The organism is Brevundimonas sp. SH203, from assembly GCF_002157625.1.
Lineage (GTDB): Bacteria > Pseudomonadota > Alphaproteobacteria > Caulobacterales > Caulobacteraceae > Brevundimonas.
On the sequence record NZ_BDMM01000001.1, the window covers coordinates 503520 to 556936 of the forward strand.

62 protein-coding genes, 1 pseudogene and 1 riboswitch (2 of these 64 cut by a window edge) are annotated in these 53417 nt (G+C 67.3%); of the genes and pseudogenes, 15 read left to right on the forward strand and 48 right to left on the reverse strand.

Annotated features, from left to right (window positions below):
• On the forward strand, positions 1-968 hold the 3' portion of the coding sequence (locus SH203_RS02535) for a nitronate monooxygenase family protein (RefSeq protein WP_087119275.1). 70 nt of this gene lie to the left of the window's left edge; 968 of the gene's 1038 nt are visible here — the last part of the coding sequence; the start codon falls outside the window, past its left edge; the stop codon is at positions 966-968.
• 4 nt (positions 969-972) lie between these two features.
• Here the strand turns inward: SH203_RS02535 and SH203_RS02540 are convergent, their stop codons facing one another.
• From SH203_RS02540 to SH203_RS02550, 3 genes are read right to left on the reverse strand one after another with little or no spacing between them, the layout of a single operon-like run.
• On the reverse strand, positions 973-1560 hold the full coding sequence (locus SH203_RS02540) for a GNAT family N-acetyltransferase (RefSeq protein WP_087119276.1): 588 nt from the start codon (positions 1558-1560) through the stop codon (positions 973-975).
• The gene (gene aroB, locus SH203_RS02545; protein ID WP_087119277.1) at positions 1560-2666 is read right to left on the reverse strand and encodes a 3-dehydroquinate synthase; all 1107 of its coding nucleotides are present in this window, start codon (positions 2664-2666) and stop codon (positions 1560-1562) included. Before aroB ends, SH203_RS02540 begins: the two co-directional genes overlap by 1 nt.
• A complete protein-coding gene (locus SH203_RS02550; RefSeq protein WP_087119278.1) occupies positions 2663-3229 on the reverse strand; it encodes a shikimate kinase in 567 nt (188 codons plus the stop codon). The genes aroB and SH203_RS02550 overlap by 4 nt, the downstream gene beginning before the upstream one ends.
• 125 nt (positions 3230-3354) lie before the next feature.
• Between SH203_RS02550 and SH203_RS02555 the strand changes: the two genes are divergently transcribed.
• The 6 genes from SH203_RS02555 (at position 3355) to SH203_RS02580 (ending at position 7073) form a co-directional block, all read left to right on the forward strand.
• Positions 3355-4275 carry a site-specific tyrosine recombinase XerD gene (locus SH203_RS02555; RefSeq protein ID WP_087119279.1) on the forward strand — a complete coding sequence of 307 codons (921 nt, stop codon included), beginning with the start codon at positions 3355-3357 and terminating at the stop codon, positions 4273-4275.
• A 17-nt stretch (positions 4276-4292) separates the two neighbouring features.
• A complete protein-coding gene (locus SH203_RS02560; RefSeq protein WP_087119280.1) occupies positions 4293-4517 on the forward strand; it encodes a DUF1902 domain-containing protein in 225 nt (74 codons plus the stop codon).
• A gap of 165 nt (positions 4518-4682) precedes the next feature.
• Entirely contained in the window at positions 4683-4877 is a 195-nt protein-coding gene (locus SH203_RS02565; protein ID WP_087119281.1) for a type II toxin-antitoxin system HicA family toxin, read from the forward strand.
• 90 nt (positions 4878-4967) lie between these two features.
• Positions 4968-5915, forward strand: a complete 948-nt coding sequence (locus SH203_RS02570) for an acetyl-CoA carboxylase carboxyltransferase subunit alpha (protein WP_087119553.1) — start codon at positions 4968-4970, stop codon at positions 5913-5915.
• Positions 5916-6045: 130 nt separating this feature from the next.
• On the forward strand, positions 6046-6597 hold the full coding sequence (locus tag SH203_RS02575; RefSeq protein ID WP_234989351.1) for a response regulator: 552 nt from the start codon (positions 6046-6048) through the stop codon (positions 6595-6597).
• On the forward strand, positions 6594-7073 hold the full coding sequence (locus SH203_RS02580; RefSeq protein WP_087119282.1) for a chemotaxis protein CheE: 480 nt from the start codon (positions 6594-6596) through the stop codon (positions 7071-7073). Before SH203_RS02575 ends, SH203_RS02580 begins: the two co-directional genes overlap by 4 nt.
• Here SH203_RS02580 and SH203_RS02585 read toward each other — a convergent pair.
• The 7 genes from SH203_RS02585 to SH203_RS02615 form a co-directional block, all read right to left on the reverse strand.
• A complete protein-coding gene (locus SH203_RS02585; protein WP_234989352.1) occupies positions 7058-8881 on the reverse strand; it encodes an ABC transporter ATP-binding protein/permease in 1824 nt (607 codons plus the stop codon). The two genes, SH203_RS02580 and SH203_RS02585, sit on opposite strands and share 16 nt — an antisense overlap.
• A gap of 137 nt (positions 8882-9018) precedes the next feature.
• On the reverse strand, positions 9019-10035 hold the full coding sequence (locus SH203_RS02590; protein WP_087119283.1) for a low specificity L-threonine aldolase: 1017 nt from the start codon (positions 10033-10035) through the stop codon (positions 9019-9021).
• Positions 10035-10979, reverse strand: coding sequence for a mechanosensitive ion channel family protein (locus SH203_RS02595; RefSeq protein ID WP_087119284.1), 945 nt, complete (start codon positions 10977-10979; stop codon positions 10035-10037). Before SH203_RS02595 ends, SH203_RS02590 begins: the two co-directional genes overlap by 1 nt.
• 51 nt (positions 10980-11030) lie before the next feature.
• Positions 11031-12719 carry a cisplatin damage response ATP-dependent DNA ligase gene (locus SH203_RS02600; protein WP_087119285.1) on the reverse strand — a complete coding sequence of 563 codons (1689 nt, stop codon included), beginning with the start codon at positions 12717-12719 and terminating at the stop codon, positions 11031-11033.
• 97 nt (positions 12720-12816) lie between these two features.
• Complete coding sequence (locus tag SH203_RS02605; RefSeq protein WP_087119286.1) at positions 12817-13332, reverse strand: RcnB family protein; 516 nt, start codon at positions 13330-13332, stop codon at positions 12817-12819.
• A gap of 137 nt (positions 13333-13469) precedes the next feature.
• The gene (locus SH203_RS02610; RefSeq protein WP_234989353.1) at positions 13470-15185 is read right to left on the reverse strand and encodes an ATP-binding protein; all 1716 of its coding nucleotides are present in this window, start codon (positions 15183-15185) and stop codon (positions 13470-13472) included.
• Between the two features lie 179 nt (positions 15186-15364).
• The gene (locus SH203_RS02615) at positions 15365-15664 is read right to left on the reverse strand and encodes a BolA family transcriptional regulator (RefSeq protein ID WP_087119556.1); all 300 of its coding nucleotides are present in this window, start codon (positions 15662-15664) and stop codon (positions 15365-15367) included.
• A 45-nt stretch (positions 15665-15709) separates the two neighbouring features.
• Between SH203_RS02615 and SH203_RS02620 the strand changes: the two genes are divergently transcribed.
• On the forward strand, positions 15710-16378 hold the full coding sequence (locus SH203_RS02620; protein ID WP_087119288.1) for a J domain-containing protein: 669 nt from the start codon (positions 15710-15712) through the stop codon (positions 16376-16378).
• Here the strand turns inward: SH203_RS02620 and SH203_RS02625 are convergent.
• The 4 genes and pseudogenes from SH203_RS02625 to SH203_RS02640 form a co-directional block, all read right to left on the reverse strand.
• Positions 16375-16938: a hypothetical protein gene (locus SH203_RS02625; protein WP_143275664.1), complete on the reverse strand. Its 564-nt coding sequence runs from the start codon at positions 16936-16938 to the stop codon at positions 16375-16377. The two genes, SH203_RS02620 and SH203_RS02625, sit on opposite strands and share 4 nt — an antisense overlap.
• A 72-nt stretch (positions 16939-17010) precedes the next feature.
• Positions 17011-17688, reverse strand: a pseudogene (locus SH203_RS15710) (SDR family oxidoreductase).
• 38 nt (positions 17689-17726) lie between these two features.
• Positions 17727-18905 (reverse strand): N-acetylmuramoyl-L-alanine amidase, encoded by a 1179-nt coding sequence (locus SH203_RS02635; RefSeq protein ID WP_087119290.1) that lies wholly within the window; start codon positions 18903-18905, stop codon positions 17727-17729.
• Positions 18906-19130: 225 nt separating this feature from the next.
• The gene (locus tag SH203_RS02640) at positions 19131-20372 is read right to left on the reverse strand and encodes a class I SAM-dependent methyltransferase (protein WP_143275665.1); all 1242 of its coding nucleotides are present in this window, start codon (positions 20370-20372) and stop codon (positions 19131-19133) included.
• Positions 20373-20828: 456 nt separating this feature from the next.
• On the opposite strand from SH203_RS02640, the gene SH203_RS02645 reads away from it, so the two are divergent.
• Genes SH203_RS02645 through SH203_RS02660 form a run of 4 tightly spaced genes read left to right on the forward strand, consistent with a single transcriptional unit; the run spans position 20829 to position 26347 of the window.
• Complete coding sequence (locus tag SH203_RS02645; RefSeq protein ID WP_200808769.1) at positions 20829-23507, forward strand: ribonuclease E/G; 2679 nt, start codon at positions 20829-20831, stop codon at positions 23505-23507.
• Positions 23508-23566: 59 nt separating this feature from the next.
• Entirely contained in the window at positions 23567-24967 is a 1401-nt protein-coding gene (locus SH203_RS02650; protein ID WP_087119293.1) for a M48 family metalloprotease, read from the forward strand.
• A 22-nt stretch (positions 24968-24989) separates the two neighbouring features.
• On the forward strand, positions 24990-25781 hold the full coding sequence (locus SH203_RS02655) for a thioredoxin domain-containing protein (protein WP_087119294.1): 792 nt from the start codon (positions 24990-24992) through the stop codon (positions 25779-25781).
• 8 nt (positions 25782-25789) lie between these two features.
• Positions 25790-26347 (forward strand): CDP-alcohol phosphatidyltransferase family protein, encoded by a 558-nt coding sequence (locus SH203_RS02660; protein ID WP_087119295.1) that lies wholly within the window; start codon positions 25790-25792, stop codon positions 26345-26347.
• Positions 26348-26426: 79 nt separating this feature from the next.
• Here the strand turns inward: SH203_RS02660 and SH203_RS15905 are convergent, their stop codons facing one another.
• Entirely contained in the window at positions 26427-28148 is a 1722-nt protein-coding gene (locus SH203_RS15905) for a lipopolysaccharide assembly protein LapB (RefSeq protein ID WP_087119296.1), read from the reverse strand.
• Positions 28149-28215: 67 nt separating this feature from the next.
• The gene (locus SH203_RS02670) at positions 28216-29460 is read right to left on the reverse strand and encodes an ectonucleotide pyrophosphatase/phosphodiesterase (protein WP_087119297.1); all 1245 of its coding nucleotides are present in this window, start codon (positions 29458-29460) and stop codon (positions 28216-28218) included.
• A 99-nt stretch (positions 29461-29559) separates the two neighbouring features.
• On the opposite strand from SH203_RS02670, the gene SH203_RS02675 reads away from it, so the two are divergent.
• Complete coding sequence (locus SH203_RS02675) at positions 29560-30471, forward strand: ABC transporter ATP-binding protein (protein ID WP_087119298.1); 912 nt, start codon at positions 29560-29562, stop codon at positions 30469-30471.
• Positions 30461-31318, forward strand: coding sequence for a hypothetical protein (locus SH203_RS02680; protein ID WP_087119299.1), 858 nt, complete (start codon positions 30461-30463; stop codon positions 31316-31318). Before SH203_RS02675 ends, SH203_RS02680 begins: the two co-directional genes overlap by 11 nt.
• Here SH203_RS02680 and SH203_RS02685 read toward each other — a convergent pair.
• The 31 genes from SH203_RS02685 to metE all read right to left on the reverse strand — a co-directional run bounded on the left by SH203_RS02685 (position 31290) and on the right by metE (position 51159).
• Positions 31290-32204: a LysR substrate-binding domain-containing protein gene (locus SH203_RS02685; protein WP_087119300.1), complete on the reverse strand. Its 915-nt coding sequence runs from the start codon at positions 32202-32204 to the stop codon at positions 31290-31292. The two genes, SH203_RS02680 and SH203_RS02685, sit on opposite strands and share 29 nt — an antisense overlap.
• 516 nt (positions 32205-32720) lie before the next feature.
• The gene (gene rplQ, locus SH203_RS02690; RefSeq protein WP_087119301.1) at positions 32721-33137 is read right to left on the reverse strand and encodes a 50S ribosomal protein L17; all 417 of its coding nucleotides are present in this window, start codon (positions 33135-33137) and stop codon (positions 32721-32723) included.
• A gap of 109 nt (positions 33138-33246) precedes the next feature.
• Positions 33247-34266 carry a DNA-directed RNA polymerase subunit alpha gene (locus SH203_RS02695; protein WP_087119302.1) on the reverse strand — a complete coding sequence of 340 codons (1020 nt, stop codon included), beginning with the start codon at positions 34264-34266 and terminating at the stop codon, positions 33247-33249.
• A 94-nt stretch (positions 34267-34360) separates the two neighbouring features.
• Positions 34361-34750, reverse strand: coding sequence for a 30S ribosomal protein S11 (rpsK, locus tag SH203_RS02700; protein ID WP_054765476.1), 390 nt, complete (start codon positions 34748-34750; stop codon positions 34361-34363).
• 14 nt (positions 34751-34764) lie between these two features.
• The gene (gene rpsM, locus SH203_RS02705; protein ID WP_087119557.1) at positions 34765-35133 is read right to left on the reverse strand and encodes a 30S ribosomal protein S13; all 369 of its coding nucleotides are present in this window, start codon (positions 35131-35133) and stop codon (positions 34765-34767) included.
• Positions 35134-35260: 127 nt separating this feature from the next.
• Complete coding sequence (locus SH203_RS02710; protein ID WP_087119303.1) at positions 35261-35998, reverse strand: energy transducer TonB; 738 nt, start codon at positions 35996-35998, stop codon at positions 35261-35263.
• A gap of 30 nt (positions 35999-36028) precedes the next feature.
• A complete protein-coding gene (locus SH203_RS02715; protein ID WP_087119304.1) occupies positions 36029-36589 on the reverse strand; it encodes an adenylate kinase in 561 nt (186 codons plus the stop codon).
• A gap of 37 nt (positions 36590-36626) precedes the next feature.
• Positions 36627-38006, reverse strand: coding sequence for a preprotein translocase subunit SecY (gene secY / locus SH203_RS02720; protein ID WP_087119305.1), 1380 nt, complete (start codon positions 38004-38006; stop codon positions 36627-36629).
• Between the two features lie 129 nt (positions 38007-38135).
• Positions 38136-38729 (reverse strand): 50S ribosomal protein L15, encoded by a 594-nt coding sequence (gene rplO / locus SH203_RS02725; RefSeq protein ID WP_087119306.1) that lies wholly within the window; start codon positions 38727-38729, stop codon positions 38136-38138.
• 158 nt (positions 38730-38887) lie between these two features.
• Positions 38888-39076, reverse strand: a complete 189-nt coding sequence (rpmD, locus tag SH203_RS02730) for a 50S ribosomal protein L30 (RefSeq protein WP_087119307.1) — start codon at positions 39074-39076, stop codon at positions 38888-38890.
• A 3-nt stretch (positions 39077-39079) separates the two neighbouring features.
• Positions 39080-39688: a 30S ribosomal protein S5 gene (rpsE, locus tag SH203_RS02735; protein WP_087119308.1), complete on the reverse strand. Its 609-nt coding sequence runs from the start codon at positions 39686-39688 to the stop codon at positions 39080-39082.
• 12 nt (positions 39689-39700) lie between these two features.
• Entirely contained in the window at positions 39701-40057 is a 357-nt protein-coding gene (gene rplR, locus SH203_RS02740; protein ID WP_087119309.1) for a 50S ribosomal protein L18, read from the reverse strand.
• 3 nt (positions 40058-40060) lie between these two features.
• Positions 40061-40594, reverse strand: a complete 534-nt coding sequence (gene rplF / locus SH203_RS02745; protein ID WP_087119310.1) for a 50S ribosomal protein L6 — start codon at positions 40592-40594, stop codon at positions 40061-40063.
• Between the two features lies 1 nt (position 40595).
• Positions 40596-40994, reverse strand: a complete 399-nt coding sequence (gene rpsH, locus SH203_RS02750; RefSeq protein WP_008262310.1) for a 30S ribosomal protein S8 — start codon at positions 40992-40994, stop codon at positions 40596-40598.
• Between the two features lie 15 nt (positions 40995-41009).
• Entirely contained in the window at positions 41010-41315 is a 306-nt protein-coding gene (gene rpsN / locus SH203_RS02755; protein ID WP_017506048.1) for a 30S ribosomal protein S14, read from the reverse strand.
• A gap of 19 nt (positions 41316-41334) precedes the next feature.
• A complete protein-coding gene (rplE, locus tag SH203_RS02760) occupies positions 41335-41895 on the reverse strand; it encodes a 50S ribosomal protein L5 (RefSeq protein ID WP_087119311.1) in 561 nt (186 codons plus the stop codon).
• Positions 41895-42203: a 50S ribosomal protein L24 gene (gene rplX / locus SH203_RS02765; protein WP_087119312.1), complete on the reverse strand. Its 309-nt coding sequence runs from the start codon at positions 42201-42203 to the stop codon at positions 41895-41897. Before rplX ends, rplE begins: the two co-directional genes overlap by 1 nt.
• A 1-nt stretch (position 42204) precedes the next feature.
• A complete protein-coding gene (rplN, locus tag SH203_RS02770) occupies positions 42205-42573 on the reverse strand; it encodes a 50S ribosomal protein L14 (protein WP_003164378.1) in 369 nt (122 codons plus the stop codon).
• An 18-nt stretch (positions 42574-42591) separates the two neighbouring features.
• Complete coding sequence (gene rpsQ, locus SH203_RS02775) at positions 42592-42834, reverse strand: 30S ribosomal protein S17 (protein WP_087119313.1); 243 nt, start codon at positions 42832-42834, stop codon at positions 42592-42594.
• Positions 42835-42844: 10 nt separating this feature from the next.
• The gene (rpmC, locus tag SH203_RS02780; protein WP_054765463.1) at positions 42845-43042 is read right to left on the reverse strand and encodes a 50S ribosomal protein L29; all 198 of its coding nucleotides are present in this window, start codon (positions 43040-43042) and stop codon (positions 42845-42847) included.
• The gene (rplP, locus tag SH203_RS02785) at positions 43042-43482 is read right to left on the reverse strand and encodes a 50S ribosomal protein L16 (protein WP_087119314.1); all 441 of its coding nucleotides are present in this window, start codon (positions 43480-43482) and stop codon (positions 43042-43044) included. The genes rpmC and rplP overlap by 1 nt, the downstream gene beginning before the upstream one ends.
• Before the next feature lie 3 nt (positions 43483-43485).
• Complete coding sequence (gene rpsC, locus SH203_RS02790; RefSeq protein WP_087119315.1) at positions 43486-44241, reverse strand: 30S ribosomal protein S3; 756 nt, start codon at positions 44239-44241, stop codon at positions 43486-43488.
• Positions 44241-44621 (reverse strand): 50S ribosomal protein L22, encoded by a 381-nt coding sequence (gene rplV, locus SH203_RS02795; protein WP_087119316.1) that lies wholly within the window; start codon positions 44619-44621, stop codon positions 44241-44243. The genes rpsC and rplV overlap by 1 nt, the downstream gene beginning before the upstream one ends.
• A gap of 3 nt (positions 44622-44624) precedes the next feature.
• Positions 44625-44903 (reverse strand): 30S ribosomal protein S19, encoded by a 279-nt coding sequence (rpsS, locus tag SH203_RS02800; protein WP_017506055.1) that lies wholly within the window; start codon positions 44901-44903, stop codon positions 44625-44627.
• Between the two features lie 2 nt (positions 44904-44905).
• Complete coding sequence (gene rplB, locus SH203_RS02805; RefSeq protein ID WP_087119317.1) at positions 44906-45742, reverse strand: 50S ribosomal protein L2; 837 nt, start codon at positions 45740-45742, stop codon at positions 44906-44908.
• 4 nt (positions 45743-45746) lie between these two features.
• Positions 45747-46049, reverse strand: a complete 303-nt coding sequence (locus tag SH203_RS02810; protein ID WP_087119318.1) for a 50S ribosomal protein L23 — start codon at positions 46047-46049, stop codon at positions 45747-45749.
• Positions 46049-46687 (reverse strand): 50S ribosomal protein L4, encoded by a 639-nt coding sequence (gene rplD, locus SH203_RS02815; RefSeq protein ID WP_087119319.1) that lies wholly within the window; start codon positions 46685-46687, stop codon positions 46049-46051. The genes SH203_RS02810 and rplD overlap by 1 nt, the downstream gene beginning before the upstream one ends.
• Entirely contained in the window at positions 46687-47436 is a 750-nt protein-coding gene (gene rplC / locus SH203_RS02820) for a 50S ribosomal protein L3 (protein ID WP_087119320.1), read from the reverse strand. The genes rplD and rplC overlap by 1 nt, the downstream gene beginning before the upstream one ends.
• 21 nt (positions 47437-47457) lie before the next feature.
• Complete coding sequence (gene rpsJ, locus SH203_RS02825; RefSeq protein WP_003164367.1) at positions 47458-47763, reverse strand: 30S ribosomal protein S10; 306 nt, start codon at positions 47761-47763, stop codon at positions 47458-47460.
• A gap of 295 nt (positions 47764-48058) precedes the next feature.
• The gene (locus SH203_RS02830) at positions 48059-48823 is read right to left on the reverse strand and encodes an acyl-CoA thioesterase (RefSeq protein WP_234989354.1); all 765 of its coding nucleotides are present in this window, start codon (positions 48821-48823) and stop codon (positions 48059-48061) included.
• Positions 48820-51159, reverse strand: a complete 2340-nt coding sequence (metE, locus tag SH203_RS02835) for a 5-methyltetrahydropteroyltriglutamate--homocysteine S-methyltransferase (protein WP_087119321.1) — start codon at positions 51157-51159, stop codon at positions 48820-48822. Before metE ends, SH203_RS02830 begins: the two co-directional genes overlap by 4 nt.
• Positions 51160-51268: 109 nt before the next feature.
• Positions 51269-51473, reverse strand: a riboswitch (cobalamin riboswitch).
• 251 nt (positions 51474-51724) lie between these two features.
• On the opposite strand from metE, the gene SH203_RS02840 reads away from it, so the two are divergent.
• Complete coding sequence (locus SH203_RS02840; RefSeq protein WP_087119322.1) at positions 51725-52474, forward strand: outer membrane beta-barrel protein; 750 nt, start codon at positions 51725-51727, stop codon at positions 52472-52474.
• A 137-nt stretch (positions 52475-52611) separates the two neighbouring features.
• On the opposite strand, the gene SH203_RS02845 is transcribed toward SH203_RS02840, so the two are convergent.
• On the reverse strand, positions 52612-53417 hold the 3' portion of the coding sequence (locus tag SH203_RS02845) for a GIN domain-containing protein (protein WP_087119323.1). Its footprint extends 88 nt past the window's final position; the window shows 806 of its 894 coding nt (coding positions 89-894); its start codon lies off the right edge, out of view; it ends in the stop codon at positions 52612-52614.

A 53417-nucleotide genomic window follows, 5' to 3' on the forward strand; every position in this document is an offset into this window, starting at 1 on the left:
CCCGGATGGCGGCGGCCGTGTCCGACGCCGGCGCCCTGGGCTCCATCGCCGTCGGGAACGTCGATGCGGACGCGGCCGCCCGGATGATGGCCGAGACCCGCGCCCTCACCGACAGACCCTTCAACGTCAATCTGTTCGTCCACGCCGAACCCCGGCGCGATCCGGCGCGGGAAGCAACCTGGCTGGAGGCCCTGACGCCCCGGTTCGCGGCCGTGGGCGCCGCCCCGCCGAGCCGTCTGGGCGTGATCTACCGCAGCTTCGCCGACGACGACGCCATGCTGGCCTGCCTGCTGGCCGATGCCCCGGTCGTGGTCAGCTTCCATTTCGGCCTGCCCGACGCGGCCCGCATCCGCGCCCTGAAAGGGGCCGGCTGCCTGCTGCTGGCCGGCGCGACCTCGCTGGACGAAGCCCTGGCCTGCAAGGCGGCGGGCGTCGACGCCGTGATCGCGCAGGGGTGGGAGGCCGGCGGCCATCGCGGGATGTTCGACCCCGACGCTGAGGACGACCGGCTGGGCATGGCGTCCCTGACCCGCCTTCTGGTCGCCCGCGCGGGCCTGCCCGTCATCGCTTCGGGCGGGATCATGGACGGGCGCGGCGTCCGCGTGGCGCTGGATATGGGCGCCGTTGCGGTCCAGATGGGCACCGCTTTCGTCGCCTGTCCCGAGAGCGCGGCGGACGAGGCCTATCGCGCCACCCTGGCCGGGGACGCCGCCTTCCACACCGTCATGACCCGCGCCATCTCGGGCCGCCCCGCGCGCGGCCTGACCAATCGCTTCACAGAATGGGGCGCGACCACCGCCGCCGTTCCGCCCGACTATCCGGTCGCCTATGAAGCTGGAAAGGCCCTGAACGCCGCCGCCAGGACCGCTGGCGAAACCGGCTTCGGCGCCCACTGGGCCGGTCAGGGCGCGCCCCTGGCCCGCCCCCTCCCCGCCCCCTCCCCGCCGCCGACCTGGTCGCCGAGATGAACGCCTAGCCGAACGCCGCCAGCCGTCGATCCAGCCGGTCGCGGATCTCGGGCCAGTCGTCGTCGATGACGGCGAAGATGGCGGTGTCGCGCGCGCGGCCGGTCCAGGTGGTCTTGTGCTTCCTCAGCACCCCTTCGGCCCTGGCGCCCAGTTTCAGGATGGCGGCCTGGCTCTGGGCGTTGACGGCGTCGGTGATGATCTCGACCCGCACCGCCCCGGCCTCGAAGGCGTGGCCCAGCAGCAGCCGCTTGCAGGCCGGATTGATCGGCCCGCCCCGCGCCTCGGGCCGATAGAAGGTCGAGCCGATCTCGCAGCGTCGATGGGCGGGATTGATCTCGTACAGGCTGGTCGTGCCGACCACCGCCCCGTCCGACCGCCGCCGCACCGCATAGGCGATCCGCGTCCCCGCCCGCATCGCGGCCAGCGCCGCCGTCCACCAGCCGTCGAAATGCTCGCCCTGGGCCGAGCCGACCATGATCGCCCAGGCGTCGGGATCGCAGTCCAGCGCCGCCCGCACCTCGGCCTTCAGCCCGTCCTCGAACGGCTCCAGCCGCACGAACCGATCCTCCAGCGGCCCGACGCCGATCCGCATCACGCCGTCGCCCCCTCTGCGATCAGGAAGGCCCGCACCCCGGCCGCATCCACGCCCTTGGCCACGAAGGCCCGGCCGATCCCGTGCGCCAGGATCAGGGTCAGCGCCCCGCCCTCGGCCTTCTTGTCCCCGGCCATCAGGGACAGCAGCCGATCCGCCGCGAACGTCCCGGCCTGATCCAGCCGCGTCGGCAGGCCCGCCGCCGCGACCACCGCCTCGACCCGCGCGGCGTCCTCGCCCGAACATAGCCCCTCGGCCGCCGAATAGCGGAAGGCCATGCAGCAGCCCAGCGCCACCGCCTCGCCGTGGGCCAGGGCGTCCTCGTCGAAGCCGACCTCCGTCTCGACCGCATGGCCGAAGGTGTGACCCAGGTTCAGCAGGGCGCGCCGCCCCGCCTCCTTCTCGTCCTCGCCGACCACGGCGCTCTTGATCTCGACCGAGCGGATCACCGCCCGCTCCAGCGCCGCCGGATCGCCGCGCGCGCCCGCCGCCCCCTCGTCCGCCAGCCAGTCGAAGAAGGCCGGATCGCAGATCAGCCCATGCTTCAGCACCTCGGCCCAGCCCGAACGCACCTGACGCTCCGGCAGGGTCGCCAGCACGTCGATGTCGGCCAGCACCAGACGGGGCTGGTGGAAGGCGCCGACCAGGTTCTTGCCGCGCGGCGTGTCGATGGCCGTCTTGCCGCCGACGGACGAATCCACCTGGGCCAGCAGGGTCGTCGGAACCTGCACGAAGTCGATCCCGCGCATGTAGAGCGCCGCCGCCAGACCGGCCAGATCGCCCACGACCCCGCCGCCCAGCGCCACGACCACGTCCTTGCGGTCCAGCCCGATCTCAAGCAGTCGGTCCAGCACCCGCTCCAGCTGGGCGAAGGATTTGGACCCCTCGCCCGCCGGCACGGCGACGATCTCGGTCCTCACGCCCGCCGCCGCCAGCGATTCGACCAGGGCTGCGCCGTGAATGGCCGCCACCGTCTCGTCCGTGACGATCACCGTGCGTCCCTTCGCCAGCGGGGCGATCCGCGCGCCCGCCTGGGCCAGAAGGCCGCGTCCGACCACGACGTCATAGGCGGCGAAGGCGCCGCCGCTCACGGGAAGGGTGGTCATGTCCGGGTCTCCGCGCGTCTTCGGTTGCGCCAGTGCCGACGCAGGTTCTTGTGGATGGCGTCGACCGCCTGGCCGTGCGAGCCCTGGCCCACATCGACCGTCACGTCCGCCTCGCCATAGATGGGATAGCGGGCCTCGGCCAGGGTCGTCAGCACCTGCAGCGGGTCCTTGCCGCGCAGCAGGGGCCGGGTGTCGCGCCGCGCCACCCGATCGGCGATCACAGCCAGATCGGCCCTCAGCCATACCGTGTCGGCCCGTTCCTTCAGCAGGGCCCGCGTCTCGGGGTTCATCATCGCCCCGCCGCCGGTGGCCAGGACGATGGGCGGCCCCTCCAGCAGGCGGCGCATCACCCGCGCCTCTCCGGCCCGGAACTCTTCCTCGCCCAGGGCGGCGAAGATTTCCGACACCGTCATGCCGGCCGCCTCTTCGATCTCCACGTCCCCGTCCGCGAAGGGCAGCTTCAGCCGATTGGCCAGCCGGCGCCCCACCGACGATTTGCCCACCCCCATCAGGCCGACCAGGGCTATGGTGCGGCTCGGCGCCGGATTCGCGCGCCGCCTCATCCGGCGGCTCCGGCGGAACGGACGGTCGAAGGAACGGCGAAGGCGAAGGCGCAGGCAGGCATGATCCCTGAAACCTCTACACCAAGCCAGACCGTGCGCCATCCGTCCGAAGGCAGGTTCGGTCGATGACGCCCCAGATCGAGGCCTTTCTGGAGATGATGGCGGTCGAACGCGACGCCTCGCCCCATACCCTGTCGGCCTATGGCCGCGATCTGGCCGACGCCGAGACCGCCCTTTCGGACGCGGGCGGCCTGATGGGCGCGGACGCCGAGGCCGTGGAGGCCTGGTTCGCCGACCTGTCGCGGCGCGGCCTGTCCGCCGCCACCGCCGCGCGCCGCCGCTCCTCCGCCCGCCAGTTCTACCGTTTCGCCCTGGCCGAGGGGTGGCGCGCCGACGATCCCTCGCGCCGCCTCGACGCGCCCAGACAGGGCCGATCCCTGCCCAAGGTCCTGAGCCGAGCCGAGATCGACGCCCTGTTGGCCGCCTCGGCCGCGCGCGACGCGGCGGCGGGCCTGCGCCTGGTCGCCCTGGTCGAGATGGCCTACGCCTCGGGCCTGCGGGTGTCGGAGCTGCTGGGGCTGAAGGTCGAGGCCGTGCGGCGCGATCCGGCCTATCTGATCGTGCGCGGCAAGGGCGGCAAGGAACGGCTCGCCCCGCTCAACCCCGCCGCGCGAGAGGCGATCAGGGCCTGGCTGACCGCCCGCGACGCCAGACTCAAGGGCAAGGACGCGCGCAAGCCCGAGGCGCCCGACAGCCCCTGGCTGTTCCCCTCCTCCGGCCGCACCGGCCACCTGACCCCGCGCCGCTTCGCCCAGCTTCTGGACGAGGCTGCGATCACGGCCGGCGTCGACCCGGCCCGCGTCAGCCCCCACGTCCTGCGCCACGCCTTCGCCACCCACCTGCTGGAAGGCGGCGCCGACCTGCGCGTCGTCCAGACCCTGCTGGGCCACGCCGACATCGCCACCACCCAGATCTACACCCACGTCGCCACCGATCGCCTGGCCCAGGTCGTCCACCAAAACCACCCCTTGGCGCGCGAGGACTGACGGCGCATATTCGAGCGATGGCTCAAGAGTTCTACGTCAAGGCGATTTGGGACCCCGAAGCGGGGGTCTGGTGCAGCGAGTCGAATATCGTGGGGCTGGTGCTGGAAACGGCGACGCTCGGCGAGTTCGAGAACCTCGCGCGCCATTTCGCGCCCGAGCTTCTGGCGGAAAACCTCGGCATTCACGGCGCCGTCCCAGTGCGTTTCGAAGCTGCAGGTGGGTTTGACGTGATCGCAGCGTAGGTTCGTCCGCTCCCCCATTTGGCGAATTTAATTCAAATGATTCAATAGCAGATAAATCTCTGCAAAAGCTGGCCATTTGAAATTACTGATGATTTCTCGACGCTCGTCCGCCCCCTATCTTGGCGCAACAAAACTGCACGGATTGAAAGACGAAAGACCGAGCAGATGCCCAAGGACTTCTATCCCGAACTGACCGCCCTTCTCTTCGCCGCTGGCTGGCGTCGCGTCAGCAACGCCAAAGGCAGCCATGAGAAATGGCGGCATCCCGAGCAGCCGCATGGGGTCATCGTGCCGCGCTCGAAGAGTCGACACACCGCCAACTCGGTCCTCAAACAGGCCGGTTTGCCCAAGGCCTTCTGAACCCCCGCTTGCCCGGCGGCGTCGACCTCTCTAGTTTCCCCCGCCTTCCCCAAGGGCGCTTTCGCCCGTTTGCAGTTCCCGGACGCCTTGATGGCCACGCACTATCTCGACTTCGAAAAGCCGATCGCCGATCTGGAAGCCAAGATCGAGGAACTGTCGCTGCTGTCCGACACCTCGGGCGACTTCGACAACGAGATCGAGGCCCTTCGCAAGAAGGCCGATCAGATGCGCCGCAAGACCTACGCCGGTCTGGACCCCTGGATGAAGACCCAGGTCGCGCGCCACCCCCAGCGTCCGCACTTCGTCGACTATGTCGAGGGCCTGTTCACCGACTGGAACGAGTTGCACGGCGACCGCCAGTTCGGCGACGACCAGGCCATTCTGGGCGGGCTGGCGCGTTTTCGCGGCCGGCCGGTGGTCATCATGGGCCACGAAAAGGGTCATGACACCACGACCCGCATCACCCACAACTTCGGCATGGCGCGGCCCGAGGGCTATCGCAAGGCCGTGCGCCTGATGGACATGGCCGAGCAGTTCGGCCTGCCCGTCCTCAGCTTCATCGACACCGCCGGCGCCTATCCGGGTCTGGGCGCCGAGGAGCGCGGTCAGGCCGAGGCCATCGCCCGTTCGACCGAGCGCTGCCTGACGCTGGGCGTGCCCTCCATCGCCACCATCACGGGCGAAGGCGGATCGGGCGGCGCCATCGCCATCGCCGCCGCCAGCCGCGTGTTGATGCTGGAGCATTCGATCTATTCGGTCATCTCGCCCGAGGGCGCGGCCGGCATCCTGTGGCGCGACGGCGCGCGGGCCAAGGACGCGGCCATGGCGATGAAGATCACCGGCCCGGACCTGATGCAGCTGAAGATCGTGGATCGCCTGATCGAGGAGCCGACCGGCGGCGCCCACGCCGACCGCGAGGCCGCCATCGCCCGGGTCGGCGACGTGCTGGCCGAGGAGCTGCGCGGCTTCTCCGGCCTGTCGCCGCAACAGATCAGGAAGCAGCGCGCAGACCGCTTCTACGCCATCGGCGCATTGTAAGCCGCCCAAGCGTCAGCATTAACGCGGCGTCCATCATCGTCTGACAGGCTGGCGCCCTAGTCCAACAGCGGCGACGGGGCGTGCGACCGGCCATGATCAAGACGGCGGGTTCGATGCGGGACCAGACGACGTGAGCGGCGGCGATTCCCTGCGCGAAAGCGCCGTCTTCAACCTGGCGGGCGCGGTGACGATGGTCGTCGACGATTCGCCCTTCTCGCTGACGCTGACGTCCAACGCCCTGGCCGGTTTCGGCATCCGGCCCAGCTTCGCCATCGGCAGCGGCGCCGAGGCCAAGCAGATGCTGGCCGACAGGACCGTCGATCTGCTGGTGGTCGACACCGACATGCCCGACATCGACGGGTTCGAGCTGGTCCGCTGGCTACGTCAATCCGCCCCAAATCCCAACGCCTTCATCCCCGTCATCATGACCGCCAGTCACATCCGGCGCGGCCGCGTGGCCGAGGCCCGCGATTGCGGCGCCAACTTCGTCGTCACCAAGCCCTTCAGTCCGGCCCTGCTGCTGGAACGCATCCTGTGGGTCGCGCGCGACACCCGGCCCTTCCTTGAGGTCGGCGACTATCTGGGGCCGGATCGCCGGTTCCGTCACACCGATTACGACGGCGTCGAACGCCGTGCGGACATGTTGCGCCGCAAGACCGCGATGGAGAGCGTGTCTCTATGACCGTCATCACCCACAATCAGAAGCGCTCGCGCCTGTCCGAGATGATGGACCGCCCCGGCGGCATCAGCGTCGGCGCAGCCCTGGCCCAGGCCAGATCCAATCTGGACGCTCTGCAGGGCCAGGCGCGCGACATCATCACCCAGAACATCGCCGTCCTGCTGGCCCGGCCCGATCCCGACCTGATCGAGCCGCTGCGGCTGGACGCGGCCTATTCGGCCTCCAGCCAGATCATCGACGCGGCCAGCCCCTTTTCGATGGACGACCTGTGTACGGCGGCCAAGGGGCTGTGCGACCTGCTGGACGCCGCGCCGCGTCAGGGCGGCTTCGACTGGCGCATCGCCACGGTCCACGCCCAGGCCATGAAGGTGCTGCTGTCCCTGCCGCCCGAAGAGGCCCAGGCCCGCACCGCCATCCTGGCCAACCTGCACGAAGTCCTGCGCCGCAAGCTGCCGCCCGTGGATCAGTCGGCGGGCTGAGCCGCCCTTCCGGCGCGGGTCTGCTTCTTCCACAAGGCGGCGTATTCCCCGCCCTGACGCGCCACCAGCTCATGGTGAGCGCCGCGTTCGACGATCCGCCCGGCCTTCAGCACCAGAATCTGATCCGCGTCCGCCACGGTCGACAGCCGGTGCGCGACGACCAGGGTCGTGCGGCCGTGCCTGGCCTTCCTCAGCGTCTTCTGGATCGCCGCCTCGGTGCGGCTGTCCAGGGCGCTGGTCGCCTCGTCCAGGATCAGGATGCAGGGATCGGCCAGCAGGGCGCGGGCGATGCCGACGCGCTGGCGCTCGCCGCCCGACAGTTTCAGCCCGCGCTCGCCCACCTTGGTCTGCATCCCGTCGGGCAGACCCCGGATGAAGCCGGCCAGTTCCGCCGCCTCGGCCGCCGCCCAGACCTGGGCCTCGTCGGCGTCGGGGCGGGCGAAGGCGATGTTGGCCGCCAGGGTGTCGTTGAACAGGGCCACGTCCTGCGGCACCAAGGCCACCGCCGCCCGCAGCGAGGCCTGGGTCACGTCGCGCGCGTCATGGCCGTCGATCAGCACCCGCCCCTCCTGCGGGTCCAGAAGGCGCAGGGCCAGTTTGACGATGGTGGACTTGCCCGCCCCCGACGGCCCGACCAGGGCCGTGGTCGTGCCGGGCGCCGCGAAGAAGCCGACGTCCTCCAGCCCGTTGGCGCGGGCGTCGTGGCGGAAGCCGACGTGTTCGAACCGAACGGCCGCGCCGCGCGCATCGGCCGGGCGCGGCAGGGCGACGGCGTCGGGCGCATCCGCCACCTGCGGCGTCTGGCGCGTCACCTTCAGCATCTCCTCCATGTCGATGAAGGACTGACGGATTTCTCGGTAGGCGAAGCCCAGGATGTTCAGCGGCGCATAGAGCGAAATCATGATCAGGACGGCGGCGGTCACGTCGCCCGGCCCCATCCGGCCCGCCGCCGCCTCGAACCCGGCCATCACCGCCATGACGCCCAGCCCCAGGTTCATCACCAGGGCCTGCATCCCGTTCAGCATGGCCAGCGAACTGTTGGCCTTCAGCGACGCCTGGGCGTAATCGCCCAGCGCCCGTTCATAGGTCTGGGCCGCGCGGCGCTCGGCCCCGAAGGACTTGACCGTCTCATAGTTCAGAAGGGCGTCGACCGAGACGCCGGCGGCCTCGGAATCGGCGGCGTTCATGATGCGCCGATGCTCCAGCCGCCAGTTGGACATGGCGAAGGTGGCGGCGGTGTAGATGACGACCGCCACCACGGCGACGGCGGCGAAGCGCCAGTCGTATTTGCCGCCCAGAACGGCCGCCGCCAACACCAGCTCCACGCCGGTCGGAACCAGGTTGAAGGCCAGGATGCGCAGCAGGAAGTCCACCGCCCGCGATCCGCGATCCATCGTCCGCGACAGGGCGCCCGAGCGTTTGGTCTGGTGAAAGTCCAGCGACAGGCTCAGCGCATGGGCGAAGGCCTCGGCCGCCGTGGCGCGCTGGGCCGCTGCACGCACGGGGGCGAACACCACGTCCGACGCCAGTGGCGACACCGCCGACAGCAGCCGCACCAAGGCCCAGCCGACCGCGAAGGCGGCGAAACCCCAGCCGACGGCCGCCGCCGCCCCCTGCCCCGCCGCCAGCCGATTGACCGCCGCGCCCAGCACCAACGGCGCCAGCACGCCCAGCCCCTTGCCCGCCAGCGTCAGGGCGATGGCCGAAACCAGCCGCAACCGAAGCTGCGGCGCGCCGGATCGTCCCACCAACCGCGCCAAGTCCGCGAGCGCCGTCAGCGTCGCCGGTCCATCTGCCTTGTCATCCATGCTCCCGGCCTGCTGCGCCTTGACCATCGGGTCGCGCCGGCCGCCTGAGCGCTCACCACGCATCGCCATGATCCGCATATGGAAACCCAATGCGACCGGGGAAAGGCCACGCTGGCCGGCGGCGGAGGATTAGTCGCTCAGTCTAGGCCCGCGATCGCTTCGATCAACTCGTCCACCGCCGTCTGCTGCGTGGCCCAGGAACAGACGAACCGCACCGAGCCGTCGTCGAACGGATAGCAGGCCCAGCCCAGAGCGTTCAGACGGGCGTGCGCCTCGGGCGACATCCGCACGAAGACGGCGTTGGCCTCGACCGGATGCGCCAGGACGAAGGACGAGCGCGTGGCGATCCCTGCCGCCAGCCGTTGCGCCATCAGATTGGCGTGGGCGGCCCCCGCCTCCCAGTCGCCGCTTTCCAGCAGGCCCAGCATCGGCCCCGACAGCAGCCGGGCCTTGGACGCCGTCTGTCCCGCCTGCTTCAGCCGATTGTCCAGCCGCCGGGCCAGGGTCTTGTCGAACAGGACGATGGCCTCGGCGCAATTGGCCCCGGCCTTGGCCCCGCCGAACACCAGAACGTCCACGCCCAGGCGCGGAATGTCCTTCAGGTCGAACCCGGCCGCCGCCGCATTGGCCAGCCGCGCCCCGTCCATATGCACCCGATAGCCCAGCGCCTTCGCCGGCTCGATCAGGTGGCGCAGCTCCTCCTCGGTATAGACCGCGCCATATTCCGTCGCCTGGGTCAGGGACAGGGCTGCGGGCGGCTGGCGATGACCGACCTCGGCCTCGGCCAGCTGCGCCTGCAGGGCCACAGGGTCGATCTTGCCGGAAAAGCCCGGCAAGCCGATCAGGCCGACGCCGTGACCGAAGAAGCCCGGCGCCCCCGTCTCGTCGGTGCAGATATGGGCCGAATGGTGCGCCAGCACAGCCTCATAGGGCTGGGCCAGCATGGACAGGGCGATGGCGTTGGCGGCCGTGCCGCTGAAGACGAACCGCACCTCGGCGTCCGCATCCAGGCGCTGGCGAATCTGATCGGCGGCGCGCGCGGTGATGTCGTCGGCGCCATAGGCCCGGGCGAACCCCTTGTTGGCGCGCACCAGCCCCTCAATGGCGCTCAGCGCCATGCCGGCCGTATTGTCGGACCCGAAGTCGTAACGCATCAGCCCGCCTTGCGCGGATCGGCGGGCGTCGCCGCGCCGACGGGATCGTCCTTGGCGTCGCCATAGGGGACGGCGACCTGATGCGGGAACGGAATCTCGATCCCGGCGTCGTCCAGCGCCTCCTTGCCGCCCTGCATCAGGTCGGCCTGGGTCTGCCACCAGTCGCCGACCTTGACCCAGGCGTGCAGCGTGACCTGCACCGAACTGTCCAGCAGAGCCGTCACCCCCGACCAGGGCTCGGGATCGTGCAGCACCTTGTCGTGCGCCTTGGCCACGTCGGTCAGCACCTGACGCGCCCGGTTCAGGTCGTCGCCATAGCCGACGGTGAACTTGATCTCGATCCGGCGGGTCTGCTGGCCCGTCAGATTGGTCAGGGAATCGCTCAGGACCTTGGAGTTGGGAATGACGATCTTGTGGTTGTTGGCGTTCGACAGCTGGGTCGTGAACAGGTCCAGCCGCTGCACCGTGCCCGACATCCCTCCCACGTCCACCACGTCGCCGACGCGATAGGGCCGCAGCACCAGCAGCATGATCCCCGACGCCACGTTCGACAGGGTGCCCTGCAACGCCAGGCCGACCGCCAGCGAGGCCGCGCCCAGGACCGCGATGATCGAGGTCGTCTGCACGCCCAGCCGTTGCAGCACGGCGATCATGCCGACGATGATGACCACCACCCGCACCACCTGCACCGCGAAGCTGAGGACCGTCGGGTCGTGACGGAAGCCGCGCACCCGCGACAGGGTCCTGCGCGCCGCGCCCGACGCCCATTTCGCCGCGAACAGGGTCGCGATGAAGATCAGGATGGCGATGGTCAGATTGACCGCGAACTCGCCCGCCAGCTCGGTCAGCTTGGTCAGCATCACCGCATCCACGGCGATGGCCTTGCGGCCGGCGGTGACGGCCTGGTCGATGGAAGCGATGTCGAGGGGCATGGGCGAGGACATGGGCCGGGTCTAACGCCTGACGCGCCGATTGGAACCCCGGCCGGGCCGATTTTACGCCTTGGCGATGCGCCCGCCGCCGCTTTCGATGGCGTCCAGCAGGTCCATGACGGACTCCAGGGTGTCGGCCTCGCGCGCCGGCTTGTCCCAACGGATGCGGCTGACGCGCGGAAACCGCATCGCCACCCCGGACTTGTGCCGGGTCGAGCGGTTCAGCCCCTCGAAGGCGATCTCCAGCACCAGGCCGAAATCCCGCTCGGCCCGCACCGACCGCACGGGGCCGAAACGGTCCACCGTGTGGTCGCGCACGAACTTGTCCAGCTGCTTCAGCTCCTCGTCGGTGAAGCCGAAATAGGCCTTGCCCACCGGCGTCAGCGCCCCCTCCCCGGTCCAGACGCCGAAGGTGTAGTCCGAATAGAAGCTGGAGCGTTTGCCGTGCCCGCGCTGGGCATACATCAGCACCGCGTCGATGACGTGCGGATCGCGCTTCCACTTGAACCACGGCCCCTTGGGCCGTCCCGCCAGATAGGGGCTGTCCCAGCGTTTCAGCATCAGCCCCTCGGCCGCCGCCCCGACCGGCGGATCGGCCCTGAGGCGCGCCAACTGGTCCCAGTCGGCATAGTCGACCAGCGGCGACAGATGCAGCCGCTCCCCCGCATGGTCCGCCACCAGCGCCTCCAGCCGCGCGCGACGCCGGCGCAGCGGCAGACTTCTCAGGTCTTCGCCGTCCTGCGCCAGCAGGTCATAGGCCACCACCGCCGCCGGAAAGGCCTGCATCGCCTTGGCGTCCACCGTCTTGCGGTTCAGCCGCTGCTGCAGATCGCCGAACGGCGCCACCGCCCCATCGCGCCAGACGATCAGTTCTCCGTCGATGGCGCCCTCGAACGCCAGCGCGTCCATGACATCGGGAAAGGCGGCGGAAATCTCGTCGCCCGTGCGGGAATAGAGTTTACGCACCTCGCCCTCCAGAACGGCCTGGACGCGGATGCCGTCCCACTTCCATTCGGCGGCGTAATCGGCCGGGGACAGTTTCGGCAGATCGACCGCCTCGTCGATGGCGACCGCCAGCATGACGGGCCGGAACCGGCCCGGCGCGTCCGGGCTGGGCCGTTCGGCGCGCCCTTCCAGCCAGGCGAACAGATCGGCATAGGGCGGCTCCACCGCGTGCCAGACCTCCTCGATGGCCGAGGCGTCCAGCGTCTCCAGCGCCGTCTCGCCCTCTTCCCCTTCCGGCGACGGCGGGGCGGGCGCGACATCGGGGCGCATCATCGCCGCCGCCGTCTTGGCCAGCCGCGCCGACAGACCGACCCGCAGCGCCCCGGTCATCAGTTTCAGCAGCGCCCACCGCCCCTTGGGCTCCAGCGCGTCCAGCCAGTTTTCCAGCAGCCCTCGCACCGCGGCCCGGCTGGCGGTCCTCAGGGCGTCCACGACCTCGGCCAGTTCCGGCTCTCGGTTTGGGCGGCGGTCCGGCGTCACCGGCCAGATCAGGGCGACCGTCTCGGCTAAATCGCCCACATAGTCGTAGGACCAGCCGAACAGCACGCTGTCCACCCGCCCCTCCACCGCCTTGCGGATCATCGCCGGCTTGGCGGCGTCGAAAGTCAGGTCGCCGGTCAGGGCCGCCAGGGCCCATCCCCGATCCGGGTCCGGCGTCGCCCGCAGATAGTCGCGCACCAGCACCAGTTTGGCGTTGCGCGACGCGGTCAGGGACAGACGATCCAGAAGCTCGGCGAAGGCGCGCATGGGCATCCCTGTTCCGGCGCGCCAACCGTCGCCGTCCGTCCAGAACGAAGAACGCCCCGGAGGTTTCCCTCCGGGGCGCCAACGGCCTTGCGGTCGATCAGTTGAACAGGCCGGCGATCACGGCGGTGATCAGGCCGCCCGCCACGGCCGCCAGCACCACGTCGTTGCCGCTGCGGACATAGTTGTAGCCCTGGGGCGGCGGACGCAGGCCATAGCGGTCATAGTCCCGGATCACATAGTCGCTGGTGCGATAGTAGGACGGCATCCGCTGGCCATAGCTCCACGTCCGAACCGCATAGCCGCGCGGCGGCTCGTAACGCGGGGCGTAATAGCGGCGCTGCGCCTGCTGCCAGCGGGCGTAGGCGCGCTGTTCCTCGCGATAGGCGTGGCGTTCGCGGCGCTGCGCCTCGTGGAAGTCGCGGCGTTCGTGCCTTTGCTCGCGTCGGAAGTCGCGCGGGCCGGGGCCGTGGGGGCCGTGAGGGCCATGCGCGGCGGGTCCGTGGGGACCGTGCGGGCCGGGCGGCGGTCCCGGCAGGGCCGAGGCGGCGCCGGCGACGCCCATCGCGCCGGCGGCCATGACTGCAGCGATCGCGGCGGTGAGGGTCTTTCTCATGGTCGTGTCTCCATCTGCGGCCGAAAACGATTCGACGTAGGGCCTTTATGGAGGGGCGGGCCTGAGGCCAGTCTGAACCGCATCGTTCGGACGCGGTTCATGCGGCGGCCATGCCTTGGCCGCAATTCGACCGCCCGTCAGGCGGCGGCCGAGGCCTCGGACGGGGGCTGGAACGTCTGGGCCACGGCGTCGCGCCCGCCGCCGACCCGCCCCATCAGTTGGGCCAGGGCGCTGAAGTCGATGGGCTTGTTCAGATAGGCGTCGGCGCCGGCGTTCAGGCCCGCCGCATGGTCTTCCGAGCGGGCCGAGGCGGACAGGACCACGATGGGCGTCTGGGCGTTCAGCCCCCCGCCGTCGCGGATCAGCCGGGTCGCGCTCAGTCCGTCCAGCACGGGCATGTTCACGTCCATGATGATCAGGTCGAACGACTGGGCGGCGGCCATATCCACCGCGATCCGGCCATTCTCGGCGGTCGCCGTGACGTGGCTGGCCGAGCTCATCCAGGCCTCCAGGATCATGCGGTTGACCGGATGATCCTCGACCACCAGCACCTTGAGCGTCTCGCCGCCCTCGATCTCGGCATGGACCTCTTCGGCCAGGACGGGCTTGGCCCATTCCACGACTTCGGCCTCGATATCCAGGGTGAAGCACGACCCTTCGGCCAGTTTGGAAGTGACGGTGATGTCGCCGCCCATGATGTTGGCCATGCGCCGCGCGATGGTCAGCCCCAGGCCCGTGCCGCCGAACCGGCGCGTCGAGGAGCTGTCGACCTGGGTGAAGGGCAGGAACAACCGCTCCAGATCGGGGGCGGCGATGCCCGCCCCGCTGTCCTGGACCACGAACTGGAACCGGGCGCGCTGGTCCGAAATCCGCTGGGCGCGGACGGTGTAGCGGATCGCGCCCGTCTCGGTGAACTTGACGGCGTTGGACAAGAGGTTCTGCACCACCTGGCAGACGCGCAGGGGATCGCCGCGCACCACCGTCGGCATCTCGCCCTCGAAGGTGGAGACGAACTCCAGCCCCTTGGCCTCGGCCTGGGCTTCGAACGGGCCGGTGATGCGCTTGTGCAGGCTGTCGAGGACGACGTCCACGACCTCGAAATTCATCTTGCCCGCCTCGATCTTGGTCATGTCGAGGATGTCGTTCAGCAGCGACAGCAGATTGTCGCCCGAGTTGCGGATGATCGACAGATATTCACGCTGGGTCGTCTCCAGCCGGGTGGAGCCTAGCAGCTGGGCGGCGCCCAGAACCCCGTTCATCGGCGTGCGCAGCTCGTGCGAGATCACGCCCAGGAAGTTGGACTTGGCGTCATTGGCGGCGTTGGCCTTGTCGCGCGCGGCCTCCAACTCCTCGATCAGATGCGCCTGATGCGACTGAAAGGCGCGGATGCGCTCCTCGCGCAGCAGGGTCATGGTCACGAGGACGAACAGACCGGCGGCCGTGAACGGCACCACCGCCAGCATCGACCAGAACTCGCCCGTGCCCCACAGGCTGCCCAGGATCACCGCCGCCGCCGCGCCATAGGGCGACGAGATGATCAGCGCCTGACGCGGCGAACTGCGCAGCTGCGCGAAGACCAGCACATAGCCCGAGATGATCAGCGCCAGCGCCAGCGGCCGGCCGAAGTCCGAGGGGGAAAACCAGGCCAGCAGGGGCGCCATCGCCCAGGCCCCCGTCGTCGCCGTGGCCACCAGGGGGAAGATCATGCCCCAGCCGGCGTCGACGCGGTGGCTAAGCCGCTGCTCCACCACCCCGCGCAAAGACCCGGCGGCCAGGGTGAGCCCGAACCACAGGACGGCCTGCAGCCATCCAACGGTGCCCAACAGGCCGATGGCCCAGGAGGCGATGATCATATAACGCAGGTACTGCGTCTGAAGTATCGCGGTCAGGGCCTGGGCGGCGTCGCCTGCGCGCTGATCTCCTGGCAGCGCCTTCGCAACGCCATCCGATTCCACCATATCCCAGAGCCCCACCTTCTGTTTGGTGGCGTGACGCTAGGACGAAGGTTCTAAGACGATGTGAACGCTGATTTTTACGCCTCGGCCTCGTCCGGCGTCAGGGCCTTGACCGACAGGGCGTGGACGGGGCCGGCCAGTTCGTCCTTCAACAGCGCATTGACCGCGCGCTGGCGCGCCAGTCGCGACTGGCCCTGGAAAGTCTCGGACACGATCACCAGATTGAAGTGGCTCTCGCCGCCGGGCCTGGCGTCCATTCCGCCTTCATGGTGGTGGCCGGCGTGCCGCCAGCTGTCATCCTCGATCTCCAGCCGACTGGGGGCCAGTCCCTCGGTCAGTTTTGCACGAATAATTGCCGCGACCGGGCCTTCCGACATGATCGATTCCTTGATGCAGTCCAATTCGGCCCTACACTTCGGCTGATGTCCGCCTCCTTTCAATACAAGCCGCGCTTCACCGACATCCGCGTGAAGCCGCCCAAGCCCGAGGAAGAGGCGGCCCAGGCCGACGTCCTGCACCTCAAGCCGGGCGAAAAGCCGTGCCAGTGGCCCGACTGCCGCAAGGCCGCGACCGCCAAGGCGCCCAAGTCGCGCGACCGGCTGAACGACTTCTACGAATTCTGCCAGCCCCACGCCGGCGAATACAACAAGGGCTGGAACTTCTACGCCGGCATGAGCGAGGGCGAGGTCCGCGCCGCCCAGGAGAACGAGGCCATGACCGGCGGCCGCCCGACCTGGGAGATGAAGGCCGGCAAGTTCACGCGCGAGGCCGCCGCCTTCGCGTCCAAGATGGGCACGTCCAACACCACCGGCGCCGGCTCGTGGCGCGACAGCTTCGGCCTGTTCGGCCGCAAGGGCGATCAGGCGCCGCAGTCCCCGACCGAGGACCGGCGCGTGGGCAAGCTGGAACGTGCGGCCCTCGCCGACCTGGGCCTGGACCCCGGCGCCGACAAGGCCAAGGTGAAGGCCAGCTATCATGAGATGCTGAAACGCTTCCACCCCGACACCAACGGCGGCGACCGCGGCGCCGAGGCCAAGCTGCAGCGCGTCATCAAGGCGTGGAAGACGCTCAAGAAGGCCGGGCTGGCCTAAGGCCTCACAGGTGCCTTGGATATCAGCTGATCCGCGATCATTTGCTGGGCCTTGGCGTTCATATAGATCAGCGCCTGTTCCGCCGCCACACGATCCGCCCGGTTCGCAGTCGACAGGCCGAGCGACGCCAGAAAAGTCGCCCCTGCGCGTTGATCGGGGCAGGCCGGACCTTCGATGCCGAAAGGTTTGGCTGCATTATTGAAAACGCAACTGCGAGCTGCCTCGCTCGCCTCATCCCAGGCGCGATCCAGGCGCGCCCTGCTCAGACCCTTCTCGCCTTCGACCCGCGCCGAAGCGCCCAGCTGGATCACGTGGGACGCAATGGCGGCTTGAATCCAGCGTGGCGGCAAATCAGATCGGCCAGTACAGTCTTGCGAGATCGCCAGAAGGTTGGCGCTGCGTTGAGCAAGGGTGCGCATAGCCTGCGACATGCTGCGGTCATAAGCGGCGACCACCGCCTGCTGCTCCGCCTCCGGCAGGCGTGACCAAACGCAGGCCCCCGTTGGCGGCGGCACGTCGGGCGTGGACATAAGCGCAATCGCGGCGAGAATCTGGATCATGGCCATCCCCCTTGTCCCAACCCGTAGCCGTCACTGGCACAATCTTAGCGACAGAAGCAATCCGTCGTGGCGTCACTCTGCATAGATCATCTTGCGGCTCATCCCGCCGTCCACTGTCAGCACCTGTCCCGTCACGAACGGCGCCTCGGCCAGATAGAGGACCGCCTGGGCGATGTCGGCGGAGCAGCCGACGCGGCCGACCGGGTGCTGATCGTGATCGACCGGCCGCAGACCTTGACCGTCGGAAATCCAGCCCGGCGCGACGGCGTTGACCCTGACCTTTGGCCCCAGACTGATCGCCAGCGCATAGGTCAAGGCGACCAGCGCGCCCTTGGACGCCGCTTAGGCCTCGGTCTCCGGCTCGGACATGAAGGCGCGGGTAGAGGCCATGTTCACGATGGACCCGCCGTCCCTCAGCAACGGAATGGCCGAGCGGCACATCAGAAAGGCGCCGGTCAGATGGCTGTCGACCACCTTGCGCCAGTCGGCCAGCGACAGATCGACCAGCAGCCCATTCACTGGATCGGCGACCCCGCCGTTATTGACCAGCAGGTCCAGCGCCGACCAGCCCAGCGTCTGGAACGCGCGCGCCACGGACTGTTCGTCGCCGACATCGCAGTCGATGTGACGGGCCGCCCCCTCGCCCGGTTTCAGGTCGAACGAGGCGACCTCCCATCCCCGATCCGACAGGGCCTGGCAAAGACCCGATCCGATCAGGCCCGATCCGCCCGTGACGATGGCTTTCTTCATGGCGTCAGAACCGGCGGGGCGCCGGTTGGTTGCGACGCTCAGGGCCGACCGGCGGCCATGGTGTTCGAGGCCGTCATCATCGGGGCGACCGGCTCGCGGAAATAGCGGTCGATGCCGTCCGCGACCGTCTTCATCAGGCGGCGACGCGCCCGTTCGTCGGTCAGCATCCGCTCGTCCTCGGGATTGGTGATGAAGCCCATCTCCAGCAGCACCGCCGGCACGTCGGGCGCCAGCAGCACGGCCAGACCCGCATCGCGGTGGCTGCGGCGCAGCAGCGGCGTCTCGGAGCCTTCCAGATGGGTCAGCAGGACCCGCGCGAACTGGGCCGAACGGTTCTGGGTGGCGCGCTGGGTCATGTCCAGCAGGATGCGGTCAACCGACGGATCGCGGCCCGGCAGGTGCAGTTCGCGGTGCCAGTTGTCGCCGCGCGTGAACTCGCGCACCGCCCGGCCCGCGCCCTGTTCGGACAGGGTATAGACGCTGGCCCCGCGCAGCGCCGGATCGGAACCGGCGTCGGCGTGCAGGGAGATGAACAGGTCAGCATCCGCCTGACGCGCGATGGCCACGCGGCGATACAGGTCCACATAGCGGTCGTCGTCGCGCGTCAGACGCACGCGATAGCGCCCGGTCCGCTCCAGCTCGCTTTTCAGCGCCAGGGCGGCGGCCAGGGTGACGGTCTTCTCGCGCGCGCCGGCGCCGCTGGCGCCCGGATCGTTTCCGCCATGACCGGCGTCGATGACGATCAGCGGCTTTCCGGCCCGGCGCGGCGCGGGCGGCGGGGCCGATGGCGAGGGCGCGCGGGCGGCGGCGACGGCACCGCCCACCGCCTTCAGGTCGATGACATAGCGATAGTGGCTGACTCCGTCGCCGGGCGGCAGCAGGAAGCGGCGTTCGATCTCGCTGCCGCGCGCCAGCTCCAGCTGCACGCGCGACGATCCGCCCGACGCGGACACGGCGTAGGACCGCACCAGGCCCGATCCGTCGCCGTTCAGGCCCCGCCCCGTCGCCACGCCGTTCAGAGCCAGGGTCACGCGCCCCTCGCCGCCGGCGTCGACCACCCGGCCCTGCGCCGCCTTTTCCAGATCGATGACCACGCGGGTCCGGTCGCCGTCGGCGCCGAAGCGCACGCTGAGGACATCGCCCTGCGCGCCCCAGGCCAGACCGCGCGTGCCGAACAGCCCGACGATGCACATGACCACGAAGGCCAGGGCGGTCATCGCCCATTCCTTCGCGCCCCAGCGTGCAACTCCCGACAAAAAGCGACCGCTCATCCCGACGACGAACCCACCACCGTTTACTGAGCCGCCTTATCGCCCGGCTCTCGTATTCAGGGGGTTAAGGCGAACACTAAAATATTCGGCGTTCTTCGGTGCTCGGCCAAAAACCAGAAGGACATAACAATCCGGATATTCATGAGCGCAGATCGCCTAATAAGCCCCCGCCTATCCGACCGTCCAATCCGCCTCATCTCCGACAAACACCGCAAGCCCCAACGGACGAGCATCAGCGCCCATACCGACCTCACAGGGACGCAGGGGCGGGCGCGTGATCAGCCACATGAATTCACGACCCGGAGTTTCACACTCGACCCACCCCTCAAGGCGGTTCTCGACCCTGACCATGGGGAACAGCTTCTCTCCGACTTGAAGAGACACCCCCTCCCAGTGCTCATCGCTGATCGCCATCAGAACAGGAAACGATATGCGAGTACGTTTTGCTGGAAGCTCTTGAAAACCGAGAGGGACCTTTTCTTTGGCGCTCCAACGAAAATATCTGTCATCCGCTTCTTCCAGCCCGTGCCAACCACTCACCCCCCTCATAAGGGGCAGATGATCCAGAGTCAAAGGAACGGCGAGAACTTGAAACCTATCTACATACCTCTTGGCCATAGAGGAAAGATGATTACGCCAAATAAAGAAACCCCAATCACATATTCTGTATTGAAAATTATTTTTTCGACAAAACACATCTATCGTATTTGCAGAAAAAAATGAAATATGACCATTCCTCGGCCCAAAATATTTCCAATTATCTCTTAAATCTGCAATATTATCTGGTATATATTCTTGACTGAAGAACATAACCCCACCTTCTGACATCGCTGATGACATCAGGTTAATTGTCCCCCTAGGGTCCGGACTATGCTCAAGGACCTCGTACGCTGATACAATGTCAAATTTTCTATCCGGCATGTCACCGCCAGCATAGGGATCATAGCTAGCAATATCCCGAATGCCATAACGATTCATTTCCTGCTCAAGAACGCCTCGGCCGGAACCAAAATCAAGCATCGACAAATTTGGAATTAAATCACCCGCGCGATTGAATATTATACTCGAAATAAATCTTGACCGTGTTCCGTCATACTCGGGATCATAAACAGCATAATGATCGTTATAAATGTTTTGTGTGAAATCTTCATGAGACCAATCATCACAAAAGTCAGTGAATATGTGCTCGCACACCACACATCTGTAATGATTAACGGCCACACCATACTGTCCAGTAGCAATGCCACATGAGTTTTTTGAAAAATCTACGCTAAAAAAATAATCAGCAGCATCGCCACACATCTTACAGACACGAGAAATTTCAACCGGCGGCAGCCGCCCCTCAAGGGCGCCGCCTAGCAACTCTCTCACCCGGACATCGCCCGTATCATCACCAAACATGCCGATCTCCAACCATAATCACGCTGCACATTGATACACCCCAATGCGGTGCATCAACACCCTCTGCGCGAACCCTCTCCACATATTCAAAGCCCTCAATCATTTTGCATTTCCTTTGAATGGCGCCTATTGTGTAATAGTTGCGATCGATCGCGTCATCGTCCAGTGCGACTTTAGACGCGCACTCCCCGCAGCGCTGACTTTCAACTCATTCCGATGATCGTCCGGCCTAGCCGTCGATCTGACGAAAGGGTTCGAGACGCTCCTTTGAACGGAGCGCTTGAACCCCGGATGAACATAACCTCATGGGCCAACCCGCCTGCACACCTCGTCGGCAGCAACTTGCCGCACTCGCACTTCGCGAGGGGATGTTGCATGCCTTGGCCCCTTTCCCCGTTCGGCGAGCCGCCACGACCCTGCCCAGTTTCCTGGGAGGGCGGGCCAGCGCGCGCCAGAGAGAGATATTCCATGTCAAAGACAATGCTGATCGACGCGGCCCACCCGGAGGAAACCCGGGTCGCCATCGTGGACGGACGCCAGATTGAGGAATTCGATTTCGAATCCCGTGCGAAGCGCCAGCTTCGCGGCAACATCTACCTCGCCAAGGTCACGCGCGTAGAGCCCAGCCTTCAGGCCGCCTTCGTCGAATACGGCGGCAATCGCCACGGCTTCCTGGCCTTCAACGAAATCCACCCGGACTACTACCAGATCCCCGTCGCCGACCGCGAAGCCATCATGGCCGAGGCGCACGACGACGAGGACGAAGACGATCTGGATCGCGAATCGACCGGCGACGACGTCGATCCCGACGCCGCCCTGGCCGACGAGGAGCGGCTGAAGCGCCGTTTGATGCGTCGCTACAAGATTCAGGACGTCATCAAGCGCCGCCAGATCCTGCTGGTTCAAGTCGTCAAGGATGAGCGCGGCGCCAAGGGCGCGGCCCTGACCACCTGGCTGTCGCTGGCCGGCCGCTACTGCGTGCTGATGCCCAACACCGGCAAGGGCGGCGGCATCAGCCGCAAGATCACCAACACCTCGGACCGTCGCCGCCTGAAGAGCGCCGTCGCGGCCCTGGACGTGCCCAAGGGCATGGGCCTGATCATCCGCACGGCCGGCGCCAAGCGCACCAAGGCCGAGATCAAGCGCGACTATCAGTATCTGCTGCGCCTGTGGGAGACGATCCGCGAGACCACCCTCGCCTCTCACGCCCCCTCGGTGATCTACGAGGAAGAGAATCTGGTCCGCCGCGCCGTGCGCGACATGTTCGACAAGGACTTCGACGGCATCCAGGTCGAGGGCGTCGAGGGCTTCAAGGAAGCGCGCGACTTCATGCGCGTGCTGATGCCCGCCCAGGCCAAGAAGGTTCACCTGTATCGCGGCTCGCGTCCGCTGTTCGCGGCCAACGGCATCGAGGAACTGCTGACCCAGATCCACCAGCCGGTCGTGCCGCTGAAATCCGGCGGCTATCTGGTCATCAACCAGACCGAGGCGCTGGTCGCCATCGACGTCAACTCGGGCCGCGCCACCAAGGAACGCAACGTCGAACAGACGGCGTTCAAGACCAACATGGAGGCCGCCGTCGAGGCGGCCCGCCAGCTGCGCCTGCGCGACCTCGCCGGCCTGGTCGTCATCGACTTCATCGACATGGACGAGGGCAAGAACAACCGCGCCGTGGAGAAGGTGCTGAAGGACGCCCTGTCGTCCGACCGCGCCCGCATCCAGATGGGCCGCATCTCGCCGTTCGGCCTGATGGAGATCAGCCGCCAGCGTCGCCGCCTGGGCGTGATCGAGGGCGCCACCGAGGCCTGCCCCCACTGCCAGGGCACCGGCCGCATCCGCTCGGCCGAATCCGCCGCCCTGATGACCCTGCGGGCCGTCGACATCGAGGCCGGCAAGAACGGCGCGGGCGTTGTGGTGCTGAAGGTCTGCACCGCCGTCGGCCTCTATATCCTGAACCACAAGCGCGCCTATCTGCAGGCGCTGCTGGAACGTCGCGGCCTGAACGTCATCGTCCAGATCGACGACAGCCTGGGCCAGGGCGAACACACTATCGAGCGCACCGAGACCAACGAGGACTTCGTCGCGCCCGAGATCGAGATGCCCGATCTGAACGACGACTTCGACGCCTCCCTCTATGAGGACGAAGAGGACGACGAGGACGAGGAGATCGTCGCCGACGACGAGGACGAAGACGAGGACGCGCTGGAGCGCGAGGACAGCGACGACGACGAACCGCGCGAACGCTCGGAGCGTCACGACGGAAACGGTCGCGGCCGCAACCGTCGCCGCCGTCGCGGCGGTCGGCGCGACGACGAGGCCGTGGACGCCGTCGCGGTCGACGACGCCTCGGACGACGAGGATGACGAGAACGGCCGTCGCCGCCGTCGCGGCCGTCGCGGCGGTCGCCGGATGCGCGAGGACGGAGAGCGCGACGTCTATACCTGGGTGCGCGGCCGCACGCCGTCGCTGGACGATCCCTATGTCTGGTTCGACCCGCTGAATCCCGGCCGAAACGAAGGTCGCGGCGAGCGTCCCGAGCGTCCCGAGCGGGCCGAACGCCCGACCGCCGACGCCGGCGTCGAGACCCTGGCCGCCACGGTCGGCGCGTCCAACGACGAAGCGTCCAACGAGGAAGGCGGCCGTTCGCGTCGCCGTCGTCGTCGCGGCCGGGGTCGTGGCGGCGAGGCCGGCGCGGCGCATGAGATCAAGGTCGAGAGCCGCGCCACAAACGAAGGCATGCCGCCTGACGGCTCGCCCGAGACGCCGATGGCGGTCATGGTCGAACCGGCCGCCGAAGCCGTCGAGGCCGCCCCGCCCGTCGTCGCGCCCGAGCCTCAGCGTCGCCGCGTGCGCCGCAAGTCGGCCAGCGCCAGCGTCGAGATCGCGACAGAGCCGCACCCCGACACGGCCATCGAGCCGAACGAGGCGACGGTCGAGGGCGAACCCGCCGAACTGGACGTGACCCCGCAAGAGGCGCTGGTCTCCGAAACGGTCGAGATCGCGCCGGTCGAGCCGTCGCCCGCCGTCCTGGCCGAACCCTTCGTCGCGCCCAAGCCGGAGATCGACGTCGAGGCCATCATCGCCGAAGATCCCAACCAGATCGTCGCGCCGCCCGAAAAGCCGAAACGCGGATGGTGGCGCCGCTGATCGGTCACGATTAGACTGTCAGGATGCAGGCGGGGGCCGGTCGCTATTGGAGTTCAGCCATGAGGTGGCTTCCCCGATCTGCATCCCGTCTTCTGGCGGCGGCGGCGACGGCCTTGATGGCCCTCTCCGTCGCCGGCCAGGCCGCCGCACAGAGCCTGATCCGCGACACCGAGGTCGAGGGCATCGTGCGCGAATGGGCCGACCCGGTCTTTACGGCCATGGGACTGAACCCGTCCGACATCCAGGTCATCCTGGTCAATGACGACGACCTGAACGCCTTCGCCACGCGCGGGCGGATCATGGGCGTCAACACCGGCCTGATCCTGCGCACCAAGACGCCGAACGAACTGCTGGGCGTGATGGCGCACGAGGCGGGCCACATCAAGAACCGCCACACCCTGCGCGACGGCGCCCAGAACGCCGGCAAACAGCCGATGTTCATGACCATGGCCCTGGGCGCCCTGGCCATCGCGGCCGGCGCGCCCGACGCCGGCGTGGCCCTCTTGGGCTCCAGCCAGTATTTTGGCGCGCTGGGCGCCCTGCGCTATATGCAGGGCCAGGAGGGCGAGGCCGATCTGACCGGCGCGCGCGGGCTGGAGGCGGCTGGCGAATCCGGCGCGGGGCTGGTGTCCTTCTTCGACAACTTCCGCTCGCAGGAGGTCTTCTCCGACGCGCGCCGCTATCCCTATTTCCGCAGCCACCCCCTGTCGTCCCAGCGCATCGAAAGCCTGCGCCGCTACGTGCAGGAACAGCCGCACTACGATCATCGCGACAGCCCCGAACGGGTGGCCCAGCACGCGCTGATCCTGGCCAAGATCCACGCCTTCATGGACGCGCCCAGTGCGACGCTGAGGGACTATCCCTCCACCGACGTCTCCCTGCCCGGCCGCTACGCCCGCGCCATCGCCTGGTATCGCGACGGCCAGACGGACAAGGCCCTGGCGGCTGTGGACGCTCTGATCGCCGGCGACGTGGCCAATCCCTATTTCCAGGAACTGAAGGGTCAGATCCTGTTCGAGGAAGGCCGCCCGGCCGAGGCCGTCGCCGCCCACCGCGAGGCCGTGCGACTGAAGCCCGAGGCCCCTCTGCTGCGCATCAACCTGGCCCACGCCCTGATCGAAACCAACGACAAGGCCAATCTGGACGAGGCCATCGACCAGCTGAAACGCGCCGTCGTCGCCGAGAAGGACAACACCATGGCCTGGCGCCTGCTGGCCCAGGCCTACGCCTCCCAGGGCAAGGAGGGCGAGGCCCGTCTGGCCTCGGCCGAATACTATTTCGCCGGGGGCGACGAGAAACAGGCGACCCAGTTCGCTCTGCGCGCCCGCTCCATGCTGGACCCGCATTCCATCGAATGGCGCCGGGCGGTGGACATCGTCTTGGCCTCGGGCGCCACGCCCGACGATCTGCGCGACCTCGACCAGCGCGAGGCCGCACGTCGTCCCACGACCCTGAACTGACCTTTTCCGACTGCGAGACTTCATGACCGACGACGCCAACGCGCCCGCCCCCGAGACCAAGGCCGCATCCGAACCGAAGACGTCGGGCGTCTTCAGCGGCGCGCGCGCCGGCTATGTCGCCCTGGGCCTGTCCGTCGTCGCCCTGGGTCTGGCCGCCGCCCCCTATTTCACCGGCGGGTCCAACGTCCGCGCCTATCTGCTGGAACACCCCGAGGTGTTGCAGGAGGCCAGCCAGGCGCTTCAGGCCAAGGAGGGTCAGGCGCGCGTGGACGAGACCAACGCCGCCGCCGCCGCCAACGCCGGCCTCCTGGCGCCCGACAGTCGCGACCCGGCCTTCGGCCCGGCGGACGCCAAGGTGACGGTGATCGAATTCTTCGACTTCCGCTGCCCCGGCTGCAAGGCCGTGGCCCATGACTACCGCGCCCTGATGGCCGCCCACCCGGAGGTTCGTTTCGTCTTCAAGGACTGGCCGATTCTGGACCGGGGCGACGACATCACCTCGCAATACGCCGCCCGCGCCGCCCTGGCCGCGCACCAGCAGGGCAAGTATCTTGAGGTTTACGACGCGCTGATGAACGAGCGCGCCCTGACCCTGGCGTCCATCGACGCCATCCTGGCCGCCCACGGCGTGGACATGACCCGCGCCAAGGCGACCCTCGCCTCGCCCGAGACCACCCGCCACATCGCCGACATCCACACCACGGCCGCCGCCCTGCGCCTGCAAGGCACGCCCACCTTCTTCGTCAACGGCAAGGCCGCCGCCAGCATCGACCCCGCCGAAATCGGCAAGATGATCGAGGCCGCCAAACGCTGATTCTGCCGATGCTGAAACGGCTGCCCTGGGCTCTGGTCGTCTTCCGGCTGCTGTGCGCGCCTGCGCTGGTCGGCCTGTCGCTGATCGCGCCGCAGGCGGGCGGGGCCGCGGCGGTCCTGCTGTCGCTGGCGGTGTTGTCGGACATCTTCGACGGCGTCGTGGCGCGGCGGCTGAAGGTGGTCACGACGACGCTTCGACGCTGGGACGGGCGGGCGGACGTGATCTTCTGGCTGGGCGCGGCGCTGGCCCTGTGGCTGATGCATCCCGCGCTGGCCGCCGTCGTGGGACCGCTCGTTCTGGCGCTGCTGGGGCTGGAGGCCGTCAATCACGCCGTCAGCTTCGCCCGCTTTCGGCGAGAGGCCTCGCCGCATCACTGGCTGTCCAAACTGTTCTGCCTGTGTCTGTGGGCGCTGTTCGTCCAGTTGTTCGTGTCTGGCCAGGCCGATGGACTGCTGTGGCTGACCTTCTGTCTGGGCGTGCTGTCGCAGATCGAGGCCTTCGCCATCACCCTGCGGCTGAAGACCTGGCGTTGCGACGTGCCGTCCGTCTTCGCCTTGGGTCGTTAAAATACCATCCCCGCCCTTCGGGTCCGGGTTCTTCGCTCCGCTCAGCCCCGGAATGACGGCTATAGAGTGCCGATTGAACTTACGCCTCGGCCAGGCTCATCCGGCCGCCGATCCATTCGACGCCCGCGTGGCGCAGGGCGTCGTTCGCCGCCGCCTCGTCGCCCAGCGCCTGTTCGGCGCGGTAGAGGACATAGTAGCTGTAGGGATCGTTCGGCCAATCCTTCAGCAGTTCGCCGATCTTGGCCTTGGCCCCCGCCGCGTCGCCCGACGCCAACAGGGCCGCCGCCAGGCTGCGGCGGGTGGGATACCAGATCATCGGCGGGTCGCCGCCCTCGGGGTTCATCGCCTGGATTTCAGCGGCCCGGCCGTAAGCGGCGATGGCGGCGGGATAATCGCGGTCGATCATGGTCGCCCGTCCCTCCAGCACCTTCTGGAACAGTTCGGCGAAGCCGGTCTGGCGATCCGCCATCGGCCCCTTGAACGCCTTGTCGGCCAGCAGGGCGGCGATGCCCGCCGCCTCGGCCTGCACCGCGCGCGCATCGCCGCGTCGGGCCGCCGCCTCGCCCCGCGCATAGCGCCAGCCCACCCGCATCAACGGCCGTCCCGCGTCCGGCTCCGGCAAGGCCGCGACCTGGGCCGCCGCGCCGAACCGGCCGTACAGGGCATAGGCGTCCGCCGCCATGATCTGGCGATAGGTCCAGTAGCCGTCCTCGCCCGCGTCGGGCGCGGCCAGCAGTTGCGGATAGGTGGCCATATACCAGTCGGCCAGCTCCAGCCCCTTCTCGGCCCCGCCCGCCATCAGGGCGCCGCCCATGCCGAAATGGATGTTGTGGGCGTGCAGCCGCATGCCGCGAACGCCGCCGGGCGGTCCGACCAGCCGGTCGTAGTTCTTGTCCAGCGCCACGGCCTGGACGTTGGACATCATCGCGTCCTTGTAGCGTCCGACCCGATAGAAGGTGTGCGACGGCATATGCACCAGATGACTGGCCCCCGGCGCCAGCAGCGCCAGCCGCTCGCCATAGGCCAGGGCGCGGTGCGGATCGTCCGACCATTCGGTCAGGTGGATATACAGGTGGATGGCGCCGGGATCGTTCGGCTTGACCGTCAGGGCGTGTTCCAGAATCCTCATGGCGCGCGTCACGGCCGGGTCGGTCGCCTTGCCGTTCTTGTCCCACCACTCGCCCTCGGGCTGCAGCATCCAGGCGTCGGCGGCGATGTTGGCGATGGAGACGTCGCCGGGATGGCGTTTGGCGATCCGGTCCATGGCGCGCGCGAACCGCAGGGCGCGGGTCTGTTCCCGACCGGAATAGCGTTGGATCAGGGCGTCGATCATCTGTCGCTGCACCGGCGTCGCGTCGCGGGCCAGCCGCCGGGCCTCGCGCGCGACCCGCAGGCCGGTGGCGATGGATTCGGAGTCGCTCCCGCCCCCGTTCAGGTTCGGCCCGATGGCCCAGGCCTCGCCCCAGGCGCACATGCCGCACGACGGGTCCAGCTGTCGCGCCTTTCGGAAGGCGCGCACCGATTCCGAATGTTCGAACGCCCAGCGCAGACGCACGCCATAGTCGAACCAGGCCTGGGCCTCGGGCGTGCTGGCGTCGACCACAAAGCCGTCGCTGCCGAAGCCGGGCACCATGACCATGTCGGCCGTCGGCTGGACATCGCCGACCGCGCCCACCCGGCCGCAGACCTGGGGATTGGCGATCAGGGCCAGGGTCGCCGCCGTGGCGGTCGCATCGGCCACCGCGACCGGCGCGATCAGACAGGCGACCGAAACCGTCGCGACCCACAGACCCTTGCGCATTGCCGCCTCCCCGCGTGTGCAGGGGTCATTGTGCGCTGGAATCTCTCGCGCGCCAATCCGCCGCCGATCAGGGCCGGGTGACGGCCAGGGTGTCCTCGGGCCGGCCGTCGCCAACCGGCGCCGAAATCCCCAGCATCCGCGCCAGGAACGGCTGGACGTCCACGCTGTCCAGATCGCTCAGACGACGTCCCGCCGCCACGCCCGGCCCGTGGGCGACGAAGAGGGCCGCCATCTCCGGCGCCTGATTGTCGTATCCGTGCGCCCCGCCCGCACGGGTCACGGGCCGGTCGCGCGTCGCGGTCAGCCAGCCCGTCTCGACCAGACAGACGATCCGGCCCACGCGCGGGTTGGAGCCATAGACCAGACGCGCCGGCACATCGGCCTTGTTCCAGCATTCCATGTGCGGATGCCGACCGATCAGCTTCTGCTGCACCTCCGCCTCGCGGCCGGGCGTCGGATCGGCGGTCAGCACCGCCCCGCCATAGCCGATCTTCAGCGCCGCCGGATCGAGGATGTCGTCCAGCCAGATCACCCGGTCGGGCGAGGTCGCCGCCATGCCGTGATCGGACACCACCACCAGCATCGTCCGGTCGTACAGCCCCCTGGCCTTCAACCCCTCGATCAACCGCCCGATCGACGCATCGACCGAGGCGACGGCGGCGCGCGTCTCCGGCGCATCCGGCCCGTTACGATGGCCAGCGGTGTCGACGATGTCGAAATACAGGGTCTCCAGTCTGGGCCGCTGGTCCGCCGGCAGGTCCAGCCACGACAGCACCCGGTCCACCCGCGCATCGCCCGGCATCCCCTGATCGAACGGCGCCCAATGGCTGGGGCGCACGCCGCGAATCTCGACCTCCGATCCCGGCCAGAACAGGGTTCCGGTACGGATGCCCGCCTTCTCGGCCGTGACCCAGATCGGCTCGCCCTGATCCCAGAAGCCGCTCTCCTTGCTGGCCATGGTGAAGACGCCCAGCCGCGCGTCGGTGAAGCGGTTGGCCACCACGCCGTGATGGTCGGGATGCAGCCCCGTCACCAGCGTATAGTGGTTGGGGAAGGTCACGCTGGGGAAGGACGGCCGCATCGGCCCGAACGCGCCCGTCGCCACCAGGCCGTCCAGCACCGGCGTCTGACCCTTGCCCAGATAATCCGGCCGGAATCCGTCGATGGAGATCAGGATCACCCGATCCGGCCGCGCCGCCTGAACCGCCGCATCGACCGCGGCCTGCGGGCTCTGCCCCGTCGGGGTTCCGGCGCACGAAGACAGGGCCAGGGCGACGGCGACGATCAGACCGGCGAGCGGGAAACGAAACATGGGCGACCTCGAAGACGACACGAAACGATTGCCTAAACTTAATGCGCGACAGCCGCACGACGGCTTGTGGGAACGGCGTTCTCGCGCCAAGCTTGCATCATGGACACCGTCATCGAAATCCGCGGCCTCACCAAGACCTATGGGGCCGTGAAGGCTCTGGACGGTCTGACCCTGTCGATCCCGCGCGGCGGGGTTTACGGGGTGCTGGGCCCCAATGGGGCGGGCAAGTCGACCCTGTTCCGCACCCTGCTGGGTCTGATTCGCCCGACCGAGGGCCAGGCCACGGTGATGGGCGGTCGCATCGGCGATCCGGCGGCGATGCGCCGCATGGGCTCCATGATCGAGACGCCGCGTTTCCCGCCCTTCATGACCGCGCGCCAGGTGCTGGTCTGGCTGGCCCAGGCCCACGGCGGCGTCAGCGGCGCCGAGATCGACAACTGGCTCCAGCGCGTCGGACTGGCCGAGGCCGCGAACCGGCGCGTGAAGGGGTTTTCGGTCGGCATGCTGCAACGCCTAGGCGTCGCCGCCGCCCTGATGACCAAGCCCGATCTGGTCATTCTGGATGAACCGACCAGCGGCATGGACCCGCCCGGCATCCAGGAAATGCGCGCCCTGATCCGCAGTCTGGCCGACAACGACGGCGTGACCGTCATCCTGGCCAGCCACCAGCTTCAGGAGGTCCAGCGCGTCTGCGACCGCGTGGCCATCTTCAACAAGGGCAAGGTCATCACCGAGGGCCGGGTTTCCGACCTGACCGCCTCGGGCGAGCGCCTGCGTCTGTCCGTCACCCCCCTGGCCAAGGCCATGGCCGTGCTGGGCGAGCGCGCTACGCTGGACGGCGACGCGCTTCTGGCCACAGCCCCCCGCGCCGAGGCCCCCGCCCTGATCAAGGCCCTGGTCGAAAACGGCGTCGACATCGAGGAGGCCCGCTGGATCGGCGCCGACCTGGAAGACGTCTTCATGAGCGAGACCGGCTGGACCGGCGTGCAGGAGCAAAACCGTGCTGGCTGACGCGATCCGATCCGAAACCTATCGCCTGTCGCGCAACCGCACCGCCCTGTTCTGGAGCGTGCTGTTCGTGCCGATCATCGGCGTCCTTCTGTCCACGCTCGGCTTCGTGGTCGCCAAGGCCAACATGGCCAAGCTGGCCGGCAAGCTGCCGCCGGAAGTCCTGAAGGGCGGCCCGCTGGATCTGGGCCTGACCCTGGTCAAGAGCGCCGGCGATTTCGCCAATCCGGCCATACTGATGTTCGTCCTGATCGGGGCGGCGACCATCTACGCCGGCGACTATCGCTGGGAGACCTGGCGACTGATCAGCGCGCGCAACACGCGCACGAACCTGGTCGCCGGCAAGGTGGCGGTCACAGCCCTGTTGATCCTGCTGGCGACCTTCGCCGCCCTTATCTCCGACGTCATCGCCAGTCTGATCCAGGCGGCGGTGTTCGGCCGTTCGCTCACCTTCACGATGACGGGCGACGCCGCTGCCGATTTCGGCCTGCTGGGCCTGACCGGCTGGGCGCGCATCCTGCAGTTCACCCTGCTGGGCCTGCTGGCGGCAGTGATGACGCGGTCGCTGCTGGCCGCCCTGTTCGCGCCGCTGGTGATCGGCGTGGGCCAGTTCTTCCTGCCGCAGATCCTGATGCCCATGGGCGTCATGCCCGACGGCTGGCTGCTGCCTTTGCTGTCCCCCGGCATGGCGACCGACCTGCTGAAGGGCGCCGTTCAGGGGGGTGCGGCGGCGGCCGAACTGCCCGATCATGCGGTGGTGAAAGGCTTGCTCGGCCTGGCCCTGTGGATCGCGGTTCCCTTCGCGGCGGCCGTGGCCTGGTTCAACACCCAGGACCTGTCAAAGGAATAGGCGGCGGGGGGCTGCGTTCGCCTTCCGCGACCAGCCAGTCGCGGAAGGCGTCCACGGCGGCGTCGCGACGCCCCTCCGGCCGCAGGAAGGCGAACCACGACTTTCGCTCCACGAAGCCGAACGGCGCGACCAGCCGCCCCGCCATGACGTCGGGCGCGACAAACGCCCAGGGCGCAATGGCCACGCCCAAGCCCGAGGCGGCCGCCTCGACCAGCGAATGGTTGTGGGCGAACTCCCGCTCCGGCGCCTCGCCCAGCGTCACACCCGCCAGATCGGCCCACACCGCCCACGCCTGACGGAAGGTCGCCGAGCGAAGGCGCGGCGCCGCGCCCAGCGCCCGTAATGTCGCCCATCGGCTCATCAGCTCCGGCGCGCCCACCGGCCCCTGATACTGGGACAGAAACCGGGTGCTTTCGGTGCGGGCGTGGCGCTGGTCCGGCTCCACGATGCGGATGGCGCCGTCGAACCGATCCCGGCGAAAATCGACCGGCAGATAGGATTCCGACAGCCGCACCCTGATCTCGGGATGGGCGTCCAGAAAGCCCGGCAGGCGCGGGATCAGCCATTTCAAAGCAAAGGTGCCTAGGCAGGAAATCTCGATCTCGCGCACCGCCTCGCCCCGCGCCTGGGTCACCGCGTCCGTGATCGCGCCGAAGGCGGGCGTCAGTTGATCGGCCAGCCGCCGCCCGGCCTCGGTCAACGTCAGAGCATGACGCGGCCCGCTGACCAGCCGCACGCCAAGGGCGTCCTGAAGCGCGGCGATCTGGCGGCTGACCGCCCCGTGGGTGACGCACAGTTCGGCCGCCGCCCGCGTCATACTGGCGTGGCGCGCAAAGACCTCGAAGGTTCGCAGCGCATTCAGCGGTGGCGGCGCACGGCCCGTCATGTGATCTCCCCTCACACAGCCTTCACCGCATAATCGATTTCACGACACGCGCCTATCGGCTTCAACCTGGCCGATGTCGCACCTCGATCCTCCGCCCCGCCCGCCGTGCCGTCCCCTGCTGGAGCAGATCGCCTATGGTCTGTGCATCGTCGTCATCTGGCTCATGGCCCTAGCGGCCATTCTGGACGGCTAGGTCAAATGGACATTCGTGAAGAGAGGCGTCTCGGCTCGTCATTCCGGGGCTGAGCGAAGCGAAGAACCCGGAACCCAGGGCCACAGTCGCGCTGCTGAACGCATCCAATGCCTGATGCCAGCCTCCTGGGTTCCGGGTTCGTCCTTCGGACGCCCCGAAATGACGTTATCAGGCCAGATGTCTATTGAACTTGGAGCCGCTTCTCCATGGGGGCGTAATCCGCGCCGACAGTTGAGCCATCCCAAGCCAAAACGCCGACAACGCAAAAGGGCGGCCGGATCGCTCCGACCGCCCTTTCGGCGTCTGGTCTGTGGGACCAAGACTTAGTCTTCGTCGCCTTCATAGGCCAGGACGGGACCGGAGTCCTTGCCCTTGGCTTCGACGTCGCGATCGACGAACTCGATCACGGCCATCGGGGCGTTGTCGCCGTGACGGAAACCGGCCTTCATGATGCGGATGTAGCCGCCGTTGCGCTCGCTGTAGCGCGGGCCCAGGGTTTCGAACAGCTTGCCGACCTGCGGCACGTCGCGGACCTGGCTGATGGCCTGACGACGAGCGTGCAGATCGCCCTTCTTGGCCAGAGTGACCAGCTTCTCGACGAAGGGACGCAGTTCCTTGGCCTTGGGCAGGGTCGTGGTGATTTGCTCGTGCTTGATCAGCGAGGCGGCCATGTTCGCGAACATGGCGGTGCGGTGGCTGGTCGTGCGACCGAGTTTACGATGGGCGGCGCCGTGGCGCATCAGGGTCTCTCCTACTCCGGGCCCGGTATCTCCTGATCGGAGACCTAGGCCCGTAATCTTCTAACCGCCCCGACATTCTCCCCGAGAGGAGACGGGCGGAGGGTTGAACTTAGATCTGGTCGTCGAACTTCTTGGCCAGATCTTCGATGTTTTCGGGCGGCCAGTTCGGCACGTCCATGCCGAGGCTGAGGCCCATCGTCGCGAGAACTTCCTTGATCTCGTTCAGCGACTTGCGGCCGAAGTTCGGGGTGCGAAGCATTTCGCCCTCGGTCTTCTGGATCAGGTCGCCGATATAGACGATGTTGTCGTTCTTCAGGCAGTTGGCCGAACGGACCGACAACTCCAGCTCGTCCACCTTCTTCAGCAGCGCCGGGTTGAAGGGCAGGTCGGGCTTGCCGTCCGACTGCTCGACAGCCTTCTTGGGCTCCTCGAAGGTGATGAAGATCTGCAGTTGGTCCTGCAGGATGCGCGCGGCATAGGCCACGGCGTCCACAGGCGTCACCGCGCCGTTGGTTTCGACTTCCAGCAGCAGCTTGTCATAGTCCAGCGACTGGCCCTGACGGGTCGGCTCGACGCGATAGGCCACCTTCTTGACCGGCGAATACAGCGCATCCACGGCGATCAGGCCGATGGGGGCGTCTTCCGGGCGGTTCAGTTCAGCGGCGACATAGCCCTTGCCGTTCTGGACGGTCAGTTCCATGCGCACCGAGGCGCCGTCGTCCAGCGTGCAGATGACGTGATCGGGGTTCAGAACCTCGATGTCCGCCGGCACGTCGATCTGGCCGGCCGTCACCGCGCCGGGGCCCGTGGCGCGCAGGGTCATGCGCTTGGGGCCTTCGGCGTGCATACGCAGCGCCAGTTGCTTGATGTTCAGAACGATGTCGACCACGTCTTCGCGCACGCCTTCCAGCGACGAGAACTCATGGACCACGCCGTCGATCTGGATGGCCGTGACCGCCGCGCCTTGCAGCGAGGACAGCAGAACGCGGCGGAGCGCGTTGCCGAGCGTCACGCCGAAGCCACGCTCAAGAGGCTCGGCCACCAGGCGCGCCTTGCGCTGGGCGTCGGAGCCGGTCTCGATCTGGGGCTTCTCGGGACGGATCAGCTCTTGCCAGTTTCTTTCGATCATTTTGTCCCTCGAACGGGTTTCGTCGGCTCCGGCCTTGTCGACGAGGCCATGGTGGAGCCGACGGAGATGGGGTGTGCCTGAAACCTAGTCGCGATCAGACGCGACGACGCTTGGGCGGACGGCAACCGTTGTGCGGCATCGGCGTGACGTCGCGGATGGTCGTGATCGTCAGACCGACGGCCTGCAGGGCGCGCAGGGCCGATTCACGGCCGGAACCCGGACCCGAGACGTTCACTTCCAGCGTCTTCAGGCCATGTTCCTGAGCCTTCTTGCCGGCGTCTTCCGCAGCCATCTGGGCGGCGTAGGGGGTCGATTTACGCGAACCCTTGAAGCCCATGTGACCCGCCGACGACCAGGAAATCGCGTTTCCTTGCGCGTCGGTGATGGTGACCATCGTGTTGTTGAAGCTGGCGTTCACGTGGGCGACGCCCGAGGTGATGTTCTTGCGTTCGCGGCGCTTTACGCGACCCGGTTCCTTGGCCATCGGTCAGCTCTCTCTTACTTCTTCTTGCCGGCGATCGGCTTGGCCGGACCCTTGCGGGTGCGAGCGTTGGTGTGGGTGCGCTGACCGCGGACCGGCAGGCCCTTGCGGTGACGCAGGCCGCGATAGCAGGCCAGGTCCATCAGACGCTTGATGTTCATCGACGTCTCGCGGCGCAGGTCGCCCTCGACCGTGTGATCCTTGTCGATCGTTTCGCGGATCGACAGGACTTCGGCGTCCGTCAGCTGGTTCACGCGACGGGCGGGCTCGATGCCCACCTTCGAGGTGATGTCCTTGGCGGCGGCGGGGCCGATGCCATGGATGTACTGAAGCGCGATTTCCACGCGCTTGTTGGTCGGGATGTTGACGCCAGCAATACGGGCCACGAAATTCTCCAGATACGCGTTAGTCAGACGCAACAAACGCTCCGGTTAACAAACCAGGAGCGTGGCGCCCTTCGCGGGAAGGCGCCCTTATACAGATGATTCACAGGCCGTCAACGTCTGCCGTGGATCAGCGCGGCGGCCGGCCGAAATCGACCCCGACGGTGACACGCTGGCCCTCAACCGGGCGGCCGTCCTCGGTCGGCGGCTGGAAGCGGAAGAAGCCCGACACCTGAAGCCCCGCCACGCCGAAACCCAGGCCCGGCGGCGTTTCGTTCACCACGCGGCAGTCGTCCAGTCGATTGTCCAATCGGATGACGCAGGACAACTCGGCGCGGCCATAGCGGCTGCGGGCGGCCGGCGGATGGTTGGCGCGGATCTGGCCCATGGTCGGCCCCATGACCAGGCGCGGTCCGGTCGATCCGCTGCCGGGGCCCGAACCCGATCCGACGCCCGATCCGGCGCCGCTCCCCTGCCCGCCCTGGCCGAAGCCCGGTTGGGGCGACGGCGCGGGCGCGACGCCGACGACGGGCGCGGGCGTCGGGGCCGGTTTGGGCGGCGCCGGCAGCTCGGGCGGACGCGGCTGTTTCGGCGGCGGGGGCGTGTGGATGCGCGACGGCGCGGCGGGCGCCCCGCCCCCGGTCTGAGGCGCAGGCGGCTGTTCGGACAGCGGCGGGGGCGGATCGTAAAGCACCACTTCGAACGACGGCGGCTCGGCGACGGCGGGAACCTGCGGCGCCCGCCCGTCGACTTGCCCCAGCAGCAGGAACAGCCCCGCCTGCACGCCCGCGACGGCGCAGAAAACGGCGAAGGCGCGCCAGCGTTTGCGGGCGCGCCTTTTGTTCGGATTGGCGTCGTCGTCCTTCATCGGACGTCTAACGCCCGAGGTCGGCTTTGGTCACGCCAGAGCTTCGTCGATGGCCTTGGCGACCGAGTCGATCGACCCCATGCCGTCGGCCTCGGTCAGCTTGCCCTGGGCTTCATAATAGGGAAGCAGCGGAGCGGTGTTGCGGTTGTAGGCCTCCAGCCGAACCTTGAAGGATTCGGGATTGTCGTCGGGCCGCCCCTGTTCGGCGAACCGTTTGGCGATCCGTTCGGTCAGGGCGGCGTCATCGACCTTCAGCCGAACGACGGCGTCGATCTGTGCGCCGCGTTGGGCCAGCATGGCGTCCAGGGCCTCGGCCTGGGCCACGGTGCGGGGGAAGCCGTCGAAGATCGCGCCGCCGGCGGCCTCGGCCTCGGGCAGGCGATCCTCGATCAGGGCGATGACGATCTCGTCTGTGACCAGATCGCCGCGCGCCAGCACATCCTTGACCTTCAGCCCCAGTTCCGAGCCGGAGGCGATGGCCGCCCGCAGCATGTCGCCGGTGGAGAGCTGGACCATGCCCTTCTCTTCCACCAGCCGCTTGGCCTGGGTGCCCTTGCCCGCCGCCGGCGGTCCGAACAGGATCAAGTTCATGCTTCAGCCCTCCCCTGGGCGTCTGTCAGCTTAAGACTTAGCGGCGAACCGGCGCGGGCGCGCCGCGACCGCCACGACCACGCAGCTTCGCCTTCTTGATCAGGCCTTCGTACTGGTGCGCCAGCAGTTGGGACTGAATCTGGGCCACAGTGTCCATCGTCACCGAGACCACGATCAAGATAGACGTTCCGCCAAAGTACAGGCTGTTGCCGAACTGGCTGACGATGAACTCCGGCAGAAGGCAGACGGCGGTGATGTAGGCCGCGCCGATCACCGTCAGACGGGTCAGGACATAGTCCAGATACTCCGCCGTGCGCTTGCCCGGACGGATGCCCGGCAGGAAGCCGCCGTATTTCCGCAGGTTCTCGGCCGTGTCCTCGGGATTGAAGGTGATCGAGGTGTAGAAGAAGCAGAAGAAGACGATCAGGGCGGCGTACAGCGCCATGAACAGCGGCTGGCCGTGCGTCAGCTGCGCCGTCACCAGCGGCAGCCAGCTCATCCAGCTGGGCAGGTCGGCGTTGGCCGTCATGGTCGCCACCGTCGTCGGCAGCATCAGCAGCGACGAGGCGAAGATCGGCGGGATCACGCCGGCGGTGTTGACCTTCAGCGGCAGGAACGACCGCTCGCCGCCCGCCATCCGGTTGCCTTCCTGGCGCTTCGGATACTGGATCAGAAGACGGCGCTGGGCGCGTTCCATGAAGACGATGAAGACCACGGTGGCCACGGCCAGGATGGCGATGAACAACAGGGCGAAGGCCGACATCTGGCCTTGCTGGGCCAGGCCCAGCAGACGCGCGATGGTGGACGGCAGGACCGCCACGATACCGGCGAAGATGATCAGCGAAATGCCGTTGCCGACGCCGCGCGCCGTCACCTGCTCGCCCAGCCACATCAGGAACATGGTGCCGCCGGTCAGGGTCACGACCGTCGAGACGATGAAGAAGATGCCCGGATTGTCGACCAGGCCCGCCGTGCTGTTCAGGCCGGCCGCGATGCCGAACGACTGCGCCAGCGCCAGAAACACCGTCAGATAGCGGGTGTACTGGTTCAGCTGCTTGCGGCCGCTCTCGCCACCTTCCTTCTTCAGCTTCTCCCAGGGCGGATACACCGTGCCCATCAGCTGCACGATGATCGACGCCGAAATGTAGGGCATCACGTTCAGGGCGAAGATGGCCATACGCTCGACCGCGCCGCCCGAGAACATGTTGAACATGTCCAGGATGCCGCGCTGGCCCGACGGGTCCTGGAAGAACTGCAGGAAGGCCTGCGAGTTGATGCCCGGGATCGGAACATAGGTGCCGATGCGATAGACCAGAAGCGCGCCCAGCGTGAACAGCAGGCGTTTGTGCAGCTCGGTCGCCTTCGCGAACGAGCCGATGTTCATATTGGCGGCGAGTTGTTCTGCGGCCGAAGCCATTATGCGTCCCCACGACTGATTGAGTCGTCAGATAGGCGGAAAGCGGCCCTCATGCGAGGGCCGCTTCCGTTGTTTCGTCGTCGCAGATGTAATCAGGTCACGACCTAATCAGCCGCGACGACGCATGACTTAGCCCTTGGCGGCGGCGCGCTTGGCGCGGGCCGAGACCTTGTTGGCGTCGCCCTGCGGCGCCTTGGCGGCCGGGGCCTTGCCCTTGGCGGCGTTGCGCTTCTCGACGCGCGCGGCGGCCTTGGCTTCGGCTTCGATGCGTTGCTCGACGACCGAACCGCCGGCGGCTTCGATGGCCTTCTTGGCGCCCGAGGTGGCCGACCAGACGACCAGGTTCAGCTTGGCCTTGATCTCGCCGGTGCCCAGCAGGCGCACGCCGTCCTTGACGCGACGGATCACGCCGGCGGCGACCAGGGCGTCGCCCTTGATTTCCGACTTGGCGTCCAGCTTGCCGGCGTCGATGGCGTCCTGCAGGCGCCACAGGTTCACTTCAGCCAGCTTCAGCGCGTTGGGATTGTTGAAGCCGCGCTTGGGCATACGCATGTACAGCGGCATCTGGCCGCCTTCGAAGCCCAGCAGGCTGACGCCCGTCCGCGACTTCTGACCCTTGACGCCGCGACCGGCGGTCTTGCCCTTGCCCGAACCGGGGCCACGGCCGACACGCATGCGCTTCTTGTGCGCGCCTTCGTTGTCGCGGATTTCGTTCAGTTTCATGTGCCTGATCCTTTCGGGTTCTAGCGCCCGGACATGACCTCGGGGTGAGGCGACCGGACTCGGCTTGGAAAAAATGAAGGGCCGCTCATAGGCGACCCCCGAAACATAAGCAAGATGCGAAACGCCCTCCCCCGGTGTTCCGAGGGAGGGCGAAAGGCTTACTTCTCGACCACTTCCACCAGATGGTGGACCTTGGCGATCATGCCGCGAACCGAAGGGGTGTCCTCCAGGGTCGCTTCACGACCCATGCGGTTCAGGCCCAGGCCCACCAGGGTGGCGCGCTGGTCGTTCTTGCGGCGGATCGGCGAACCGATCTGCTTGACGGTGACGGTCTTCTTATCGGCCATGACTTAGGACTCCACAGCTTCCGGCGCCGAGGCGCCGTCGTTGCGGCGGCCCATCAGGTCGGCGACCTTCTTGCCACGCTTCGAAGCGACCTGACGCGGCGACGACTGGACCTTCAGGGCCTCGAACGTCGCGCGGATCATGTTGTAGGGGTTCGACGAGCCGGTCGACTTGCCCACGACGTCCTGGACGCCGAGGGTTTCGAGGACCGCACGCATCGGACCACCGGCGATGACGCCGGTGCCGGGAGGGGCGGCGCGCATCATGATCTTGCCGGCGCCCCAACGGCCGTTGCCGTCGTGGTGCAGGGTGCGGTTCTCGCGCAGCGGAACGCGGATCATCGTCTTCTTGGCTTCTTCGGTCGCCTTGCGGATGGCTTCCGGCACTTCGCGCGCCTTGCCGTGACCGAAGCCGACGCGGCCCTTGCCGTCGCCGACGACCATCAGGGCTGCGAAGCTGAAGCGACGGCCGCCCTTCACGGTGGCGGCGACGCGGTTGATGTGAACCAGCTTCTCGACGATGTCCGAATCCGGGCCATCGACAGCGGGAGCGTTGCGGTTGTCACGACGGTTGCGATCGTTGCCGCCGCCGCCGCGTTGGGGTTGTTGCGCCATCTGTCGCGTCCCTTAGAAGTTCAGGCCGGCTTCACGCGCGGCTTCCGCCAGCGCCTTCACCCGTCCGTGATAGATGTACTCGCCCCGGTCGAAGACGACGTCCTTGACGCCCTTCTCGATGGCGCGTTCGGCGATCAGCTTGCCGATCGCGGCGGCGGCGGCCGTGTCCGAACCGCGCTTGCCCTTGCCGCCTTCCAGCGACGAGGCGGCGGCGATCGTCACGCCCTGGGCGTCGTCGATGATCTGGGCCGAGATGTTCTTGTCCGAACGATAGACCGACAGACGCAGACGACCGTTGGCGACAGCCTTCAGGCGACGGCGAGTGCGCTCCGAGCGGCGCTTGGCTTGTTGTCGAAGAGAAAGAGCCATGACTTACTTCTTCTTGCCTTCCTTGCGACGGACCGTCTCGCCCGCATAACGGACGCCCTTGCCCTTGTAGGGCTCCGGCGGACGCAGCTTGCGGATGACAGCGGCGATCTGGCCCACGGCCTGCTTGTCCGCGCCCGAGATCTTGATCTCGGTCTGCTTGGGCACGGCGAAGCTGACGCCGGCGGGCGGGGCGATATCGACTTCATGCGAGAAGCCGAGCTGCAGCGACAGGGCGTCGCCCTTCATCGCGGCGCGGTAGCCCACGCCGACCAGCTCCAGCGACTTTTCGAAGCCCGAGGTGACGCCGACGACCATATTGTCGACCAGGGTCCGCGACAGACCCCACATCGCGCGGGCGCGAGGGGTGTCCGAACGCGGGGTCAGCGACAGGTCGTCGCCGTCCTGCTTGACTTCGATCTCGTCGGCGACGGTCCAGGCGCGTTCGCCCTTCGGACCCTTGACGGTGATGTTCTGGCCGTCGAGCGTGACAGTCACGCCCTTCGGCACGGCGATGGTTTTCTTGCCAATACGGGACATATCAGTAGACCCTGCAGAGGACTTCGCCGCCGACGTTGGCGTCGCGCGCGGAAGCGTCGGACATGACGCCCTTCGAAGTCGAGAGGATCGAGATGCCGAGGCCGTTCTTGACGGGCTTCAGATCGCCGATCGCCGAATAGACGCGGCGGCCCGGCTTGGACACGCGCGCGATCTCGGCGATGACGGGCTGGCCGTCGAAGTACTTCAGCTCGATCTCGAACTGCGGAAACTCACCCGGGTTCTGAACCAGGTTGTAGCCGCGGATGTAGCCTTCGTCCTGCAGCACGTCGAGGACGCGCTGGCGCAGACGGGAAGCGGGGGTCAGCACCTTGGAACGCTTGCGGGTCGCCGCGTTCTTGATGCGAGCGATCATGTCGCTCAGGGGATCGTTGATCATCATGTCTGTTCGCTCCCCTTACCAGCTCGACTTCGTCAGGCCGGGAATCTGGCCCAGGTTGCCCAGTTCGCGCAGCGCGATCCGGCTCATCTTGAGCTTGCGGTAGAACGCGCGCGGACGACCCGTCACTTCGCAACGGTTGCGAATGCGGCTCGGCGCGGAGTTGCGCGGCAGGGCGGCCAGTTGCAGGCGCGCCTCGAAGCGCTCCTCCAGCGGCAGGTTCTCGTCATTCGCGGTCGCCTTCAGGGCGGCGCGCTTTGCGGCATACTTCGCAACCAGGGCCTTGACGGCTTCGTTGCGGTTTACGGCGCTTTTCTTAGCCATTGTGCTCTTCCCTTCCCGCTCAGTTCTTCACGAACGGGAACTTGAACTCGGTGAGGAGAGCCTTGGCTTCCTCATCGGTCTTGGCCGTGGTGCAGACGACAATGTCCATGCCCCACATCTGATCGATCTGGTCGTAGTTGATCTCGGGGAACACGATGTGCTCCTTCAGACCCGTGGCGTAGTTGCCGCGACCATCGAAGGACGTGCCCTTCAGACCGCGGAAATCCTTCACGCGCGGCAGCGCGATCGTGATGAACCGGTCCAAGAACTCGTACATCTGGTCGCCGCGCAGCGTGACCTTGCCGCCGATGACCATGCCTTCACGCAGCTTGAAGCCGGCGATGGAGTTGCGGGCCTTGGTGGCGACGGCCTTCTGGCCGGCGATGGCCGTCAGGTCCTTGAGGGCGGTCGCCGCCTTCTTGGAGTCCGCAACGGCTTCGCCGATGCCCATGTTCAGGACGATCTTGTCCAGCTTGGGCACCTGCATCTCGTTCGTATAGCCGAACTTTTCCTTCATCACCTGGCGGATGCGCACGTGATATTCGCCCTTGAGGCGCGGAGAGTATTTTTCGGTCGCCATCAGATGACGTCTCCCGTCGTCTTGGCGATGCGGACCTTGGTGTCCCCATCGATCTTGAAGCCGACGCGGGTCGCCTTGCCGTTGGCGTCGGCGATCGCGACGTTCGACAGGTGAAGCGAGGCTTCCTTGTTCTTGATGCCGCCTTGCGGGTCAGCCTGGCTCGGGCGCGTGTGGCGCTGAACCATGTTGACGCCTTCGACGACGACGCGGTTTTCGGAAGGCAGGACCTTCAGCACGTTGCCCGTGCGGCCCTTGTCCTTGCCGGTGAGGACGACGACGCGGTCGCCCTTCTTGATCTTGGCGGCCATGTTACAGGACCTCCGGAGCCAGCGAGATGATCTTCATGTGGTTCTTGGCGCGCAGTTCGCGGGGAACCGGGCCGAAGATCCGCGTGCCGACAGGCTCGTTCTGCTTGTTGACGATGACGGCGGCCGACTTGTCGAAGCGGATGACCGAGCCGTCCTTGCGTTGGATGTCCTTGGCGGTGCGCACGACGATGGCGCGAACGACGTCGCCCTTCTTCACGCGGCCGCGCGGGATGGCTTCCTTCACGGAGGCGACGATTGTGTCGCCGATCGAGGCGTAGCGGCGCTTGGAGCCGCCCAACACCTTGATGCACATGACCCGGCGGGCGCCCGAATTATCGGCCACTTCCAGGTTAGTTTGCATCTGGATCATAAGATCAGATCCTTCTGATTACGAGGCCGAGGCCGGGGAGATGACTTCCCAGCGCTTCAGCTTGGACTTCGGGGCGCACTCGACGATGCGAGCGATGTCGCCGACCTTGAGCGCGTTGGCTTCGTCGTGCGCGTGGTACTTCTTGGAGGACCGGACGGTCTTCTTCAGAAGCGGGTGGAGCAGCGTGCGCTCAACCTTCACGACGACGGTCTTTTCGCCCTTGTCGGACACGACCACGCCTTCGAGAATTCGCTTGGGCATATTCGTTTCCTTACGAGGCCGCACGCTTCTCGCGCAGAAGCGTCGAGATGCGGGCGATGTCTTTGCGCACTTCACCCACGCGGTGGGTCTTTTCCATCTGGCCGGTGGCCGCCTGGAAGCGCAGGTTGAACTGTTCCTTCTTGAGCTTCAGCAGCTCGTCGGCCAGTTGATCGGTCGTTTGCGACCGCAGATCGGCGATCTTGGTCATTAGGCGGCTACCTCGACATGAGCGACGCCGGCGTCGATGCGGGTCACGACCTTGGTGCGGACCGGCAGCTTGGCTGCGCCGAGACGGAGCGCTTCGCGGGCGACATCGTCCGGAACGCCGTCGATTTCAAACAGGATACGGCCAGGGTGGCAGCGCGCGGCCCAATGGTCCACGGCGCCCTTGCCCTTACCCATCCGGACTTCGGCCGGCTTGCCCGTGACGGGCAGGTCGGGGAAGACGCGGATCCAGACGCGGCCCTGACGCTTCATCTGGCGGGTGATCGCGCGGCGAGCCGCTTCGATCTGACGCGCGGTGATGCGTTCCGGCTCCAGCGTCTTCAGGCCATACGACCCGAAGTTCAGCGAGAAGCCGCCCTTGGCCGAGCCGTGGATGCGGCCCTTGAAGGCCTTGCGGTACTTGGTCTTCTTCGGTTGCAACATGACTTAGTTCTCACGTCCCCGGTCGCGACGCGGACCGCGGTCGCCACGGGGGCCGCCGCGTTCGCGGCCTTCGTTCGAGGACGGACCCGACGCTTCCTGGGCCCAACGCTTATCCTGAGCCATCGGGTCGTGCTCCAGCACTTCGCCCTTAAACACCCAGACCTTCACGCCGATGATGCCGTAGGTCGTCTTGGCTTCGTAGAAGCCGTAGTCGATGTCGGCGCGCAGCGTGTGAAGCGGCACGCGACCTTCGCGGTACCATTCCATACGCGCGATTTCCGCGCCGCCCAGACGACCCGAGACATTCATACGAATGCCCTTGGCGCCCAGACGCATGGCCGACTGCATCGAACGCTTCATGGCGCGGCGGAAGGCCACGCGGCGTTCCAGCTGCTGCGCGATGTTCTCGGCGATCAGCTGGGCGTCGGTTTCCGGCTTGCGGACCTCGATGATGTTCAGGTGAACTTCACCCTCGGTGCGCGCCGAGATGTCCTTGCGGAGCTTCTCGATGTCGGCGCCCTTCTTGCCGATCACGACGCCCGGACGGGCGGCGTAGATGGTGATGCGGCACTTCTTGTGCGGGCGCTCGATGATGACGCGCGACACGCCGGCGGCGGCCAGACGTTCCTTCAGCCACTCGCGCAGCTTCAGGTCCTGGTGCAGCAGGCGGGCGTAGTCCGCGCCGCCGGCGAACCAGCGGCTGTCCCACGTGCGGTTCACGCCGAGGCGCAGACCGACCGGATTGATTTTCTGTCCCATCAGGCGGCCTCGCCGGCTTCGCGGACCACGATGGTGATCTCGCTGAACGGTTTCAGGATGCGCGACGAGCGACCACGAGCACGGCTCGCGAAACGCTTCATCACCAGGTTCTTGCCCACGAAGGCCTCGGCGACGACCAGGTTGTCGATGTCGAGGTTGTGGTTGTTCTCGGCGTTGGAGATCGCCGAATACAGCACCTTGCGGACGTCGCCGGCGATGCGCTTACGGCTGAATTCCAGCTCGTTCAGCGCCTTCTGAACCGGCATGCCGCGGATCGAGGCGGCCACCAGGTTCAGCTTTTGCGGGCTGATCCGCACGTTCACCAGCTTGGCGCGGGCTTCGGTCGAACCGACGCGGCGCGTGTTCTTGGTCTGGGCCATCGGTTACTTCCTCTTGGCCTTCTTGTCCGCCGCGTGGCCCGGGAAGTTCCGGGTCGGGGCGAACTCGCCGAGCTTCATGCCGACCATCTCTTCCGAGACCGACACGGGCACGTGCTTCTGACCGTTATGGACGCCGAACGTCAGACCGACGAACTGCGGCAGGATGGTGGAGCGGCGCGACCAGGTCTTGATCACGTCCTTGCGGCCCGACGATTGAACGGCGTCGGCCTTCTTGAGCAGATACCCGTCGACAAACGGGCCTTTCCAGGAGGAGCGGGCCATTCTTAGCGAGCCTTCTTAACGTGGCGGGTACGGATGATGTACTTGTCCGTAGCCTTGTTCTTACGGGTACGGGTGCCCTTGGTGTCCTTACCCCACGGCGTGACGGGGGTGCGACCACCAGAGGTCCGGCCTTCACCACCACCATGCGGGTGGTCGATCGGGTTCATGGCGACGCCGCGGACGTGCGGACGCCAGCCCATGTGACGCTTGCGACCCGCCTTGCCCAGGTTCTGGTTCATGTGGTCGGGGTTCGAAACCGCGCCCACCGTGGCGATGCAGCCGTCCAGGACCATGCGCAGCTCGCCCGAGCCGAGACGGATCTGGGCGTAGCCCTGATCGCGACCCACCAGCTGGGCGTAGGCGCCGGCCGAACGGGCCAGCTGGGCGCCCTTGCCCGGCTTCATTTCGATGTTGTGGATGATCGTACCCACCGGCATCGAACGGAGCGGCATGGCGTTGCCCGGCTTCACGTCGGTCTTTTCGCCCGCCACGATCGTGTCGCCCGCCTTAAGGCGTTGCGGCGCGATGATGTAGGTCTTCTCGCCGTCCTCGTAGGTCACGAGGGCGATGAAGGCCGTGCGGTTCGGGTCGTATTCCAGACGCTCGACCGTGCCGACCATGTCCCACTTGCGACGCTTGAAGTCGATCTTGCGGTACAGGGTCTTGGCGCCGCCGCCGCGGAAGCGGACCGCGATGCGACCGCCCTGCCCGCGTCCGCCCGACTTGGTCAGGCCTTCGGTCAGCGACTTTTCCGGACGGCCCTTGTGGAGTTCCGAACGGTCGACCAGCACGAGGGCGCGACGGCCCGGCGAAGTCGGATTGTAGGTTTTCAAGGCCATCTGATCAGAGCCCCGTGGTCACGTCGATCGACTGGCCTTCGGCCAGCGTCACGATAGCTTTTTTGATGTCGACGCGACGACCCAGGATGCCCCGGAAGCGCTTGGTCTTGCCCTTTTGAACCAGGGTGTTGACCTTGACGACGTTGACTTTGAACAGGCTTTCGACCGCCGCGGCGATCTCGTCCTTGGAGGCCGTGTCCGCGACGCGGAAGACGACCTTGTTCTGCTCCGACAGGATCGTGGCCTTTTCGGTGATCACCGGGGCCAGGATGGTGTCGTAGTGCTTGGCGGTAGGTTGAGCGGCCATTACGCGGCTTCCTTATCGCTGAAGCGGGCTTCGATCGCCTCGATGGCGGCCTTGGTCAGCACCAGCTTGTCCGCGCGCAGGATGTCATAGACGTTCAGGCCGGCGTTCGGCAGCACGTCGATGTGCGGGATGTTGCGTGCGGCCAGGCCGAAGTTCGTGTCGACTTCCGGGCCCGCGATGATGAGCGCCTTGGTCCAGCCCAGCTTGCCGAACGTCTCGCGCAGGGCGGACGTCTTGGCTTCCTTGACCGAGACGGTGTCGACGACGATCAGGTCGCCGGACTTTGCCTTGGACGACAGGGCGTGACGCAGGGCGAGCGCGCGGATCTTCTTCGGCAGCGAGAAGCCGTGGTCGCGAACGACCGGACCGAAGGCGCGCGAGCCGCCGACGAACTGCGGCGCACGGCGCGAACCGTGACGAGCGCCGCCGGTGCCCTTCTGCTTGTACATCTTCTTGCCCGTGCGAGAGTTCTCGTTACGGGTCTGAACCTTGTGCGTGCCGGCGCGGCGCTTGGCCAGTTGCCAGTTGACGGTGCGGGCGAGGATGTCGCCGCGGATGTCGGAAATGCCGAAGACGGCGTCCGACAGCTCCACGTCGCCGGCAGCCTTGCCGTCGAGTTGGATGACAGAGAGTTTCATTACGCTTCACCGCCTTCGGTCGCTTCGACGGGGGCTTCTTCAGCCGGGGTCGAGGCGGGTTGAGCAGCAGACTTGCTCGACTTCAGCGCGCCGGGGAACGGAGCGTCGGCCGGGCGAGCCTTCTTGATGGCGTCGCGAACCTTGACGTAGCTGCCGTCGTGACCCGGGACAGCGCCCTTGATCAGGATCAGGCCACGCTCGGCGTCCACGCGGACGACGGTCAGGTTCTGGGTGGTGACGGTTTCGGTGCCGTAGTGGCCGGCCATCTTCTTGCCGGGGAACGTGCGACCCGGGTCCTGACGGTTACCCGTCGAACCGTGCGAACGGTGCGAGACCGAGACGCCGTGGGTGGCGCGAAGGCCGCCGAAGTTCCAGCGCTTCATGGCGCCGGCGAAACCCTTACCGATGGTCTCGCCCTGGATGTCCACCTTCTGGCCGACTAGGAAGTGTTCGGCCGACAGTTCGGCGCCCACGTCCAGCAGACCGTCCGCATCGACGCGGAACTCGGTGACATAGGCCTTGGGCTCGACTTCCGCCTTGGCGAAGGTCTCGCGTTGAGCCTTGTTGGTGTTCTTGGCCTTCTTCGTGCCAGCGCCCAGCTGGAGAGCGACGTAACCGTCACGCTCCTGGGTACGTTGGCCGACGACCTGGCAGCCGTCGAGCTGCAGCACAGTGACCGGAACGTGCGCGCCGTCTTCGGCGAACACGCGGGTCATGCCCAGCTTCTTGGCGATCACGCCCGTGCGCATCGGATCCCGCCTCTTTCTACTTTAAATCTTGATCTCGACGTCCACGCCGGCGGACAGGTCGAGCTTCATGAGCGCGTCCACGGTCTGCGGGGTGGGGTCGACGATGTCGAGCACGCGCTTGTGCGTGCGGATTTCAAACTGCTCACGCGACTTCTTATCGACGTGCGGAGAGCGGTTCACGGTGAACTTTTCGATCAGGGTCGGCAGCGGAATCGGACCGCGAACGGTCGCGCCGGTGCGCTTGGCTGTATTGACGATCTCGCGCGTCGAGAAATCGAGGACGCGATGATCAAAGGCCTTGAGCCTGATGCGGATGCTTTGATCCATATCGGTGCTTACTTCCAATGCGGTCGGAGGACCGCGTCCCTGTGAACCATTTCAAAGACCGAAGGCCTTCGGGCGCTAGGCCCTCAGGATACGCAAATCCGCAAAAACGATCGGCCCACGCAGTACCCCGCGAAGGCCGTTGAAGTCCCAAGAAGCTGCAAAGAACAGTGACTTAGGTCGTTCTTGCGAACCGCGTCTGCAGCGAACTGCACAGCCGGTCCAACAAGAGTGGTGGCTTATGCCTACCGATTCCGTTTTCGTCAAGCGGCGAAACCAAGGCGGAGACAGGATTTCGTCAGCCTGTCTCCAGCGCCCGATCCCACCCCGAAATCGGCGTCGCCCGGCCGGTTTCATCGACCGCCACCATGACGAACTCGGCGGCCGCCGAACGGCGTCGGTCGCCGGTCAGCAGGCTTTCAGCCCATAGCTCGACCTCCACCGTAACCGAGGACCGGCCCACCCTTGTCGCGCGCGAGGCCAGTTCGATCAGGTCGCCCTCGTGGATGGGGGCGGAGAAGTCGATCCGGCCGGAAGCCGCCATCACCATGACCGCCCGGGCCCGTCGCGTGGCGCAGACGAAGGCCGCCTTGGCCATCAGCTTCAGCGCGTCGCCGCCATACAGGGTGCCATAGTGGTTGGTCCAGGTCGGGAACACCGTCTCCACCGCCCGCAGCCAGCCGTCGTCGGTCGCATCGACGGCCGGAACGGGCGCAAGGGCGCCCTGCCCCTCGGTCTTCGGCGTCACCATGTTGAAGACGCCCTGCGTACACAGCCGCCGCTCGCCGCTGACCGGCGCCTCGGCCCACAGCTGGACCTCGACGCCCATCGAGGTGCGCCCGACACGGACCACCCGCCCGGTCGCCTCGACCATCTCCCCGATCCGGGCGGGGGCGGCGAAGTCGATCCGCTCGCACCCGGCCGTCACGATGGGCCGCCGCGCATGACGCGCAGCGGCCAGGAAGGCGACCTTGTCCAAGTGCGCCAGACCGACGCCCCCGAACAATGTGCCGTGGTGGTTGGCGTCCCCGGGGAACACCATGTCGATCAGGGTGACGCTCATGCCGAGACGACGACCTGCCGCGCGACCTTGGCCGCCGACACCATATTGAGCAGGGCGGCCTCCGTCTCGGGCCAGCCGCGCGTCTTCAGCCCGCAGTCCGGGTTCACCCACAGCCGATCCGCCGGCAGCTTGCCCGCCGCCGCCGTCAGCAGGGCCGACATCTCCTCGACCGAGGGAACGCGCGGCGAGTGGATGTCATAGACGCCCGGCCCGATCTCGGCCGGATAGCGATAGTCCGAAAACGCATCCAGCAGCTCCATCTGCGAGCGCGACGTCTCGATGGAGATCACGTCCGCATCCATCGCGCCGATGGACTGGATGATGTCGTTGAACTCGGAATAGCACATATGGGTATGAATCTGGGTCTCGTCCTTCACCCCCGAGGCGCTGATGCGGAAGCATTCCACCGCCCAGTCCAGATAGGCCGCCCAATCCGCGCGCCGCAGCGGCAGCCCCTCGCGCAGCGCCGCCTCGTCGATCTGGATCACCACCGCCCCGGCCGTCTCAAGGTCCGTCACCTCGTCGCGAATGGCGAACGCGATCTGGCGGCAGGTGGCGCCGCGCGGCTGGTCGTCGCGCACGAAGGACCAGTTCAATATGGTCACGGGCCCGGTCAGCATCCCCTTCATCGGGCGATCCGTCAGCGACTGGGCGTAACGCCACCACTCCACCGTCATCGCCTTCGGCCGCGACACGTCGCCATAGATGATCGGCGGCCGCACGCAGCGCGAGCCATAGGACTGCACCCACGCCGCCTTGGTGAAGACGAAGCCCGACAGCTGTTCGCCGAAATACTGGACCATGTCGTTGCGCTCGAACTCGCCGTGGACCAGCACGTCCAGACCCAGGTCTTCCTGCCACTTCACCGTCCGCGCCGTCTCTTCACGCAGGAAGGCGGCGTAGGCGGCGTCGTCGATCAGCCGCCTGCCGTGGTCGGCGCGGGCCTTTCGCACCTCGGCCGTCTGGGGGAACGAGCCGATGGTCGTGGTCGGATAGGCCGGCAGCCCCAGTCGACGCTGCTGCACCGGACGGCGGATCTCAAAGCTGGAGGCGCGTCGGGCCAGGGCCGGATCGGCCTGCGCCGCCCGCGCCTGAACCTTCGGGTCGTTGATGCGCGGCGAGGTGCGACGCGACGCGACCGAGGCGGTCGAGGCGTCCAGTTCGGCCTTCACCGCCGCCCGGCCTTCATTCAGCGCGCGTGCGAGGGTGGCCAGTTCGGCGACCTTCTGCACCGCAAAGGCCAGCCAGTCCCTGATCTCGGCGTCCAGCCCCGTCTCCCGCTCCAGATCGATCGGCGTGTGCAGCAGGGAGCAGGACGGCGCCACGATCACCCGACGCCCGGCGGCGACCAGCGGCTCCACCCGGTCCAGCACCGCGTTCAGATCGGCCTTCCACACATTGCGCCCGTCGATGACGCCCAGAGACAGCACCTGATCCGGCCGCGTCCGCGACGCCACCTCGGCCAGCTGCTCCGGCGCCCGCACCAGATCCAGATGCAGCCCGTGGACCGGCAGCTTCAACGCCGTCTCCACATTGTCGCCCAGCGCTCCGAAATAGGTCGTCAGCATCACCTTGATCGGCGGCGTCACGTCGGTCAGCACTCGATAGGTGTGATCGAAGGCGGCCCGCGCCTCTGCAGTCAGGTCCGTGACCAGGCAGGGCTCGTCCAGCTGAACCCAGGTCGCCCCCGCCCGCGCCAGCGACCTCAGCACCTCGGCATAGACCGGCAACAGGCGCGGCAGCAGGCTCAGCACGTCGAACGCCTCGCCCCGCGTCTTGCCCAGCAGCAGATAGGACACCGGACCCAGCAGGACGGGCCGCGTCTCGATCCCCTGCGCCCTGGCCTCCAGATATTCGTCCAGCGCCTTTGTCGACCCCAGGCGGAACGTCTGGTCGGCCGTGAACTCGGGCGCGAGATAGTGGTAGTTGGTGTCGAACCATTTGGTCATCTCCATCGCCGGGACGCCCTCGCCCGCCCCGTGGACATGACCGTGTTCGCAGACCTGGCTCTCGCCGCGCGAGCCGCGCGCCATGGCGAAATAGGTCGCCAGATCGACCCGCTCGCCCTTCCAGCCATAGGCGGCGGGCACGGCCCCCACCATCGCCGTCAGGTCCAGCACCTGATCATAAAGAGAGAAATCGTTGGACGGCGCGATGTCGGCGCCCAGGTCGCGCTGTCGCGCCCAGGTCAGGGCGCGCAGTTCGGCGGCGGTGGACAGCAGGGCCTCGGCGTCGATCTTTCCGGCCCAATAGGCCTCCAGCGCGGTCTTCAGTTCGCGCTTGGGGCCGATGCGGGGAAAGCCGAGGGTGGCGACCTGGACGGGATGACGGATCATGGCGTTCGAAACCTGTGTTGTGGCCAGGCTTCGGACAGGGTCGCGCGAGCGTCGTCGCGGACGAGAATGGTCCGGCGGCGCCAATGCGGCCTGACCGGACACCCCGCCGGAGGACGTTATCTGTCGGGGCAGGTCTCCTGGCTCACGGGTCACGGCTTCGGGTCCGGCCTTCCCGGCGCGAACGCCAGTGACACGAGATGGACCTTCGGCTCGCCGCTCACAGTTGCGGGGGCAGCGCCGGCGTCGCACCGGCTTCCCTCTTAGCTCCGTCCGATCCGAAGACCGGGCGCAGAACCACGACTCGGATATCAAATCCCACCCGAGTCGCCACGTCAATAGACATAAGGATATGCTTATATCTTTATATGATGGGCGAGCGTTAACCGCCTGCCCTCCCGCCTCCGCGATAGCGACACATTCTTGCCGCACTGCGTGACAGTCGCGCAACAGGACTACGACAGCGGCTCACCGAACAACGGTTTAATGCTGCGCTTCGTCCGTATGCTGATAGCAGGCGCCCCTCCCGGACCCCCATCCGGGCAAGGACTGCTAAGGACAAAACACAATGAAGACGATCCTCCTCGCCTCGGCCGCCGCCGCCACCCTGTTCGCCGCTCCGGCCTTCGCCCAGGACGCCATCGGTTCGGTCGGCGTGACCTATTCGAACCCGACGATCAAAGCCGCCGGCAACGACATCGACGGCGACATCTGGTCGGTCGACGGCACCGTCGCCCTGCCGGCCAAGGACTGGACCGTGACGCTGAACGGCGCGGTCGATCACACCAAGGCCTTCGGTGAAGAAGACACCTCGGGCAAGGCCGCCGCTCACCTGACCAAGATGTGGACGTCCGACGTTCGCGCCGGCGGCTTCGTCGCCGCCAACGGCATCGGCACCGGCGACACCCTCTGGACCGTGGGCGCCGAAGCTCAGAAGTATCTGGCCGGCTCGACCCTGACCGGCCTGGTCGCCTGGACCGACGCCGACGCCGGCGACATCTGGACCGTCGGCGGCGACGCCGCCTTCTACGTCATGCCGAACCTGCGCCTGAACGCGGGCGTCGCCTACAACAACATCCGCCCGAACGGCGGCAACAACGCCGACGCCTGGACCTATGGCGTGGGCGCCGAATACGAGTTCGAGAACACCCCGTTCTCGGTGGGCGCCTCCTACACCCGCGCCGACCTGGACGCGGCTGACGTCGACACCTGGTCGCTGGGCCTGCGCTACTCCTTCGGCGGCGACCTGCAAGCCCGCGATCGCGCCGGCGCCAACCTGGGCGTCGCGGCGATCACGAGCGTCCTGGGCATTCGCTAAGCCTTTCGGAGCGATCCGATAGAGACGAGCCCCGGCGGAGCGATCCGCCGGGGCTTTTTCATGGGTCATGCTCCACAAGAAAAGGCCCCCGGGGTTCCACGACCGGGGGCCTTGCCTTGCGGACGGAGAGGCGGACCTCAGCGTCCGATCTGCAGCGTGCCCGACCCGACCACGGTGCGCGACACCGCTCCGGTGGCGGAGGCGACGCGGACATTGCCCGATCCGGCGATGGCCACGCTCAGGTCGCGGGTCGCACCGCCATAGCGCACGTCGCCCGACCCGCCGATGGCCACCGTCAGCTTGTCCATCCGCCCCTGGCGCACATTGACGCCCCCCGAGCCGCCGATGGACAGATCGCCCTCGCCGCCTGCGCTGGCCACCTCGACATTGCCCGATCCGCCCACGGCCGCCTTCAGATTTCCCGTGGGGCCGGCGTAGATGCTGCCCGACCCGCCCACATTGGCCTCCAGCGCGCGCGAAGATCCCGCCCGGATCGAGCCGGAGCCGCCGACTCCCAGCGACACGCGGCCGTCGACATTGGCCACGTTCCACGCCCCGCAGCCGCCGCTGTTCAGTTCGACGGAGCGTGCGCCGCGTCCGACCGAGCCGAACACCGCCCCACCCGCGCTGACATCCACGTCGCGCGGCGTGCGGATCACGATCATCGGCGCGTCTTCCATGCGCAGCCGGCCGATGTCGCCGACCTCGACGGTCGCGCCCCGGCCGGGATGGGCGGGATCGGCCTGACTGGCGTTGCAGCCGCGAATACGGTTTCCGCCATTGGCCCAGAAGGCGCCGTTGCGGCCCAGTCCGCCGTCGATGCGGACGTCGCGCCCCACGCGGCGCACCTGAACGGCCGGCAGGCGCGAACCGCCTTGCGTGACCTCGACCCCCACGTCCTGACGATCCTCGACGATCACGACGACCCGCGCCACGGCGTTGC

What these genes read in the sequence shown, in the direction of transcription:
- SH203_RS02540 (WP_087119276.1), bottom strand. Translation starts at nt 1,560, where the DNA reads ATGCGGATCGGCGTCGGGCCGCTGGAGGATCGGTTCGTGCGGCTGGAG.
- aroB (WP_087119277.1), bottom strand. Translation starts at nt 2,666, where the DNA reads ATGACCACCCTTCCCGTGAGCGGCGGCGCCTTCGCCGCCTATGACGTC.
- SH203_RS02550 (WP_087119278.1), bottom strand. Translation starts at nt 3,229, where the DNA reads ATGAGGCGGCGCGCGAATCCGGCGCCGAGCCGCACCATAGCCCTGGTC.
- SH203_RS02555 (WP_087119279.1), top strand. Translation starts at nt 3,355, where the DNA reads ATGACGCCCCAGATCGAGGCCTTTCTGGAGATGATGGCGGTCGAACGC.
- SH203_RS02560 (WP_087119280.1), top strand. Translation starts at nt 4,293, where the DNA reads ATGGCTCAAGAGTTCTACGTCAAGGCGATTTGGGACCCCGAAGCGGGG.
- SH203_RS02565 (WP_087119281.1), top strand. Translation starts at nt 4,683, where the DNA reads ATGCCCAAGGACTTCTATCCCGAACTGACCGCCCTTCTCTTCGCCGCT.
- SH203_RS02570 (WP_087119553.1), top strand. Translation starts at nt 4,968, where the DNA reads ATGGCCACGCACTATCTCGACTTCGAAAAGCCGATCGCCGATCTGGAA.
- SH203_RS02580 (WP_087119282.1), top strand. Translation starts at nt 6,594, where the DNA reads ATGACCGTCATCACCCACAATCAGAAGCGCTCGCGCCTGTCCGAGATG.
- SH203_RS02585 (WP_234989352.1), bottom strand. Translation starts at nt 8,881, where the DNA reads ATGGATGACAAGGCAGATGGACCGGCGACGCTGACGGCGCTCGCGGAC.
- SH203_RS02590 (WP_087119283.1), bottom strand. Translation starts at nt 10,035, where the DNA reads ATGCGTTACGACTTCGGGTCCGACAATACGGCCGGCATGGCGCTGAGC.
- SH203_RS02595 (WP_087119284.1), bottom strand. Translation starts at nt 10,979, where the DNA reads ATGTCCTCGCCCATGCCCCTCGACATCGCTTCCATCGACCAGGCCGTC.
- SH203_RS02600 (WP_087119285.1), bottom strand. Translation starts at nt 12,719, where the DNA reads ATGCGCGCCTTCGCCGAGCTTCTGGATCGTCTGTCCCTGACCGCGTCG.
- SH203_RS02605 (WP_087119286.1), bottom strand. Translation starts at nt 13,332, where the DNA reads ATGAGAAAGACCCTCACCGCCGCGATCGCTGCAGTCATGGCCGCCGGC.
- SH203_RS02610 (WP_234989353.1), bottom strand. Translation starts at nt 15,185, where the DNA reads ATGATCATCGCCTCCTGGGCCATCGGCCTGTTGGGCACCGTTGGATGG.
- SH203_RS02615 (WP_087119556.1), bottom strand. Translation starts at nt 15,664, where the DNA reads ATGTCGGAAGGCCCGGTCGCGGCAATTATTCGTGCAAAACTGACCGAG.
- SH203_RS02620 (WP_087119288.1), top strand. Translation starts at nt 15,710, where the DNA reads ATGTCCGCCTCCTTTCAATACAAGCCGCGCTTCACCGACATCCGCGTG.
- SH203_RS02625 (WP_143275664.1), bottom strand. Translation starts at nt 16,938, where the DNA reads ATGATCCAGATTCTCGCCGCGATTGCGCTTATGTCCACGCCCGACGTG.
- SH203_RS02635 (WP_087119290.1), bottom strand. Translation starts at nt 18,905, where the DNA reads ATGACCGCCCTGGCCTTCGTGGTCATGTGCATCGTCGGGCTGTTCGGC.
- SH203_RS02645 (WP_200808769.1), top strand. Translation starts at nt 20,829, where the DNA reads ATGTCAAAGACAATGCTGATCGACGCGGCCCACCCGGAGGAAACCCGG.
- SH203_RS02650 (WP_087119293.1), top strand. Translation starts at nt 23,567, where the DNA reads ATGAGGTGGCTTCCCCGATCTGCATCCCGTCTTCTGGCGGCGGCGGCG.
- SH203_RS02655 (WP_087119294.1), top strand. Translation starts at nt 24,990, where the DNA reads ATGACCGACGACGCCAACGCGCCCGCCCCCGAGACCAAGGCCGCATCC.
- SH203_RS02660 (WP_087119295.1), top strand. Translation starts at nt 25,790, where the DNA reads ATGCTGAAACGGCTGCCCTGGGCTCTGGTCGTCTTCCGGCTGCTGTGC.
- SH203_RS15905 (WP_087119296.1), bottom strand. Translation starts at nt 28,148, where the DNA reads ATGCGCAAGGGTCTGTGGGTCGCGACGGTTTCGGTCGCCTGTCTGATC.
- SH203_RS02670 (WP_087119297.1), bottom strand. Translation starts at nt 29,460, where the DNA reads ATGTTTCGTTTCCCGCTCGCCGGTCTGATCGTCGCCGTCGCCCTGGCC.
- SH203_RS02675 (WP_087119298.1), top strand. Translation starts at nt 29,560, where the DNA reads ATGGACACCGTCATCGAAATCCGCGGCCTCACCAAGACCTATGGGGCC.
- SH203_RS02685 (WP_087119300.1), bottom strand. Translation starts at nt 32,204, where the DNA reads ATGACGGGCCGTGCGCCGCCACCGCTGAATGCGCTGCGAACCTTCGAG.
- rplQ (WP_087119301.1), bottom strand. Translation starts at nt 33,137, where the DNA reads ATGCGCCACGGCGCCGCCCATCGTAAACTCGGTCGCACGACCAGCCAC.
- SH203_RS02695 (WP_087119302.1), bottom strand. Translation starts at nt 34,266, where the DNA reads ATGATCGAAAGAAACTGGCAAGAGCTGATCCGTCCCGAGAAGCCCCAG.
- rpsK (WP_054765476.1), bottom strand. Translation starts at nt 34,750, where the DNA reads ATGGCCAAGGAACCGGGTCGCGTAAAGCGCCGCGAACGCAAGAACATC.
- SH203_RS02710 (WP_087119303.1), bottom strand. Translation starts at nt 35,998, where the DNA reads ATGAAGGACGACGACGCCAATCCGAACAAAAGGCGCGCCCGCAAACGC.
- SH203_RS02715 (WP_087119304.1), bottom strand. Translation starts at nt 36,589, where the DNA reads ATGAACTTGATCCTGTTCGGACCGCCGGCGGCGGGCAAGGGCACCCAG.
- secY (WP_087119305.1), bottom strand. Translation starts at nt 38,006, where the DNA reads ATGGCTTCGGCCGCAGAACAACTCGCCGCCAATATGAACATCGGCTCG.
- rplO (WP_087119306.1), bottom strand. Translation starts at nt 38,729, where the DNA reads ATGAAACTGAACGAAATCCGCGACAACGAAGGCGCGCACAAGAAGCGC.
- rpmD (WP_087119307.1), bottom strand. Translation starts at nt 39,076, where the DNA reads ATGGCCGATAAGAAGACCGTCACCGTCAAGCAGATCGGTTCGCCGATC.
- rpsE (WP_087119308.1), bottom strand. Translation starts at nt 39,688, where the DNA reads ATGGCGCAACAACCCCAACGCGGCGGCGGCGGCAACGATCGCAACCGT.
- rplR (WP_087119309.1), bottom strand. Translation starts at nt 40,057, where the DNA reads ATGGCTCTTTCTCTTCGACAACAAGCCAAGCGCCGCTCGGAGCGCACT.
- rplF (WP_087119310.1), bottom strand. Translation starts at nt 40,594, where the DNA reads ATGTCCCGTATTGGCAAGAAAACCATCGCCGTGCCGAAGGGCGTGACT.
- rpsH (WP_008262310.1), bottom strand. Translation starts at nt 40,994, where the DNA reads ATGATGATCAACGATCCCCTGAGCGACATGATCGCTCGCATCAAGAAC.
- rpsN (WP_017506048.1), bottom strand. Translation starts at nt 41,315, where the DNA reads ATGGCTAAGAAAAGCGCCGTAAACCGCAACGAAGCCGTCAAGGCCCTG.
- rplE (WP_087119311.1), bottom strand. Translation starts at nt 41,895, where the DNA reads ATGGCGACCGAAAAATACTCTCCGCGCCTCAAGGGCGAATATCACGTG.
- rplX (WP_087119312.1), bottom strand. Translation starts at nt 42,203, where the DNA reads ATGGCCGCCAAGATCAAGAAGGGCGACCGCGTCGTCGTCCTCACCGGC.
- rplN (WP_003164378.1), bottom strand. Translation starts at nt 42,573, where the DNA reads ATGATCCAGATGCAAACTAACCTGGAAGTGGCCGATAATTCGGGCGCC.
- rpsQ (WP_087119313.1), bottom strand. Translation starts at nt 42,834, where the DNA reads ATGCCCAAGCGAATTCTCGAAGGCGTGGTCGTGTCCGACAAGGGCGAA.
- rpmC (WP_054765463.1), bottom strand. Translation starts at nt 43,042, where the DNA reads ATGACCAAGATCGCCGATCTGCGGTCGCAAACGACCGATCAACTGGCC.
- rplP (WP_087119314.1), bottom strand. Translation starts at nt 43,482, where the DNA reads ATGTTGCAACCGAAGAAGACCAAGTACCGCAAGGCCTTCAAGGGCCGC.
- rpsC (WP_087119315.1), bottom strand. Translation starts at nt 44,241, where the DNA reads ATGGGACAGAAAATCAATCCGGTCGGTCTGCGCCTCGGCGTGAACCGC.
- rplV (WP_087119316.1), bottom strand. Translation starts at nt 44,621, where the DNA reads ATGGCCCAGACCAAGAACACGCGCCGCGTCGGTTCGACCGAAGCCCGC.
- rpsS (WP_017506055.1), bottom strand. Translation starts at nt 44,903, where the DNA reads ATGGCCCGCTCCTCCTGGAAAGGCCCGTTTGTCGACGGGTATCTGCTC.
- rplB (WP_087119317.1), bottom strand. Translation starts at nt 45,742, where the DNA reads ATGGCCTTGAAAACCTACAATCCGACTTCGCCGGGCCGTCGCGCCCTC.
- SH203_RS02810 (WP_087119318.1), bottom strand. Translation starts at nt 46,049, where the DNA reads ATGGCCGCTCAACCTACCGCCAAGCACTACGACACCATCCTGGCCCCG.
- rplD (WP_087119319.1), bottom strand. Translation starts at nt 46,687, where the DNA reads ATGAAACTCTCTGTCATCCAACTCGACGGCAAGGCTGCCGGCGACGTG.
- rplC (WP_087119320.1), bottom strand. Translation starts at nt 47,436, where the DNA reads ATGCGCACGGGCGTGATCGCCAAGAAGCTGGGCATGACCCGCGTGTTC.
- rpsJ (WP_003164367.1), bottom strand. Translation starts at nt 47,763, where the DNA reads ATGGATCAAAGCATCCGCATCAGGCTCAAGGCCTTTGATCATCGCGTC.
- SH203_RS02830 (WP_234989354.1), bottom strand. Translation starts at nt 48,823, where the DNA reads ATGAGCGTCACCCTGATCGACATGGTGTTCCCCGGGGACGCCAACCAC.
- metE (WP_087119321.1), bottom strand. Translation starts at nt 51,159, where the DNA reads ATGATCCGTCATCCCGTCCAGGTCGCCACCCTCGGCTTTCCCCGCATC.
- SH203_RS02840 (WP_087119322.1), top strand. Translation starts at nt 51,725, where the DNA reads ATGAAGACGATCCTCCTCGCCTCGGCCGCCGCCGCCACCCTGTTCGCC.